Origin of the sequence: Candidatus Accumulibacter sp. ACC005, assembly GCF_907163215.1 — a bacterium.
Taxonomy (GTDB): domain Bacteria; phylum Pseudomonadota; class Gammaproteobacteria; order Burkholderiales; family Rhodocyclaceae; genus Accumulibacter; species Accumulibacter regalis.
This window is the reverse complement of sequence record NZ_CAJQUB010000005.1, coordinates 114,860-172,530: the sequence shown is the minus strand read 5'-3', so window position 1 is coordinate 172,530 and position 57,671 is coordinate 114,860. Positions and strand designations below refer to the sequence as shown.

The window sequence follows — 57,671 nt, the reverse complement described above, 5'->3', positions numbered from 1 at the left end:
GGTCGCAGCCAGGCCCACAGCGCGTGTCCATAGACCGACTGCAGCTCGACCAGCCACAGCGCCGCGTCGCCAGCGTGCGCCGGCCACTGCCAGGGCTGGTCACGGGCCAACAGCCACCAGGCCACCACCCCGCCCTGCGGCCCGGCGAGGGGCAAGGCGAGCAAGCCTTCCGGCAGCCACTCGTGCCAGTCGACGCGCAGCGTTTCGGGCAGCTCGGCCGCTTCGATCACTCCCGCCTGGCGGCCGTCGTCCCCGGCCTGCCCCTCGCGCCAGGCGACGACGGCTTCGAGCCACAGCTGGTACGGGCTGGTTTCGTCGACCACGCTCAACCCCGAATGACAGACCAGTCGCCAGCGTCCGCGCGCGTCGCGGCGCAGCAGCATCGCCTGCCGGAAGGGCAGCAGCGCACGGCTGTCGTTGCAGATCAGGAATTGCAGTTCGGCCAGGCTGGCGGCGGCGCGAGCACCGCTCGCCAGGGCGAAATAGATCTGCAGCGGGGTTGCCGGGCCGGCCCCGGGATTGGCCTCTCGAGCCGCCGCTGCGGCGCTCGCGGCAGCGGCCCCGGAGCCGCTCATTTCGGTTTGGCGAAGACCGCCGTGCCGCTCATTCCTGGCAACAGATCGGGGTCGTTCCTGAGCAGTTCGGCCTCGACGGCGACGGTCTGGCTGACCGGATCGACACGACCGTTGATCTGCTTGAGCTGTACCGCATAACGCTTGCCCGTTTCTTCGATATCGACTGCGAAGCGCGTTCCTTCCTTCAACCACGACAGCCACAGCGAAGGTACATTGAGCCTGAGCCGCGGCGCACGGTTGCTGACCAGCTCGATCAGCGGCGCGCCGACGTTCACCCCTTCGAAGGGCTTGGCGTGCCACTTGACGACCCAGCCGGCGAATGGCGCGACGACGCGGCACTGCCCCAGCTGCGCCTTGGCGACCGCCAATTGCGCCTGCGCCTTGGTCACTGCGGCGGCGGCCAGCTCGACTTCGAGCTCGGACGCGGATTGCAGTCCCTGCAGGCGGATCTTGCCGTCGTGTGCCAGACGCGCGCTGTGCAGTTCGGCCAGAGCCATGTCGTGCCGCGCGCGCGGCTCGCTGCACTCGAAGCTGGCCACCACCTGGCCCTTCCTGACCGCTCCGCCGGGGCGTGGCTCGAGCTCGGTCAGCCGGCCGCTCATGCCGGCAGCCAGCGTCGTTTCCTGATCCGCGACGAGCAGCGCCCGCACTGGTGTTTCGGCGTTTGCCGGTCGACTGGCTTCCTCCAGCGGCGGCGTCGCCTTGCTGGCGGCAGCGACGGCCGGATCGGGCTTGCCCGCTGGTGCGGCCGACCAGGACGGATTGCAGGCCAGCAATGCGGCGACCAGGAGCGTGCCGCGTTGCATTGCCTGCTTGCCCGGAGTCAGAGCCATCGATCTAGCGTGCCAGCGCCGCTGGCCGCGGGCCAGTCTCACCCGGCCTTGCGGCCGTGGTCGCCGGCGCAGTCAGTTGTTCGCGCAGGAAACTCACCTGCGACAGGGCGGCGGCTTCGGCGAACGCCTGCGCCGAACGTTGAGGCAGATCCGGTGTGAGCACGGTGCTGTAGCTGTGCGTGGCGACGTGCTTGCCCGCTGCATCGTGCAGACTCATCTCCCATGCGCTGCGTTCGACGCCGTTCCTGACCGGGCCGCGCTTCAAGGTCATGCGAAAGACGGCGCTGCCGCCGGCTTCCCCGCCGATCAGCAAGCGGCTCTGGCGCAGACGCTCACTGACCGCCTCGACGATCGCCGGCGCGGCCAGACTTGCCGGCAGGCCGGCGACTTCGACGCGCAAGCTCTGCGGCTTGGCCACGTCGGCGCTGACGAAGGAGAAGACCTCGCGTTCGCCGGCGACAAGCCTGTGCTGCAGTTGTTTGGCGACAGTGGCCAGATCGCGGCTTTCGAGTTCGTCGGGGAGGACGTTCTCGCCGACGGAGTTCAGGATCCGGCCGAGCGCCGTCTGCGCGTTGGCGTAGGCGGCGTAGCGCTGGAACTGGGTGACCAGCGAGCGCGCCTCGGTGCGCACCGCTTCCAGTTCGCTTTCCACCCGCGAGCTGACCCCGGCCTGGCTGATCTGCGCCAGGCGCTCATCGACGCGCGCCGATTCGTCGGTCTGCCGGTAGTCGAGCAGGGCAAGCTTGTAGCGCTCCAGCGCCACCCGCACCTGGGTGATCACCGCCATCGACAAGGCCAGGCGGCGCGCCTCGGCGGTCTTCTCGCGCGCTTCCTGGGTGCGTTTGACGGTCGGATAGGCGGCCAGCTTGAGCACGTTCCACGAAATGCGCACGCTGCCGTCGTACCAGTTGTTGTTGTACAGATACTTGTTGCTGTCGTACAAGCCACCGGCGACGAACTCGATCCCCGGCAGGAGAGCGATCAGTTGGCGGCGCGCTTCAAAACCGTCGATGCGCGCCCGGTAATCCTCTTCGCGCAACTCCGGACGGTTCTCGAGGGCCCGCATTTCGAGTTCGTCAACCCCCTGCGGTACTGGCGGCAGGCTCTCTTCCGGAGCGTCGGTGAGCTGGAACGGGGTGCCCGGCGCGATGTTCATCAGCGCCGCCAGTTCGTGCCGGGCGAATTCCAGTTCCTGCCGCTTGAGGGTGATCAGGGTCAGCGCGTCGAGCAGCGCCCGCTGGTAGGCAAGCGCCTGTGCCGGCGGCAGGACGCCGCTCGCTTCCGCCTGGCGCGACTGTTCGAGGGCGCGCTCTATGCGCTTGCTCAAGGCGTCGACCTGGAGCAGCAGGCGTTGCGCGCCCAGTGCGCGCCAATACGAGTTGCGCATGTCCTGGACGATGTTCTGGCGCACCTTGCGGCTGCGCTCCTCGGCGATGTTGTACTCGTCACCCGCCTGCTTGGCGCGGTAATAGCTCAGGCCAAAGTCGAGAATGTTCCAGCTCAACTCGGCGCTGCGCAGCTGGTGGCGCCGCTCCTGCGAAGTCGATGGACTGAGCGTTTCCTCGCCGGTAATGATGCTCACGCTGGTCCCGCCGGAATCGTTGTTGCGCGCGTTATAGCCGGCCGAGGCGGTCAGACGGGGCAGCAGCTCGAAAGCACTGCTGTCCGAAATTCCCTGCGCCAGGGCGCTTTCCATCAACTTCAGACGGTAGTCCAGGTTGTAGGTCAGCGCCCGCGCCACCGCATCGTAAAAGCTGATCGCCTGCACGATCGGCGCCTGCTCCTTGTACATCTCCTGCTGATCGCGCGCCACGCGCGCCTTGATTTCCTCGCGGCTGAAAGGTTCGGGGGCGATGCTCGCACAGCCGGCCAGCAGGGAAGCGCTCAGGACACTCAACAGCGGATATTTCATCACGGGTCTTTCGAAGAATCGGTTGGCTAGGCGAGCGGCAGGCGACGACGCTCGCTCTGGCTCTGTCGCAGTTGTTCGCTGAACGATCGGGCAGCGGCGCCTGGCGTCGGCCTGGTCGCCGCCGGCACGGGCGGGAGCAGAGCGTCTACGGCGATTGGATTGCCGCCGCCATCCCGGGCCCTTTCGTCCATCCCGTCGATCCCGTCGATCCCCTCGCTCACCTCCGCGCCTCCCGGCGCCTCGAACGCAGGCGCTGGCATGGCTGTCGTTGCCGCGTCGGCCTGGACGCCGCCCGAATTCGCGGCGATCCCGAGCGGAGAAAAAATGGAGAGATCGTCGTACAGGCTCTCGCCGCCGAGGGCCAGGCGACTATTTGCCCGCGCGCGCTGCGCCAGCTCGGCAAGCAGCTGCCGCGAGAACGCGACCCCCTGCTTGAGGACGAACTGGCCCGGCGTCAGCGTCTGATCCAAGTCGCGCAGCAGGGAGCGCAGGTCGCCTGTCTCGCGTGCATCGTACACGCCGAGCAGCGCGGCAACCCCCTCGGCCAGCGAGGCCTGGGCCCGATTTACCTGCTGCAGAACGTAGTGGGCAGGAGCGAAGGACTGTTCGATGCGCCGGATAATCCGGTCGACACGGTCGACCTCCAGCCACGGCGCCACGTCGTTATCCTGCAGGACGTACGGCGGAACCCTGAAGTCGGCGACCGGCGTGACCGTGATGTCGAGGGTGCTGCTGGCCGTGGCACCGGCGCCGTCGCCGTCGCGAATGGTGTAGGTCACCGTCGGCACCCTGCCGTTCCAGTCGGCCAGCGGCGTGAAGCGGTAATCCCCATCGGCCGTCAGGGTAAGGGTGCCCACGCCGGCGATCACCAGGCTGCCGCCGACGGCGCCGGGCGGCACGGCGACGACCAGGCCATTGACCGCGAACTGGGTGACCGCAAGGAGGCTGTGGCTGCCATCCGGGTCGCTGTCGTTGGCCAGAACGTTGCCGCTCAGCTCGCTATCCTCGGCCGTGCTCGCCGTGTCGGCAACGGCCACCGGCGCCTCGTTCCGGCCGTCGATGGTAATGGTCAGCGTCGTGGTGGCCGTACCTCCCTCGCCGTCGGAAACGGTATAGCTGAAGGTGTCGGTCAGCGTTTGTCCGACGCCAAGGGCCTGGACGGCGCCGTTGCCGTTGTCGATACGGTAGCTGTAGCTGCCGTCGCCATTCAGGGTGAGCGTACCGTAGCTGCCGCTGGTCCGGCCATTCACCGTCCCGGGAGCGCTGCCGGAAACGGCGACGACACTCAGCGCGGAGTTGCTGTCGACGTCGCTGTCATTGTCGAGCACGTTGCCGGTGGCCGTAAGCGTCGCGTCTTCGGCGATGCGGTTGACGTCGGCGACAGCGAGCGGCTGGTCGTTGCTGCCGGTGATGGTGATGGTGATCGTCGCATCGACCAGCGCGCCGCGACCGTCGCTGGTCGTATAGACGAAGCTCTCGCTGAGCGTCTCGCCTTCGTGCAGGCGCTGGACGGCGACGTTGGCGTTATCCAGGGCGTAGCTGTAGCTCCCGTCGGCAGCAATGGTGATGGCGCCAAAACTGCCCGCCAGGGGCAGGTCGATGCTTCCCGCGCTGCCGCCAGGACGCATGATCCCGACCACCGTCAGCGGGTCGCCGTCGGGATCGATATCGCGTGCGGCGAGGTCGATACTGCTCACCCCGCTGCCATTCGTCCTCGCCCCGCTGATCACGTTGCCACTGGCCGTGCTCTGCTCTTCGCCGAGGGTGTTGCTGTCGTTGCCGGCGCTCGGCGCGTCGTTGGTGCCGTGGATGGTGAAGGTGAGCGTTGCCGTACTGGTGGCGCCGTCGCCATCGCTGATCGTGTAGCTGAAGGTGTCGGTCAGCGATTGGCCGCGGAGCAACGCCTGAACGCTGGCATCGCTGCGCTCGACGGCGTAGGAAAAGCGACCATCGGCAGCCAGCGTCAGGGTGCCGAAGCTGCCGCTGGTGTCACCGCCGACCGACCCCGCACCGCCATTGACGGCCACCACTTGCAGGGTCGTTCCGGCGTCCGGGTCGGTGTCATTGACCAGCACATTGCCGTTGATCGGCGTGCCGCCCGGCGGACCGGCGGTATCCGTGGTGTCGTAGGCGTCGTCGTTGGCCAGCGGTGGGTCGTTCACGTCGCCGACGTTGATCGCCAGCGTGCTGCTCGCCGTCGCACCCGCCGTATCGGTCAGCGTGTAGGTGAGCGTCGGAACGCTACCGTGCCAGTTGTCCAGCGGCGTGAAGGTATAGCTGCCGTCGGCGCGCACGGTGACGTTGCCGACACCGGCGATCAGTGTACTGCCCCCGCTGGCGCCGGCCGGCACGCCGACGGTGACGCCGTCAACGACGAAGCGGGTCACCGTCAGCGTGTCGCCCGCGTCGCCGTCGGTATCGTTGGCCAGGACGTTGCCGCTGACGGGCGTGTCTTCCAGCGTACTGGCCGTGTCGGGATTGGCGACCGGCACGGCGTTGGTCACCGTGACGCTGATCGTCGCCGTCTCGGTGACGCCACCGCTGCTGACCGTATAGGTGAAGCTGTCCGCCCCGACGTAGCCCGGCGTCGCGGTATAGGTGATGGTCCCGTCGCCATTGAGCACGGCGTTACCGTGAGCGGGGCTGCCAATGGCCGTGATGGCCGCCGCCGGGTTCTCGAAATTGTCGGCGGTGGCGCCGTTGGTGCCGCTGAGCGGATTGAAGCGCAGCGCCACTGCGCTATGGGTGCTGACCGAGTCGTCGGTGATGTCCGCCACCGCGCTGACCGCAAACGTGATCGTGTTGGCAGTGGGATCGGTGTCCATGCCGCCGTTCACCCTGCCGCCGTCATCGACGACCTGGAAGGTGAAGCTCGCCACGGCGGGGCCATTGGCATCCAGCGGCGGCGTCCACGTCAGATTGGCGATGTCGGCGGCGGCGATCGATTGCCCTTCGGTGACCTCTATGCCGGACAGGCGCAGAATGCCGCTGCCGGGAAGCGTGGAGATCAGCACTGCGGCAAAGCTGTCGGGCGGGCTGTCGTGGGCGTCGATGAACGTGAAGTCGGCGGCCTGAAACGAGTACGCGGTGTCCTCGATCGCGGTAATCGTCCTGTCGGCGCCTGCCGGCGCATCATTGACCGAGGCGATGCTGGTGCCCAGCGAAACCGCGTTGGCGCTATCGCTGTAGCGCGTGGTCCCGCCCGAAAGCGCCGTGTCGTTGGCCACATTGACGCTGCTTCCGGCAGCCGGCAGGACGCCCGCCGAGTCGTCGACCAGGCGCACGGTCAGGCTGCCCGGGCTACCGTTCCAGTCGGCAGCGGGCTGGAAGCGCAGCGTGTACGTGGCGGGCAGAAAGAGACCGCCGGCGGCGGTCAGCGTCGTCGGGATATCGGTCCACGCGGGGTTGCCATCGGCCAGGTATTGCCACTTCCCTTCACTGCTGGCAGCCGCGTTGCCGGTGATGACGATGCCTGCCAGGCCGTTGGCCAGCGAGCCGCCGGTGAAAGCCCCCTGATTGTCCTTCGCGTCGCTGAACGCGGCGTTGAACAGATTGGCGATCGTCGCCTGGCTCGGGCTGGCGGCGTCTTCCAGCGAAGCCGGCAGGGCGACATTGGCGAGCAGGCGTGTCGGCGCGTCGTTCTGCGCGCCAACGGTCAGGGCGACGCTGTCGCTGGCCGTCGAAAACGGCGTGCTGCCGCCGTTGTTGCTACCGCTGGTGTTCACCTTGTCGCCGGGGTTGCCGGCGGTCCGATCCCAGGCGCGCAGCGTCAGGCCCGCGGCCACCGTGCCGTTGCTGTCGGGGTTGGGCTGGAAGTAGACGCGGTCGCTGTCGCGCAGGAGCAGGGCCTGGTCATCGCCAACGGCGCCGATCGGGATCCAAGACGTGCCCCCGTCAACGGTGTACAGCCAGGTGCCCAGCGTGTTGTCGGTCGCTATGATGGCGACGCCTCGCAGCGGGTTCATATCGACGTCGCTGACGCCGCCGGCGAGGTCCGCCACGGCGGCGCCCACCGCCCCGCCGAGCGGTAGCGGATCGTCTTCCGCAACGCTGATCGCGCGCACGGTCGCCGGGTCGAGCACGGGCGCGTCGTTGCGCCCGCGCAGCGTGATGCTGCTGCCGTTGCCGTTGCTGAGCAGCGAGCCCTGCTTGGGGCCGCCCTCGCCTTGCGCGCCGGCGAGCGCAGCGTTGCCGTCATTGACCGTCCACACCAGTTCGATGATTTCGTCCTGGGAATTGCCGAGGCTCTGGCGGCTGTTGCTGTAGGTCAGCCCGTCGGCCACCGCCTGGACCTGCACGCTGGTCGTGCCGGGGTCGAAGGTGACCGCAAAGACGCCGCCGGCGTTGGTGAAGCTGCCCACCTCGAGGGTACCGATGCGCAACCTGTCGCCGACAAGATTGACGCCGCCGCTGACGCCGAAAAGGTCGTCGCCATTGGCGCCACCGGCGCGATTGACCGAGAGGATCGCGCCGCCCCAGTCGCCGTTGCCGCCGCCGAAGGCCGACAGCTCCGGATCGCTGATCGTCGCCGGCGGAAGCGCCGAGACGAAAACCCCGTCGTCTTCGAAGAAGCTCGCTGTCAAGGGAGAGCCCGCGGCGGTCAGTACCGGCGCGTCGTTGTTGGCGGTGATGCCGACGCTGACCGACGCGCTGCCGCTGCGCGGGCCACCCGTTCCCTGCGGGTGGGTGCCGCTGTCGGTGTTGCCGTCGTCGATCGTGTAGCCGATGGTCACCTGGGTCGGCGGGTTGTCGTTGCCGTTGCTGTAGGTCAAGGCCTGCAACACCGTATTGACCTGCGCGGTGGTCGTCGCTTCGCCAAAGGCGATGCTCAGTACACCGTTGATCCGGGTGAAGCTGCCGACGACGCCGGCGCCGATGCGCACCTCGTTGCCGTTGAAGTTGACACCGACGTTGCCGCTGCCGGTCAGCCCGAAGACATCGTCGCTGGCGGCACCCGGATTTCCCGTCTCACCGGTGCGCTGCAGCGTCAGCACCGCGCCGCCCCAGTTGTCGTAGCCGGCAAGTTCGGGATCGGTGAGGCTGGCGAGCCCGTCGCCGAGCAGGTCGAGGACGACCGGCGTGCCGTCTTCGGTGAAGCCGACCGAGCCACCCAGGCCCGAAAAGAGCGGTGCGTCGTTGACGCCGCTGACCAGCAGCGGGATGGTCGCCGCAGCCGTCGTCGGATCGCTGCCGGTGACGCCGCTGTTGCCGGCGTCGTCGAACAGCAGGCTCAGCGTGTCGTTGCCCGAGAAGTTGCTGTCCGGCGTGTAGTTGAGATCGCCGGCGGCAATGGCGGCGTTGATCGCGGCGATGCTGCCGGTAAGGGTGATGCTGCGTCCACCCGGGCTACCGGAGGTGAACGCCGTCACGCCTGCTGGCGATCCGTCCACCGCGAGGGTGCCGTGCAGGGCGGTGATGACGACAAAGGTGTTGCTGCCGTAGCCGCCATCGTTGCTGTCCCTGGGATCGGCGAGAACGATGCCGTCGATCACCGTGGTGGCGTTCTCGTTGACCGTCGTGGTCACCGCCCGGGTGGCCTGGACGCCGGCCGCCGGGTCGACGTCCAGGGTCGGCGTGTCATTGACCGGCGTCAGGTTGATCAGCGTGCTGGCGCTGGCCGTGGCTGCCGTGGCCGGGTTGCCGGGGCTGTTGCCGAGGTCGCTGACCGTGATCGTCAGGGTGCGGGGCACAACGTCGCTGACGTTGAGGTTGTTCGCGTCGGGCGCGGAAGTGTAGCTGAGGGTCGCCAGTGCGCTGTTGATCTGGCTCACCGTGCCGCGCAGGGTCAGCGTACCGGTACCGAGCCCGGTGCTCACGGTGGCGCCCGGAGTCAGCGTGAGGCTCCCCGTCGGAATGCTCAGGACCACCTCGACGTCCGCGTTGCGGGCGTCGGGGTCGGCGATGCTGACGCTGTTGGCGAAGCTGAAGGCGACGTCTTCGATCGCCGTTACCGTCGCCGGCGTGCTGATCGTCGGCGCGTCGTTCACCGCGGTGATGCCGTCGATGCGCACGCCGGCGCTGACGCTGTGCACGTCGGAACCCCCGCCGGCGGCACCCGCCCCGGCGTTGTTCAGGTCGTCGAAGCTGACGCTGATCGTCTCGGAAGCGTCGGGGTCGTCTCCAGGTACGTACTGGACCGTATTCAGGGCGGCCTGCAACTGGGCCAGGGTGCCGGTAAAGGTCAGCGTGCTGCTGCCGCCGCCCCAGTCGCCGGCGCCGCGGTCGGTCGCCTGGCTGCCGGCGGTCAGCGTCACCCCCGTGGTGTTGAGGACGAAGGCGCCGTGCGGCACGGCGATGTTGATCTGCCCGAGGTTGCTGCCTTCCGCACGCGCCAGGTCTGCATCGCCAAGGGTGAAGATCGACCCCAGGGCGATCGGGGTGTTCTCGTTGGCGGCGCCGACGGCGGTGATGACGGGCGTGCCGTTGGTGATCGTCGGCGCATCGTTGAGCGCCGTCACGGTCAGCGCAACGCTGTCGGTGGCCGTCGAAAAGGCCCGCGTCGTGGCGCTTCCCGCAGTCGTGTCGACGCCGCTTGCGCCGTTGCTGTCACTGCTCTGGTCCCAGGCGCGCACGCTGAGGGCGGACGCCTGCACGCCGTTGTAGTCCGTGTTCGGCTGGAAGTAGAGGCGCGCGTCGGGGGCGAGCAAGACGGCGCTGGTCGGCGAAGGGTCGCCCAGCGGCAGCCAGTTCGCTCCGCCGTCGGTGCTGAAGTGCCAGCTGCCTGCGGACGCGTTGGCGCCGATGATCGCCAGGCCTTTCGGGTCGCCGCTGTCGACATCGCTGATCCCGCCGAGCAGGCTGGAGACCGGCGTGCCAACCGCGCCGAGCGGCGGACCGGCGTCCTCGCGCTCGCTCATGGTCAGCGTGGTGTCGGCCAGCACGGGCGCGTCGTTGACGGCGGTGACGGTCAGCGAGACGACGTTGTCCTCCATCGAGAAAGCGGTGGTGCCGCCGGTCAGGCTGCTGTTGGCGCGGCCACCGACGCTGCCGGTGGTCTGGTCCCATGCGCGGTAGGTGAAACTCGCCGTGGTCGCATTGCGGCCATCGGGAATGAAGCGCACCCAGGCGTTCGGGTCGAGAAGCAGCGAGCTGTTCGGCGAGACGCTGCCGATGGCGGTCCACGCGCCGTCGCTGCCGTTGCTCGAGTCGAGCGAAACCTGCCAGCTACCGTTGCCGGAAGACAGGCCGCTGATGGCGATGCCCTGCAGGAAGCCGTTGTCGACGTCGCTGCTGCCACCAAGCAGCGTTGACACCCGGAGGCTACGCCCGTTGCTGGTCTCGTCTTCGCTGATCGGCGCCAGGACGGTGTCGCCGGGGTTCATTACCGGCGCGTCGTTGCGCTGCTTGACGATGATCGAGGTATCGACAACGACCGTATCGACGCCCTGCAGGGTGGTGCCGGCATCGTCCTGACGACTGGCCGCGCCACCGCCATCGACGAAGGTGTAGCGCAGCGAACGCGTCGCCTGCGCGGTAAGCTGCGAGGCGTTGGCGAGGTCGGTGTTCTGGAAAGTCAGGTTTTCCAGCACCGCCTTGACCGCCGCGACGTTGGCGCTGGCGTTGAAGGTGATCACCAGCTGAGCGCCGTTGGCGCCGTTGGTCGCGCTGTCGGCAGGGTTGACCGTCGCAATCACGGTGCCGGCGTAGCTGACTTCGCCGCTGCCGGCGTTGAAGCCGACCTGGTTGGCGCCGGCACCCTGGTTGCGCAGCGAAAGCTGATCGCCAATGGTGCCGCTGCCCAGGGTATAGGCAATGGTCAGCGTCGTTCCGGCGTTGTAGCTGGCGCCGTTGGCCAGGTCGACGTCGTTGAAGTTCACCGCCGGGTCGATCAGCGTCGCGCCATCGTCCTCGAAATAGGTCAGCGGATTGAGCGCGGAAAGCTGCGGCGCGTCGTTGACCGGCAGGATGGTGATGTTGAATCGGGCGCTTGGCTCGTTGTCGCCGCTGCCGTCCGAAATCGTGAAGTCGAAATGATCGGTCAACGGCGTCTCGGAGCCGTTGTGGCGATACTTGAGATAGCCGTTCTGAATGTCCTCGAGGGTGAACGCGGCGCCAACGCCCAGGGCGGTGATGACGCCGGGCTTGTCGAGATAGAGCGTGCCGTTCTGAACCGCCGCAGTCAGGCGGAACTGCGCCTGCCGACTGGTGTTGTCGGTGTCGGTGTCGACGGGGAACTCGGAACCGAGCATCGAATAGGTGATATGGCTCACCCCACCCTCGGGGACTGTCGCGCCGGTGTTGTTGAAAACCACTGGCGGATCGTTCTTTGGCAGGATGTCGATGCTCACCGTGGCGACATTGCTGAAGAGGCCGGCCGGGTCGTTCAATTGCCAGGTGAAACTGTCGGTGAGGACGGTGTCCGAACCGTCCTGAACGTAGCGCAGCTTGCCGCCGCTGAGCAGCAAGTAGTCGAACTGCTCGCCGGCGATGACCGGCACGAAGCCAGCGCCCGCGCCACGATCGATTTCGAGCACGCCACGCTGCGGCAGGCTGACGATGGTGTACGTCGCAGTGGCCAGGTCGTCGTCGCTGTCGCTGGCCGCCAGGATATTGGCGTTGAGAACCTGGATCCGCCCAAGGTTGTCGTCGTGGCCGTCGCGATTGGTGTCGTAGCCCTCGTCAACGACGAAGTTGCGAGCGTAGGCAAGCGGCGCGTCGTTCACGTTGGTGATCGTGAAGCTCACCGTGCGACTCGGGCTGCGGGCGACCGCGCCCTTGTTGATGGCGAGCGAATTCAGGCCGTCGTTGACGGTGACGAAGCCCAGCTCGCGGATCGGCGAGTACGCAACGTCACCCACCTGCACGACACCGCCGTCGCGCAGGTGGACGACGATCGAGTCGCTGCGCAGTTCGGAGTCGGCGCTGTGAAAATAGGCGACGTTGCCCGCCGCCACTTCGGACGCCGCAAAGGTGCCACCCTGAGCAATCACCACCCAGGCCGCGCCACTCCAGTGGCGCAGGTCGCCACCGAGCGGAGCGCTCTCCAGGACATACGCCAGGGCAGCCGGATCGGTGTCCGGATCGACGTGCTGCAGATTGGTGCTGGTCAGCTTGACGGCGTTGGTTACCCCGGTCAGGTTGCGATCGTCGAGGCCGCCAACCGCACTCGCTTCCATGACGCTGCCACCGTTCGAGCTGCCCTGGGCAATCGTCGGTGCGTCGTTGACCGGCGTAACGATCAGGGCGATGGTCGAACTGCCGGCGACCGCGCCACCGCTGCGGGTGACCGTGAAAGCGTCGCGGTAGGGCGTACCGTAGCCTGCCGGTTCGGCTCCGTTATTGACATAGACCACCCTGCCATCGTCGAGCTGCGCCTGGCTGAAGCTGCCGCTGCCCGCAGCAAGGGCGGCGCCGTCGAGGTAGAGCGTGCCGTATGTCGGCACGGCGGAGAGCGTGTAGATGTCCGACCCGGTCAGGGTGACGTTATCGATGCTGGTGAACAGACCTTCGGCGGTGATTCCGCGCAGCGTACCCCCGGTACCAGGACCGGTGGGCGCCGTCGGGCTGACGTCGATTTCCAGCGTACCGGTACTGACACCGCCATCGCGATCGTTGACCGAAAAGTCGAAGCTGTCGTCGGCGATCGACGGCAGGCCATCGGTGGCACGCCCGTCATGCGTGTAGGTGAGCCGGCCCGAGCTCAGGTCGTCTTCGGTGAACGTCGAGCCGACGCCGATGACCTCCCCGTTCAGCTCCAGAAGACCGGCGCGCGGGAAACTGTTCACTGTATAGACGCGGTTGGCGGCGGCGCTGTCCGGATCGCTGCTGGTCAGGAACTGGGGCGTGATGGCCACCGCCGGCCCCCCCTGCGGCGCGGTAAGCAGCTGCGTCACCGGGGTCGGTGGGTCATTGCGGGCGACCACGGTCAGGGTGACAGTGGCCGCTGCACTGCTCGGGGTCGGCGCCTTGTTGTCGCTGGCCACGACCGTGAAACTGGCGGTCGGCTGGTACGGCCCCGCGAAATCACTGCCGCTGACGGCTGCCGGTTCGGCACCGCTGGAGATGAAGTGCAGCCGGTTGGCCAGTTGCGTACCGGTCAGTTCCAGCCCGGCGAAGACATCGACATAAATGCTGCCGTTCCAGTACTGCAGGCGACCAACCGCCGCCGCGGGCAGGCTGGTGATGGTCAGCGTCATGTCGTCCGGCACGCCATCGGCGTCACTCAAGCCGAGGTTGAGCACCGTGAAGTCGCTCGCCTCGCTGCCCACCCGCTCGGCAACCGTTTGCGTCGTCCCGGTGATGGCGATCTGCGCGTTGACGTCGCGAATGGCGATCGGCAGAACGACCGGAATCTGGCCGCCGGCGCCGTCACGCAGGGTCAGGGTGACGCTGTCGCTGTCGTCGGCAAATAACTCGCTGCCGGTATGCCGGTAGCTGATCCTGCCCTCCTGCACGTCCTTCTGGGTAAAGATGCTGCCGACACTGAGCGCAATGCCGTTCCTGAGCAACAGTCCCTTGCCGGCCAGCGGCGGCTCGACACGGTAGGTGAGCTGATCGACACCATTGTCCTGGTCGACGACCGGCAACTCGGTGATGGTGATCGTCCTCGTGCTGCCTTCGTTGAGCTCCAGCGCCACCGGCACCAGAGTGGGAATGTCGTTGCGCGCGGTGACGATGAAGTCGGCGGCCAGGCCGGCCGTGCTGAACGGCTGGGCACCGCCACGCTCGCTGGCACCGACGCTGGCCGTGGCGCCGGCGCTTGCCCCGTCGCTGCGGTCCCAGGCGTAATAGGAAATCCGGGCCACTCCCGATTCCTTGCCGTCGTCGGCATTGCTGTCGGCGACGAAACGCAGCCTTGCCGCCGCCGGCAGGAGCAAGGCGGCGGTGGGCGAAAATGGCGCCGCCGACGTCCAGCTGCCACCGCCATCGAGTGAATACTCCCAGACACCGGTCATTCCGTTGCTGACGTTGCTGTCGTAGATGGCGATACCGAGAACCGTCCCGGCGTCGACGTCGCTGACCACCCGATGACCGTCGACGTTGCTGAGCAGCGCACTGACCAGCGTACCGGGGTTCTCGCCGTTGGTCGCGTTCTCGGGAATCGAACTGGCAACCAGGATGGCTGGCGTGCCGACGATCCGGGGGGCGTCGTTGTTGCCGCTGACGGTCACCGTGATGTCGGCCTGCGCCGTACTGTGGCCGTCGCTGAGGGTATAGGTGAAGTTCTCGGTCAGGGTGTCGCCGGCGGCCAGCGCCTGCACCGTCGCCAGCGTGTTGTTCAGGCTGTAGCTGTAGGCGCCATCGGCGCCCACGGTCAGGCTGCCATAGCTTCCGAGCAGCGGATTGCCGACGCTGCCGGCGGTGCCGCTGCCGGCAGCGACCGTGCCGGTGCGCAGCGCGATGACACCGAGCGTATCGATCGGGGCGTCGACGTTGATGTCGTTGGCCAGCACGTTGCCCATGACGGCGGCGGTGGCGTCTTCGGTCACGGCGATCGTGTCTGCCCTGCCCGCCGGCAGGTCGTCGACCGGCGTCACGGTCAGCGTGACGGTCGTTGGCCCGACGCTGCCGCTCCCGTCGCCGCTGTCGTCGGTATACACAGCGATGCTCGCGGCGCCAAAGTAATCGGCAGTCGGCGCAAAACTCATGCCGTCCAGGGCCGTGTTGACCTGCGTCAGCGTGCCGGAAAAAACAAGGTTGGCGCTACCGTCGCCGGCAATGCTTGCCCCACTTCCAGCGTGCAGGGTGATCGTTCCTCCGCTCACCACCAGGGTCACGGTCTGCATGTCGCCGGCATCGGCGTCGGCGATGCTGATGCCGGTGACGGCCAGCGGCGTGTCTTCGCTGGTCGTTCGCGCGCCACCGCCATCGACGATGCTCGGCGGCGCCAGCAGGTGTTCGAAATCGGCCAGGGCAAGCGCGCGCGCCTCGATCGGACCGGCGGTCATTTCGAGAACCCAGTTGCCGCCCAGCGCGGCGCTGCCGGTGGCGTCGGAGGACGCGGCAACGTCCGCCTGCGTCAAGCCGGCCAGGGTGTCGATGAACGCGCGATTGTCGGCGGCGACATCGCAGCCATAGAGCAGGATGTCGCCGTCTGCGCTCAGCGCCGAACCGATACTCGCGAGCAGCGCGCCTTGCCGCTGCAGCTCGCTCTGATTGACCAGGCCCAGCCCGAGAAGCAGGCCCTCGCGGCTGCCGTGACTGAGAATGTGGATCGCAGCAAGGTTCTGCTCACCGTCGAGCGCGGCGGCGATTTGCGCCAGGCCCTCGGAGCGCGGGTCGAGTACCACCACTTTCGCCGGGCCGGCGAGCAACTTCTCGACATCGATGCCGTGCACCAGCCGGCTGTCGACGACGATAAGTTCGCGTGGCGGCGCTTCGACGGGCGCCGGCGCAGGCGCAGGCGCATCGCGAACGGCCGCAGCGCCGTCGTCCTGCACGGCGGCGGCGACTTCCACCGGCGCCGCGCCGTCGAACAGGTGACGAGGTTCGAGGGCCATCGTCAGACGGCGCGGCGACCAGGGCGGAAGCGAGGGACGATTTCTGGTCATGGCGATCCTCTACGGGCGTGCGGCGCTTGCCGCCGTCTGATGCATTCACCCGACGGCAGCACAGCCCGCATGCCATTCGGGTCCTCGGGGCAGGGACATGGTGCTACCCGTACCGCGACGATCAACCCGCCAACCACACAAGAACCAGCATTCTAGGGCACTTGGCGCCATTTCGAGGAAAAATCGAGCGCTGGCGACGACCTGCGGCAGTGCCGCCCTGCTCCCGCTGGCGCCGACAGGCGCCGCGCAAGGCGCTCGTGGCCAGCTGAACAGGCGAGCGTAGCGCCTCATCCGACACGAAGACCGTGTCGAGTTGCACGCAGGATGGGAGCCAGGAATTCCAGCGCCGACAGGGTTGCGAGCGGCTGCCCGGCGTGCTGAAAGTCGCGCCGGAAATACAGCGCCACAGCAGTGTCCACGTGATGGCGAGGATTCGGCGACGCGAGGACGCTGGTGAAGACGCCGCGGCGCAGTCGCTCGCCGGTGATTTCGCGGAAGAATCGCTCGACCATGTTCAACGAGGAGGCCGAGGTGGAGGTGCGCCGCGCGGCAGGTCGCGCTCGATTCCCGCCAGTCGCGACTGCGCGTGACGCCCCCGCCAACGCGAAACCTGTACGCGGCCAATCCCCAACGCATCCGCGACCTCCTCGTTTCGCAACCCCTCCGCGGCCAGCGGCACGATCTTCGCGGCGACCCAAATCTGGATCTCCATCTGCAGGCGACGCAGAGTGGCAAAGTCAAATCCAAATAGGGTCGCTCAAGAATGCAACACTAGTTCCCCGTCGGCAGCGTCAGGTTGAAGCCTTCCTTCTGCAGCTGATCGCGGACCCACTGGAAGCGCTGGTAGTTCGACAGCGTGATCGGCCCGGTGTAAACCTCGCTCTGCAGCTTGCGCGGCGGGTATTGCACGTAGGTCTTCATGAGTTTGCGCACTTCCTCGTTGATCGTCACCAGGGTCCAGGTGCGCTCGGTGTAGTTGTTCATGAAGATGTCGTAGCGTTCCTGCGGATCCTGCCACAGGTCGAAGATCTGCGGCACCGTCGCAACATACTTCTCCGCGCCCTTCCAGCCGAGGTTGCTGTCCACCGCCAGGCCGCCGGTGGCCTGGCCGTCATCACCGCGCAGGTTGAACACCGCCTTGTAGTTGCCCACGCGCGCTGCACCCGGGCTCAGCTCGTTCTCGGTGAAGTAGAACCAGGACTTGCGCTGCGACTTGCCGGTACCGAACAGCACCGGCGACATGTCGATGCTGTCGAAGACGATCGGCTTGCCCTCGCGGTCGTTCTTCGGCAACTCGACGCCACCGACCTTGGCGAAGGTGGCCATCAGGTCGAGGCCGCCGACGATGTCGTGGTTGCGCGCGCCGCCCTTGATCTTGCCGGGCATGATGACGATCGCCGGCACGCGGTTGCCGCCTTCGCGCACCGTTCCCTTGGTGCCGCGGAAGGGGGTGTAGCCGGCGTCTGGATAAACGTCCTGCCAGGCGCCGTTGTCGGTCGTGTAGACGACGAGCGTGTCCTGGTCCAGGCCAAGCGCGCGCAGCTTGTCCATGATGCGGCCGATGCGTGCGTCGAGCTCAACGACGGAGTCGGCGTACTTGCTCTTTGACAGCGACTTGTGCTCGAACTCCGGCGCCGGCATGTTCGGCTGGTGCACCTTCATGAAGTTCACATTGATGAAGAACGGCTTGCTCCTGTCCTTGGCCGCGTCGTCCAGGAACTCGATCGCCGCCTTCTCGACGTAGGCGTCGAAGTACGGGATACCGACCACGCCATTCGGGTAGTTGACGCCGTGCAGCGTGACGTTCTGCCCCGGTTTGTCCACGTACTGGCCGTTGATCTTGAAGTCCTCCTTGGCCTTCTCGCCGGCCTTGCCCGACAGCGAGCCGATCGTCACCTTCTGGAACATCGCCCGCAGTTCCGGATCCATGTCGGGGAACCAGGTCGGGTCGGCGTAGGTGTAGGCGTTCAGGTGGTACAGGCCGACGTACTTCATCTCGTCGTAGCCCTGCGCGTTCGGCAGCGCGTAGTCGGCTTCGCCGAGATGCCATTTGCCGGTGAAGTACGTCTTGTAGCCGCCCTGCTTCAACACCGAGGCCAGCGTCCACTCGGCCGCCGGCAGCCCGCCGCCCTGGCCCTGGAAGGCGACGGTGGTCATGCCGCTGCGGTTGGGGATGCGGCCGGTCTGCATCGCGGCACGGCCCGGTGTGCAGCTCGGCTGCGCGTAGAACGAGAAGAAGGTCATCCCCTCGTTTGCCATGCGGTCGATGTTGGGTGTGGGCATGCCGCGTCCCTCGCCGCCGCCGTAGGGGCCTAGGTCGCCGTAGCCGGTATCGTCGGAGACGATAAAGAGGATGTTGGGCTTCGCCTGGGCGGCGGCAAGGACGGGCGCGATTGCCAACAGGAATGTCGCCAGCACGGTGGCCAGGAAGGATCTGCTCTTGTTCATGGGATCAGTCTCCAAGGTCATGGTGGATCGTTAGAGGGCCTACGATTCTATTTCTTGGCCGGGTTCTTCGTCTCTGGCTGGAAAGAGAAAACCCGCTGCCAGTCGTTCTTCATGCTGATGACGATCCAGCCCTTCTGCTTGGCTTCGTCCATCGTCGACTGCGAGAAGGTGCCGAACTTGGTGGCGGGCAAGCCGTTGGCAGGGCCGTAGGCGTATTCGCGTTCGGCGTCGTCGTGCAGCACGAGCATCATCAGCCGCGCGCCCTTGCCGGCGCCGGTCCATTCGAGCATCTCGCGGTCGCCGTCGGAATTGCCGAAGGCCGCGACCGGTCGCCTGCCGATGAACGTATTGATGCCGATCGGCTTGCCGGTCTTGTCGTCGATGAAGTTGATCTCGGGCAGGCGCGTCAGCACCGGCTTGCCTTCCTGCATCTCGTACCTGGTCTTGATGCTCGAACCGATGACCTGCTCGGGCGGGATCCCGTAGACCGCTTCGGTCATCGGCCGCATGAACTCGATACCGCCACCGGATACGATATAGGTCTTGAAACCGTTGGCTCGCAGGTAGGCCAGCAGTTCGAGCATCGGCTGGAACGTCAGTTCGGTATAGGGCTTCTTGAAACGCGGATGGCGCGCCTTCTTGAACCAGTCGCTCACGATTGCCTCGAACTCGGCTGTGCTCATGCCGGCGTGCGAGGCCATGACCAATTCGAGCAGCCCTTTTTCGCCTCCCGCCGCCAGCGCTTCGAGGTCATTGTCGAGCACCGCCTTGAAGGGCTGCTGCGTCGTCCACTCCGGGTGCTGCGGTGCGAGTTCCCTGATCCGGTCCAGTGCGAAGGCGAGCTGGGTATACATCGGGTGCTCCGTCCACAGCGTGCCGTCGTTGTCGAAGGTGGCGATGCGCTCGGCGGACGGTACGAATCCGGCGCTCGCCCTGTCGGTGGCCGTTTGCACGAACTTGACGATCGCCTGCCTGGCCGGCCCCTCGCGCCAGGAAGGCAGAGGATCGGTGGTGGCCGCGGCTGCCAGGGTCGTCAATGCAAGGTGGCCAGCCAATGCCAGCAGGGCCACGAGAAAATTGCGTAGGCGGGTCTTCATTGCAGCTTCTCCCTGGTCATCCAGTCGTTTTCAGCACATGCGCGCGTCGCTTGGTTCTTCTGGCGCGAAGAAAATAGCACAAGCCTTTGCGCCACGGCAACCGCGTAACACGTCGTTCACGCGCCCGGAAGTGTTCTTCTGACTGGGTTGCCGCGTCGGCTTCGCCGCCTCGCAATGACGGTGGCAGGGGAATGCTTGGCCGGACTTGGCGACGCGGGCAGCGGTATTAGCCGGGCGAACTCCAGCCACCCTACGCTGCGACGCTGCTGTCCGCGTCGCCGGAAGTCTCATCAAGAACCCAGCCCTACGCTGGCGAGCTTCCCGGCCGCTACTCCTCGGGAAACCCGAGCAGCAATTGCTGCACGATCCACGCCGCCTCGGCTTCGCTGAGAAAGCGGTGCCACGGCGGCATCGGCGTCCCCGGGCGGCCACCGTAAATCGTCGCCACCAGCGAGTCAGCCGGCCGCTCGCGCAATGCCGCGGGCGTCAGGGCCGGCCCGAGGCCCCCTTGCAGGGTCATGCCGTGGCAGGAACCGCAGTCCTGACGAACCAGGTGCACGAGCTGCTTCTGGCGTTCGGGCGTTGGCGCCGGTGGCGCGGAAGCCGTCTCGGCGAAGGCGGAGGCCGAAGCAAGCGCAAGGGCGAGAAGAGGAAGGATTGGCATCGTGCGGCGGGAGTCGGTAAGGTTCGGGTCAATGGCAGCGCGGCTCACCCTTTTCGCGAGAACTTTGAAAAGGCGGGGAGCGGGCATTTTATCCGAAGATTGCAGTCGGCAGCGGCGCAAGCGGGGCGCAGGACAACAAGCGCTGGCAAGTGCTCCGGCACGGCAATCGCCGTTTGCGCACCCGCCGCCCACGCCCCATAATGCGCGCTTGCGCCGTCGGCTGATGGCGGCGGTAAGTGGCAACAGCGGGAGACAGGCAATGGATCTTTGGGCGTGCCCGGCGGTGGTCACCGGGGCAGCATCGGGTTTGGGTGCGGAAACGGCGCGTTATCTCGCCGAGGCGGGAGCCAAGGTGACGGTGATCGATATCGACGCTGTCGGCGTGCAGAAGGTTGCCGACGAGATCGGCGGCCTGGCGATCCCCTGCGACGTCGCCAATTCGCTCTCGGCGGAGAACGCGCTGGCAACGGCGCGCGACGCACACGGCGCGGCGCGCGTGCTGGTGCATTGCGTCGGCCGCGGCCACTCGGAACCGACGATTGGCCCCGACGGCCCGATGCCGCTGGAAGACTTTCCGCCAGCTCGTCGAAGTCAACCTGATCTCGACCTTCAACATGATGCGCCTCGCCGCCGCCGACATGGCGCGCCTGCAGCCGCGCTCCAACGGCGAGCGCGGCGTCATCCTATCCACCGCTTCGGTCGCCGCCTACGACGGACAGAGCGGCGAAGCGGCTTATTCGGCGTCCAAGGGCGGCGTCGTCAGCATGATCCTGCCGGCGGCGCGCGAACTCGGCCCGCTGGGCATTCGCGTCGTCGGCATCGCGCCCGGGCTGTTCGGAACGCCGACGCTGTTCGCCATGGAAAAGAACCTCGATTCGCGGCTGGCCCACCAGATCCCGTTTCCGCATCGTTTCGGCGATCCGGCCGAGTTCGCCATGTTGGTCCTGCACGTACTCAAGAACGTGATGATCAACGGCACCGTGCTGCGCCTCGACGGCGGGCACCACCGCTGAGGATCGGCCACGCCGCTACCGTCAGCAAAGGATGGCTGTGAGCAAGACTCTCGTACTGCACCTGGTCTCGCATGCTTCCGGCGAACTCGTCGAGTTGCTGGCGCGTAACGCCATCGTCCAGCTCGAGGGGCTGGAGGTCGAGCGCCGACTGTGGAAGATGGTCCGCCACCTCGGCCAGGTGCCCGAGATTCTCGGCGAGGTGGCGCAAAGGCCGGGCTACGTCCTGCACAGCATCAGCCACGCCGACGTCCGCCAGGCGCTCGAAGACGGTTGCAGCCACCTGCTCGTCCCCTGCCAGTTTGCCCTCGAACCACTGATCGCCCGTCTTGCCGAGTACTCCAGCACCGCCGTTCAAGTTCATAGCAGTTCGTCCGACGCTTTCGACGAGGACTACTACCGCCGCGTCGAGGCCATGAAATATACCCTGGCCCACGACGACGGGATTGCCAGCGACGATCTCGACGGCGCCGACGTGATCGTCGTCGGCGTCTCGCGGGCGACCAAGACGCCAACCTGCATGTACCTGGCCTCACGCGGCATCAAGGCCGCCAACGTGCCACTGGTGCCGTTCTCGCAGCCGCCGATGGGGCTGCTGACGGCAAAGGGACCACTGATCGTCGGGCTGACGGTGGACCCGACACGGCTGGCGCGCGTCCGCTCCGCACGCTTGCGGGCATGGGACAACGAAGACAGCCAGTACAACGACTTCAGCGCCCTGCGCAAGGAGGTCCAGGACGCGCGTCGCCTGTTCGTCGCGCGCAACTGGCCGGTGATCGACGTCACCCATCGCTCGATCGAGCAGGTGTCGGCAATGATCATCGATCTCCTTCGGGCACGCGCCAACGACGCCGGCTCATAGGGGACGCTGCGCGGCGGTGCGCCCGCCATCAGGAATCGGGCAGGGTCAGAATCCACTTGACCAGGATGCGGATGTTGTCCTTCCCGGCGCGCTTGTTGGACGACATGTAGTCGTTACCCCAGACGCCACCGCCCCCCGTGTAGACCTTTTCCACCAGCACTTCCTCGACTTCCGGTTTGCCGCGATAGCGTTTCGCGACATCGCGCCAGGCAGGGCCGCGTACCGTCACATCCACGTCGTGACAGCCCAGGCAACGGCTCTGGTCGGCAAGCTCGAGCATGGCCGGGTCGACTGGCGGTGGCGCCGCCAAGGCCAACTGCGAGCACATGGCAGCCGACAGGAAGAGAATGTTCACTTTCATGGTTGATTCCTTGCGGCAGTTGAGGTGCAGGGGATTATGCCGGCAATCGCGGCAAAAAAAAAACGGGGGGCACAAGCCCCCCGCTTCGGATCAGACGCTTGACAGCGATCAGTAGACGTCGTGCTGCGTGTTATAGACGTTGAACTTGCCGGTCGGCGTGACCAGACGCTTGTCCTTGATCACTTTCTTGACCGTACGCGTCTTGTCATCGACGACGACGATCGCCGACGGCTCGGTCTTGTTGCCGGTCCAGACGGAGAACCAGATTTCGTCGCCTTTTTCGTTGTACTCGCCATGCACCACGCGCTGCAGACCCTTTGTCTTGCCAAGATCGGCAGCGGCGGCCAGGTTGATCACCTGCGACTTGGCGGCAGGATCACCCAGTTCGTCGATAGTTATAGACGGTGACCGAACCGGCCAGCTCGGGATCGGGGTTCAGAGGTGCGTCGGCCCACAGGTTCTTGGACTTCGGATGCGTCTTCACGAACAGCGAGTTGGCACCATGGTTCTTGAGTTCCTGAACGACTTTCCACGCCTGTTCCGGATGGCCTTTTGGATCCGTACCGATCAGGGTGATCACGTCGGCACCAAGGTGCGACGTTGCCCAGACCGGACCGTACTTCGGATGCGTGAAGTTGGCGCCACGACCCGGGTGCGGGATCTTGGCGGTATCCACCAGCGCGGTCAGCTTGCCATCCTTGGTGTCGACCACGGCAACCTTGTTCGACGCGTTGGCCGCAACGAGGAAGTAGCGCTTGGTCGAGTCCCAGCCACCGTCGTGCAGGAACTTGGCCGAGTTGATGGTGACTTCCTTGAGGTTGGCGATGTCGGAGTAGTCAACCAGCTTGATCATGCCGGTTTCCTTGATGTTGATCACCCACTCCGGCTTGTCGTGCGAGGAGACGATCGAAGCCACCCGCGGTTCCGGATGGTACTCACCATCAACGGTGACGCCGCGCGTCGAGATCAGCTTCAGAGGCTCGAGCGTTTCGCCATCGAGAATCGCGTACTGCGGCGGCCAATAGGCGCCGACGACAGCGTACTTGTCCTCGTAACCCTTGTACTTCGAGGTGTCGACCGAACGCGCTTCGTAGCCGGCCTTCATCGTGGCAACGATTTTCGGCGTCTCGTACCACATGTCGATCAGGTCGTAGCGACCGTCGCGACCAATGACGTGAACATAGCGCCCGGAAGCCGAAATACGCGAAATGTGAACCGCGTAGCCGGTCTTCACGATACCCCAGATGTCCTTGGTGTCACCGTCGATCAGGGCCACTTCGCCGGAGTCACGCAGGGTGACTGCGAAGACGTTCTGGAGGTTGACCTTGTTCATCTGCTTGGTCGGACGCTCGGCGACCGGCACGACCAGCTTCCAGCTCTCCTTCATGTCCTTCATGCCCCATTCCGGCGGCACGTCGGCCGGCATCTGGACATATTTGGCCATGTCGGCGAGTTCCTTCTTCGACAGGATGTCGTCGAAGTTGGGCATGCCGCCCTCCGTACCGTAGGCCATGATCTTTTCAAGGCGCGAGGAACCGAGCTTGGTGGTGTTCTGCGGCTCGAGATTCTTGCCGGTCGCGCCCTTGCGCAGCATGCCATGGCAGCCGGCGCAACGTTCGAAATAGGTCTTTCCGGAAGCCGCTTTGGCCTCGGCGGACAGCGTCGCCGAATCGGCTGCCGGCGCTGGCGCAGCGGCCTTTTCGGCCTTCGCCGCGAAGGCCACATTCATGGCCAACGGCAGTGCTGCCAGCATCAATACGTTACGAATTACCTTCTGCATGCTCTTTTCTCTCCTCTTGAAGTTTCTCGACTGTCGCCCGGGTCACATCCGTGTCAGACTCGGCGCAGGATGACACGCCTGCACGGGTCCCTTCCTTGACCTCCATCAAATATGATCGGTGCGAGAAAGCATATCGTCGCGTCCGAGTTGGAAAATAGCGCAACGGGCGTTTATGCTTGCACCTCAGCAAAAAACCGGAAAAAAGGAATGATTCAAACGCCCTCGTCCCCGCCTGTCGGAACCGTCTATATCGTCGGCAGCGGGCCCGGTGACCTCGACCTTCTCACCCTGCGTGCAGCGCGTCTGGTCGGCGAAGCGGACGCCATCGTCTACGATCATCTGATCGCCGAAGGGGTCCTCGAACTGGCTCGTGCAGACGCCGAGCAGATCTACGTCGGCAAGAAAAGCTCCAATCACACCGTGCCGCAGGAGCAACTCAATCAACTTCTGGTTCGTCTGGCGCGTGCCGGCAAGAAAGTCGTTCGCCTGAAGGGCGGCGACCCCTTCATTTTCGGGCGCGGCGGCGAAGAGATCGAGACCCTCGTCGAGTCGGGGATCCCTTTCGAGGTCGTTCCGGGAGTGACCGCCGCCGCCGGCTGCGCCGCCTACGCCGGCATTCCGCTGACGCATCGCGATCATGCGCAGGCGGTGGCCTTCGCGACGGGTCATCTCAAGGACGGCACGATCAATCTCGACTGGCCGGCCTTGGCCCGTCCGAAGCTGACCGTCGTCTTCTACATGGGTGTCGGCGGGATCGCCGAGATCTGCCGCCAGATGATCGCCCACGGCCTGCCGGCCAGCCATCCGGCGGCGGTCGTGCAACATGGTACGACGCGCCGGCAACGGGTGTTGACCGCCGATCTGGCAACCCTGCCCGAACGCGTACACGCTGCCGGCATCGCTTCGCCGGCGCTGATCATCGTTGGCACCGTCGTTCGCCTGCAGGAGAAGCTGACCTGGTTCAAGCCGCCGCCAGGCAGCCCGATCTGAGCGCGCCGTCCGCAGCCCCGCTCAGACGACCATCGCCAACGCCAGGAGAAGCGCGTAAACGAGCTGCAACCTGGCCGTGCTGGCCAGCAATTCGTTGAAGAGCGGACCCGCGGGCTCACGCCGGAAGCGCTGCAGCAGTCGCAACGCTGGCAGCAGTACCAGCAGCGGCAGTGCCAGCCATGGCCCGCGCCCGGCCAGCGTCGCCAGCAACGGCAAGAGGAGGAGCGGCAGCAGCAGTTCCAGCGCATAGACCCATTGCGTGGCTCGCCGGCCGACCACCACCGCCAGAGTCCGCTTGCCGGCCCGGGCGTCGGTCTCCAGATCGCGGTAATTGTTGACCGTGATCACCGCCGCAGCGAACAGCCCGAGCATCGCCCCGGCCAGCAGCGCGGCCGGGCTTATCGACAGCGTCTGCAGGTAGTAGCTGCCGCCAACCGCGGCCAGACCGAAGAAGAGCACGACGAACAATTCGCCCAGCGGCGTGTAGGCAAGTGGCCATGGGCCACCGGTGTAAGCCCAGCCGGCGAGCAGCGACGCCAAGCCGATGGCGACGATCGGCCAGCCGCCGTGGTAGACGAGAAAGATTCCGAAGTTGAACGCCAGGGCGAACGCAAGCCACGCCGCGCGGCGTACGGCGGTAGCCGGCAGCCAGCCCATTGCCGTGACCCGCGGCGGTCCGAGGCGATCGGGCGTGTCCGTGCCGCGCTCGAAATCGCCAACGTCGTTGTGCAGATTGGTGCCGATCTGGATGAGCAGCGCGGCGAGCAGGGCAACCAGCGCCGGCTGCCAGAGCAGCCAACCGGTCTGCGACCAGGCGACAGCATGGCCAACGATCAGCGGAGCGACCGAAACGGTCAGTGTCTTGGGTCGGATGGCAAGCCACCAGGCGCCAAGAGGCGATGGCGGCGCGACAGGTTCAGCCATTGCGGGGAGTCATCGGAGGTCGTTGGATCCTGAGGCCGGGGGCTTTTGCGCGCCCTCTGGGCAGCGCCTGAATGCCGGTCTCGGGCAGCGCCGGGGCGGCGTGCTATGATGCGCAGCTTTGCCGGCCGGGAGTGTGACTGGGTGCAACTGATTGGTGCCGAGAGGGGGAATCGAACCCCCACGATGTCACCATCGGCGGATTTTGAGTCCGCTGCGTCTACCGATTCCGCCATCTCGGCCTCGGCCGCGAAGTTCGCGGGCCAGAAGAGCTGCGAATTATCGCTGATTCTCCGGCCGTCGACAAGCCGCAGGAGGGCAGCTCGACAATGGCGCACTTGCCCCGCCACCCCTCGAGCGCTCACCTTTGGCCAGCCACCTTAGCCCGCTATGCTCACCCTAGATGACTTTGACTTCGACCTGCCGGGCGAGTTGATCGCCCAGCACCCGACGGGCGAACGCACCGCCAGCCGGCTGCTGCAGGTTAAGGGCAGCGCGCTCGCCGATCAGCGCTTCAGCGCCCTCCCCGGTTTGCTGGCTGCCGGCGATCTGCTGGTGTTCAACGATACGCGCGTGATCCGGGCCCGCCTCCTGGGCCGCAAGGAAAGCGGCGGCCAGATCGAGGTGCTGATCGAGCGCATCGTCGATTCCCGTCACGCGGTGGCGCAGATTCGCGCCAGCAAGTCGCCGAAAGCCGGTAGCCGGATCGTTCTCGAAGAGGCCATCTGCCTGATCGTCGAAGGCCGTAGCGGCGAACACGGTGAGTTCTTCGCGCTGCAACTGGCCGATGACAGCGCAGAGCGCGGGGCAGACGAAGGCGACCTGTGGACGCTGATCGAACGACACGGCCGGTTGCCGCTGCCGCCGTACATCACGCACCCCGCCGGCGTCGACGACGAGGCTCGCTATCAGACGGTTTTCGCGCGCCACCCTGGCGCCGTCGCGGCGCCGACAGCCGGCCTGCATTTCGACGATGCGCTGCTCGCCCAAATCGCACAATGTGGCGTCGAAGTGGCGTGGTTGACGCTGCACGTCGGCGCCGGCACCTTCCAGCCGGTGCGCGTGCATCACGTCGCCGAACACCGCATGCACGCCGAGCGCTTCGCGATTCCCCAGGCCACGATTGCCGCCATTGCGCGCACCCGCGCCCGCGGCGGCAAGATCGTCGCCGTCGGAACGACCAGCCTGCGCGCACTTGAAGCTGCCGCGCAGCGCGGGGAACTGCGCGCCGGCCCCGCCGAGACCGATATTTTCATCACCCCCGGCTACGAGTTCCGTGTCGTTGACCGGCTGATCACCAATTTCCACCTGCCAAGGTCGACGCTGCTGATGCTGGTTTCGGCGTTCGCTGGCGTCGACGCCATTCGCTGTGCGTATCGGCACGCGATTGCCGAGCGCTACCGCTTCTTCAGCTACGGCGACGCGATGCTGCTCACCCGCGGCAGCGCCTGACCGTCTCCCACAGAACAGCAGCAACCATTTCCGCAGCCACCCGATGAACAGAACTGCCCTGAACGCCCCGGCTCTAGAAATGCTCGACCGCCACGGACTGACGCCAGACCAGCACAGGGTCGCGCTGGCCAGCGCGCTGCTGTGGACTTTTCGCAGCAACACCGACCTGCACCGGGCGCTTTCGCTGAGTGGCCTGCAAAACAGCTCGGGAAAGGCCTTGACTGCCGCCGACGTCAAGGCGGCGACCCAGAAACTGCGGGAAAACGGCCTGCTGGTCGACGATCCCTCGCGGGCAGCCACGTTTCACCTCGTCGATGCGCTGCGCACCGCGCTTTACCGGCAGTTGCTGGAAAGCAGCCAGGGCGACTCGCTGCCCCGCCTGATCGCCGACGTCGACCGCTTTGACCCCACCCGATCGGCGTACTACTGGCCTACGGGGAGCATCCCGACGACCATCGCCTACGTTCGCGCCAAATTCCTCTCGGGCGCTGCCAGCGAAGAGCTGTCGCACCTGCGAAGCGTCCTGGGCCGGTCGCTGGACTGGAACGTGATCGTCGGCGAAGCCATCCTCTGGCCCTTTGACGGAGAGAGTTTCCAGCGCATCGAGCCGATCTGGCGCTCGCGGCTGGCCTATCAGGCGATCGCCAGCGTCTGCATCTTCTCTGCGCAGGCCTACCTGCCGGTCGCCGACTGGGCGGTAGAGGCCTTGGCCGACGATCGCGAGGCCTTGTCGACCGATCTGCGCCTGGTCCTCGGCGACCTGGCCATGCAACGCGGCGAAAGCGCCCTGCTGGAAGCCGCGCTGGAGGGACTCGACGACGGATTGAGCGCCGCGATTCGTGCCGCCAGGCTGGTCATCGACGGGCAGTGGGGTGCCGGGCAGGCGGCATTCGAAGCGGCGCTCAAGCAGTGCAAGAGCGAGCTCGGCGGTGCTGGCAAACACCTGCTGCCGGACAGCGTGGCCTGGTTCTATCCGCTGTCACTTCTGGCGCAGGCGACGCCCCGGCACCTCGAACTGGCGCGCAAGTTCTGCGTCGCGGAGTCCGGCAAGCGGGCGCCCAGCCCTTACGCCGGCTGGGGACGCTGGGTGCATGCGATCGACGTTCGCCTCGGCAAGGCGCCGCTCGAACGAGCCGCTTTCCGGCCCACGCGCGACGTCGAGGCGCGCTGGGTGCTCGACTCCCTGTGGGCAGTGCTGCTCGCCGCCTGGCTGGGTCGCGAAACGATCGCCGAAAGGAATCCGCAAACGGTAGCGGAGCAGTGGCGGGCATCGATCGACCTCCTGCGCCAGGACCTTGACAGTTGCCGACTAAGAACGCTGACCCACATCCTCGACGGCAGCCAGGCCGTGCTCGAAGGACGCGATCCGCCTGAGCGTTTTTTCATCGCCAGTGGCGGCGAGCAGTGGCAGGAAATCCTCCTCGCGCTGCAATCCCTGGGCGGCAATGCAGCGGCCAGCGGCAACGGCGAAACGACGCGCCTGCTGTGGGAACTCGAGATCGGCAGCCAGGGTGACCTGCTCGCCGTCACGCCGCTCGAACAGAAGCGCGGCCAACGCGGCTGGGGACGGCCGCGGCCGCTGAGCCTGGCGAGAATCGCCGGCAACCCGCAGCTGGCCGGCGCCGATCTGAAAGTCGCTCGCGCCGTTCGCCTCGAACACGGCTACCGCAATCGCTACCGCATCGATCTGGCAGCCGCCATCGCCGCCCTTCCCGGCCACCCGTGCATCGTCCTGCCGGGCGCGGCAGAGCAGTTCGTCGACTTGAGCGAAGCCGCTCCGGAACTCGAGCTCCTGCGCGTCGACGGGCGCTACGTGATGCGCGTCGAGCCGCCGCTGCGGGCGCCGGTCGCGGCCAATCCATACTCAGTGCCAGACGCCGACGAGCGTCGTCAAGCGGAGGCCCTGCGGCTCGTCACGCTGGTCGCGGATGGGCCACAGCGCCTGCGGCTGGTTCGTTTTTCGCCGGCCCAGCAGCAGGCTGCGCAGCTCGTTTCGGGTCGTTTTTCAGTTCCCGCCGACGCGCCGAACGCGCAGGCAGAAGTGGCCAAGACCCTGCAGGCACTGGCCACGCATTTTCACGTTCATGCCGACCCGGCACAGGCGACGCGGCAGGTGCCCAGCTACTCCCGCCTGCGCGCCGAACTCTCGCCGCTCGGGGACGACCTCTCGCTGCGCCTGCTGGTCGCACCGCTCGGTGCGGACGGTCCACGCCTGCCAGCTGCCGCCGGCAGACTGCGCCTGATGGCGGTGCGCGGCAGCGAAACGGTCGGTACCGAACGTGACCTGAAGAGCGAGCGCCAGCATCTGGAAACGGTACTCGACGCCTTGCCCTTTCTCGACAGCGGCGACGGCGGCAGCGAGTGGCTGATCACCGACCCCGAAAACGCGCTGGCGGTGGTCGAAGCACTGCCGACCCTGCCGGCAATCGCCGCGGTGGACTGGCCGAAAGGCAAGAGCGTTCGCGTGCTCACCCTCGACAGCCATCAGCTGGGCGTGAAAATAGCCCGTGAGCGCGATTGGTTCCGCGTCTCCGGGCAGGCGACTCTCGACGAAGGGCTGGTCGTACAGCTGGAAACACTGCTCAGCGCGAGCCGCGCCAGGAGCCGTTTCGTGCCCATGGGAGACGGCGTCTACGCCGCCCTGACGCGCTCGCTGAAACAGAAGCTGAACGATCTTTCCGCAGTCCTGGAAACCGACAAGGAAGGTGGCAAGGTGCCGACGATCGCCGCCGCCTGGCTCGACGAGATTCTCGACGGCAGCGAGGTCGACGCCAGCAAGGACTTTCGCCAGGCGATCGACCGCCTGCGCCAGGCGCAGGCCCTGACGCCGAAACTCCCGAGCCTGCTGCAGGCCAGCCTGCGCCCGTATCAGGAAGACGGCTACCAGTGGGCAATCCGTCTGGCAACGGCCGGTGTCGGCGGCTGCCTGGCCGACGACATGGGTCTCGGAAAGACCCTCCAGGCGCTCGCTGTGCTACTCGAACGCGCCGCTGGCGGCGCCGCGCTGGTCATCGCGCCGACCTCCGTGTGCGGCAACTGGCTGGCAGAAACACTGCGTTTCGCACCCAGCATCAACGTCCGGGTCTACAGCGAGGCGGGTGAAGGCGAACGCGAGGAACTGCTTGCCAAGGCCGGGCCACAGGACCTGCTGATCGTCTCCTACACGCTGCTGCAACTCGCCCAGGAACGCTTTTCCGGGCGTCAATGGCATACGCTGATCGCCGACGAGGCGCAGGCGATCAAGAACGCCGCCGCCAAGCGCTCGCAGGCGGTGTTCGCGCTCGACGCCGACTTTCGCCTGGCGCTGACCGGCACCCCGGTCGAAAACCGCCTGTCCGATCTGTGGTCGATCATGCGCTTCGTCAATCCCGGCCTGCTCGGCAGTCACCGCCGCTTCGACGAGCGCTTCGCCGGCCCCATCGAACGTAACCGCGACCGCGAGGCACAGCACGTCCTCAAGCGTCTGGTGGGTCCCTTCGTCCTGCGCCGCACCAAGTCCGAAGTCCTGCAGGAGCTGCCGGCGCGCACCGAACTGATTCTGACGGTGACCCCGGAAGCTGCCGAAGCCGCCCACTACGAAGCGCTGCGCCGCGAAGCGGCCAACGAGATCGACGCCAGTCTCGACAGTGCGCCGCAGGCGCAGGCACGCTTCAACATCCTCGCCCAGCTGACGCGTCTGCGTCGTGCCGCCTGCGACCCACGCCTTTGCAGCCCCGAACTCGGCATCGTCGGCGCCAAGGTGCAGGCTTTTTCAGAACTCGCCTCCGAACTGGTTTCAAATGGCCATAAAGCGCTTGTTTTCAGTCAGTTCGTCGACTTTCTTGCGATATTACGCGAATACCTGGATGGGTGCGGAATTGCTTGCCAGTACCTTGATGGCTCGACCCCCGCCGCCGAGCGAACGCGGCGCGTCGCAGCTTTTCAGGCCGGCCAGGGCGATCTCTTCCTGATCAGCCTGAAAGCCGGTGGCTTCGGGCTCAACCTGACCGCTGCCGATTACGTGGTCATTACCGACCCATGGTGGAACCCGGCCACCGAAGACCAGGCCATGGGTCGCGCGCATCGCATCGGGCAACTGCGACCGGTGACCGTCTATCGCCTGGTCAGCAAGGGTAGCGTCGAGGAGCGCATCGTCGAGCTGCACCACGAGAAACGCGCGCTTGCCGAGAGCATTCTGGACGAAGGCGAAGCCAGCGCGCTGCCGTCGACCGAGGATCTGGTCGCGCTGATTCGCGGCGCACGCTGATTTGCGACGCATACCGGTTCGCGGCGCACGCTGATACGCGGCCCATGCCGGTTCGCCGCGCATGCGGCGACCACTCGCCGAGAATAGTTATTGGCCTTGACCGGAAGCCCCGATTTTTCTATCCTGCCGGGGTACGCGCGGGGCGGCGAAGCCGCCCGGGTGCCCGCACTCTGCACCAACCACATACTGACAGCGAAAGAGAAAAGGGATAGATCATGGCTGAAGAGACGACGAACGGCACGACCACGAAGAAACCCGCCCCCAGGAAGGCGGCGACCAGCAAAGCTGCCGCAGCGCCCAAGGCAGCAACCACGGCAGCTCCGGCAACAGAAAAGCCCGCCGCGGCCGCGGTGAAAAAGGCTGCAGCGAGAAAAGCGGCGCCAACAACGGTCGCCGAGGTCAATACTGCGCCCGCCGCCGCACACGCGCCAAGCGCTGAAGAACGCTATTGCATGATTCAGTCGGCAGCGTACTTCATCGCCGAAAATGACGGATTTCAAGGTTCTTCCACCGAGTACTGGATTCAAGCCGAGCGTGAGGTTGCCGGACGACTCGCGCAAGCCGAGGCCAACGTAGCCGGCTAGCAGGTCTGGCCTGCCGGTTCCGCGTCGCGGAGCGCGGATCACTGATGAGGGATTGAGCGAATGCGCAAGCGAGTAATCTCCGATAGTCAACCGGCCGGCGCGGCGCCGACTGGCGAGTGGCTCAATCTCGAAGATCTGGCCGAGGTGGAAATCAGCTCGGAAGACGCCGCCCATCCCATCGAGTCTGCCCTGGCACCTGGCGAGGGCAGCGGCTGGCGTGCCGCAGTTCCCGGCAAACAGACCATCCGCCTGCTCTTTGCCGAACCACAAGCGCTGCGCAGGATCCACCTGTCGTTCGTCGAAACGTCGGCGCAGCGCACCCAGGAGTACGTCCTGCGCTGGTCGGCCGATGGCGGGCAGTCGTTCCGGGAAATCGTCAGGCAGCAGTGGAACTTCAGCCCGGATGGCGCCACTGGCCAGAGCGAAGACCATCGCGTCGACCTCGCCGCGGTCAAGGTCCTCGAACTGATCATTACGCCGGATATCGGTAACGGGGCTGCATTCGCTTCGCTGGCCAAGCTGCGCGTCGCCTGAGGCGCTCGCCACACCTCCTTCCTTGCTTCGTCCGATTTTCTGCACAGCGACCGTCGGCCGGCACGTCGCGCCGCCCGGCGCAGGGGTGCACGAATGGCCATCAGGATGCACGCGCGCGGACGCCGGGCTCGCCAGCTTGCTACAATGTCGGATTGACTCTGCCGCAGGCTCCCGACGATGAAACGCAACCGCTTCTCCTCCCGCAAGCGCATTTCTGCCGACGCTACCGAACTGGGCCGCCTGGCCATCGGCCTTGCCGAGTCCGGCAGCAAGATCGAAGATCTGTTCTGGCAGAAACGCCTGGCCGAGCTCGTCGACCGCCTGCTGCATGATGGAGCCGAGGAGGACTTGAACGCCTCGCTCGACCGCCTCTTCGACACGCACGCGATGGCCCATGACGATCTTGCCGACATCGTCGAGTCACAGGCCGAATCGTGCACCATGCTCGATCGCGGCCAGGATTTCGATGTCCTGCTGATTGCCGTTCCGGTACTCGGGTGGTCGCGCTTCTCGATCCCCGCGACAGCGATCCCGCAAAGCCTCCTGCAGACCTTGAAAGTCCAACTCGGGGCGCACGTGTTTGCCGCCGGCGCCCGCGTCGCGCTCGCTGATTACCTGTACAGCCCGGACCAGCTACCGCACAGTTTTGTCGACACCTGGCAACTCCTGCAGAAGCTCGGTGCGGCCGCGCTTGCCGGTTGTGATCTCGGCGTAGACGCGTCGAGCATGCCCGAAACGAACCGTTTTCTCTCCGACACCCGCTACCTGGTCGGCGCGCTGGCCGTGCCGCGAGGCATGCCGCTTTTCCGCTGGAACGAAGAAGACAAGAGCACCCGCGAGGCTGCCCTCAAGGAGTGGGTGCGCCAGGGTGCGCCCTGCTTCGAGCCGCTGCTTACCGGTTGTGCCTATCAACCGCTGCTTGCCGACGCCTACCATGCCGCCTGTCGCGCCGCCGACAGCGCTTCGCGCCCCTACTCGCTGAACGCGTCGGTGGCCTTCCTGCAGGCGACGCTCGGCGACAGCGCCGACAACCTGCGGGCCATCGTTGGCGGCTTCCACGACAAGCGGCTGGAAGAATACCGGATCGGCTTTGGGCCGCGCGATGAGGACGTCATCTACCACGGCGTGGTCTGGCCTCTCCTGGGCATCGAGGACGAAACGACCGATGTCGCCGGAGAAATCGAAGGTGTCCTGCGCAAGACCGGCCTCAAGGAAGTCACCCTCCTCGACCAGCAGTTCCCCTATGAGTTCTGCGACGACTGCGGCGCCCCTCTCTATCCCAACATCGAAGGCGAGACGGTACATGCCGAGATGCCCGAGCAGGACGACGCTCCCTCGCAGACCCTGCACTGACGTGCAGCCGCTGACTCGTCACCCCGCGCCGCTGCCCATCGCTGACCACCGCCAAGGCACATGAGCAATAGCGACCTGCTGCAACGCAGCCTCGCCGCCGTCTGGCACCCGTGCACCCAGATGAAGCAGCACGCGGCTGGCGGCGCCCTGCCGATGATTCCCATCGCCAGCGGCAAGGGCGTCTGGCTGCACGACTTCGATGGTCGGCGCTACCTCGATGGGATCAGCTCGTGGTGGGTCAATCTGTTCGGTCACTGCAATCCGCGCATCAACGCCGCGCTGCGCGAGCAGCTCGAGCAACTCGAACACGTGATCCTTGCCGGCTGCACGCACCGGCCGGTCATCGAGCTTTCGGAGCGCCTCTCGGCGCTGACCGGCGGCGAGCTCGGCCATTGTTTCTACGCTTCCGACGGCGCTTCGGCGACTGAAATCGCGCTCAAGATGTCGTTTCACTCATGGCGTAACCGCGGACACGCCAACAAACACGAATTCCTTTGCCTGCGTGGCAGTTATCACGGCGAGACCGTCGGCGCACTGGCGGTGACCGACGTGGCCATCTTCAAGGACGCCTACGCGCCGCTGATTCGCCCGGCGAGCACCGTGCCGACGCCCGACGCACGCCGGGCGGAAGACGGAGAAACCGCCGTTGACGTCGCCCGGCGCGCCGCCGCAGCGCTCGAGAAGCATCTCGACGAGCACCACACGCGCATCGCCGCGCTGATCGTCGAGCCGCTCATTCAGTGTGCCAGCGGCATGGCGATGTACGACCCGGAATACCTGCGCCTGGCCCGCGCCCTGTGCGACCGCTACCAGGTGCACCTGATCTGTGACGAGATTGCCGTCGGCTGCGGCCGTAGTGGCACCTTCTTTGCCCATGAGCAGGCGGGCATCCGGCCGGACTTCCTGTGCCTCTCGAAGGGCATCTCCGGCGGCTACCTGCCGCTGTCGATGGTGCTCACCACGGACAGCGTCTATGCGGCGTTTTACGACGACAGCGTCAGCCGCGGCTTTCTGCATTCGCACTCCTATACCGGCAACGCACTGGCCTGCCGGGCGGCCCTGGCGACGCTCGACATCTTTGCCGAAGATCGGGTCATCGAAAGCAACCGCGTCCTCAGCGCGCACCTCGCCCGCTGCCTCGAGCCCCTGGCCGATCACCCGCGTGTCCGTCATCTCCGCCAGCGCGGCATGATCGCCGCTTTCGACGTGCTCAGCGACGACGCACAGTTTTCCGAACACTTCTACCGGCAGGCGCTGACCAGGGAAATCCTCCTGCGCCCGATCGGCAATACCGTCTATTTCATGCCGCCGTACGTGATCAGCCACGAGGAATGCGAGTTCCTCGTCGCGCGCGCCATCGCCGCACTGGACGCCGCGCTGCGCTGATGATCTGGGAAGAACTGCAAAGCGAGGTCGATGCCCTGCGGGCGGCCGGCCTCAAACGCGAGCGCCGCACCCTGGACTTTCCCTGCGGTCCGCAGGCGCGTGTCGATGGGCGCCCGCTGATTAGCTTCTGCAGCAACGATTACCTGGGACTGGCCAACGACCCGGCGTTGATCGAGGCGGCCAGCGCCGGTGCCAGAACCTGGGGCGTCGGCAGCGGCGCCTCGCATCTGGTCAGCGGGCACCTGACGCCGCACGCCGCACTCGAGCAGGAGCTCGCCGATTTCACGGGTTTTGCCCGTGCCCTGCTCTTCTCGACCGGCTACATGGCCAACCTGGGGATCGTTCCGGCGCTGGTCGGGCGCAAGGACGCGGTTTTCGCCGACCGCCTCAACCACGCTTCGCTGATCGACGCCGTGCAGCTCTCGCGCGCCGACAGCCAGCGCTACGCGCACGGCGACCTGGCCGCTCTCGAGCGCCTGCTCGCCGCCAGCCCGGCACGGCGCAAGCTGATCCTCAGCGACGCGGTATTCAGCATGGACGGCGACCTGGCACCCTTGCCGGGATTGCTTGAACTGGCAGAACGCTTCGATGCCTGGCTGGTGATCGACGACGCCCATGGATTCGGCGTCCTCGGTGCACAGGGCCGTGGCAGCATCGCGCATTTTCAACTGCCAGCCGCCCGGCGCCTGCTCTACATGGGTACCTTCGGCAAGGCGGCCGGCGCTGCCGGGGCTTTCGTCGCCGGTGACACGACGGTCATCGACTGGCTGGAACAGCGCGCCCGCACCTACATCTTCACCACCGCCGCCAGCCCGGCCATCGCTTGCGCGCTGCTCGCCAGCCTGGAGCTGATCGCCAGCGGCGACGCCCGGCGCAGTCGCCTGTGGCAACTGATCGCACAATTGCGCGACGGACTGGCCGGCACACGCTGGCGCCTGTTGCCTTCGCCGACGGCAATCCAGCCTGTGCTCATCGGCGACAATCACGAGACGCTGCGCGTCGCCGGCGCGCTCTACGAACGCGGCCTGTGGGTACCGGCTATCCGGCCGCCGACGGTGGCCGCGGGGACTGCACGCCTGCGCGTATCGCTGACGGCAAGCCACAGTGACGAACAGGTCGCGCTACTGGTCGACGCACTGCGGGAACTGGCATGACCTCGATCATGGGCAGCGGCCCGGATCTGGCCCTGATCCACGGCTGGGGGCTGGGCAGCTGGGTTTGGCAGGCCGTGCTCGACCGCCTGTCACGAAACTGCCGGGTACACGTGATCGACCTGCCCGGCTACGCCCGGAGCCCCGCCGATGGCGACGCGCGCGAGACCTTCCCTGACTTCTCGGCGACGGCGCAGACGCTGCTCGACGCGCTGCCGGAGCGGATCACCCTGTGTGGCTGGTCGCTTGGCGGACTGCTGGCGATGCGCGCTGCGCTGCTCGCACCAGAACGGGTGTCCGGGCTGGCACTGGTCGGCAGCACGCCGTGTTTCATGCAGCGCGCGGACTGGCAGGCAGCACAGACGCCGGCGCTGCTCGGCAGCTTTTCGGCCAGCGTACAGGCTCAACCGGAGCAGACCCTGCAGCGTTTCGCCGCCCTCCTCAGCCAGGGTGACGCCAGGGCGCGGGAAATCACCCGTACGCTCCTCGCCGGTCTGCGCAAGGCACCCGTTCCCGACAGTGAAGCGCTGCGCTGCGGCCTGGAGTGGCTGCGCGAGGTCGATCTACGGCCGCTGCTGCCGACCCTTGCCACGCGCTGCCTGCTGATCCACGGCGAAAACGATTCGCTGAACCCGCTGGCCGCTGCAGTTGGCGCTTCTCGACAACTGGCCAACGCGCAGCTGGACATTTTTGACGGCGTCGGACACGTCCCCTTCCTGGCCAACCCGGAGCGCTTTGCGCGACTGCTGGACGACTTCTGTCATGCCCCTGTTACCGCCTAAGCCACGCGTTCGCGAGTCCTTCGAACGTGCCGCAGGCTCGTACGACGACGCGGCAGTCCTGCAGCGTCAGGTCTGTGAGCGGCTGCTGACCGATTTCGCGCCGCTTCCCGAACCAGGCGCGATCCTCGATGCCGGCTGCGGAACGGGCTATGGTTGCCGCCTGCTGCGCACGCGCTGGCCCGGCGCGCACATCACCGCCGTAGACTTCGCGACGACGATGCTCGCCATCGCCCGAAACGACGCCGATACCTGTCTTGCCGCAGACATCGAAGCGCTGCCCTGCAGCGACGAGAGCTTCTCGACCTGGTGGTCCAACCTGACCGTGCAATGGTGCGACAGCGGCAAGGTGTTTGCCGAAGCACGGCGTGTTCTGCGCCCAGGCGGACAACTCGCGCTGAGCACGCTCGGACCGGAGACCTTTTCCGAACTCAGCGAGGCTTTCGTCGGCATCGACCGCTACCGACACACGCTCCCCTTCAGCGAGCCAGCGGCAATCCGCTCAGCGCTGACCCTGGCCGGCTTTTCCGAAGTCCGGCTGCAACGCCAGACGATCAACATGCACTACCCAAACCTGAAGACACTGCTGCGGGCGATCAAGGCGATCGGGGCCAGCTCGGTCGGTGAAGGCGCACGCAGCGGCCTGCTCGGCCGTAGCGCCTGGCAGCGGGTGCAGGACGCCTACGAGCAACACCGCACGCCGGCCGGCCTGCCGGCGCGTTACGACGTCATTCTTGCCTACGCCAGAAAATGAGAGAGTACATGCAATCTGATCACCCGCCACACAAGCCCGCCTGGTTCGTCACCGGGACCGATACCGAAATCGGCAAGACCTTCGTTGCCTGCGCACTGTTGCATACGCTGCGCCGTGCCGGGCTGAGCGCGGTGGCGATGAAGCCGATCGCCGCCGGCTTCGACGACAGCGGACGCAACGACGACGTCGAGCGCCTGCTCGCCGCGTCATCGCTGCAACCGCCACGGGAATTGGTCAATCCTTACGGATTCAAGGCGGCCATCGCGCCGCACATCGCTGCCGCGGAGGAAGGTCGCCACATCGAGCTGACGCAGATCGTCGCCGCTTTCGCCCAGCTGCAGACGCTCGCCGACGCGGTTCTGGTCGAGGGTGTCGGCGGCTTCTGCGTCCCGCTCGATCGCACCCACGACACCGCCGACCTGGCCGCCGCGCTCAAGCTGCCGGTGATTATGGTCGTCGGCATGCGCCTGGGCTGCATCAACCACGCGCTGCTGACCCAACAAGCCATCCTGGCACGCGGCCTGCCGCTGGCCGGCTGGGTCGCAAACCGCATCGACCCGGCCATGTTGCGCTGCAGCGAAAACATCGCGGCCCTGCAGGAGCGACTGACGGCTCCTCTGCTCGGTGTCGTCGAACACGGCACGACAGCTAAGAACGCTGCCCTCGGACTGCGGCTTCCAGGCCAAGCCGGATGAGTTGTGCGCCGCGCCACCACTGCACCACCGCGAAAAAAAAGCCCGACCGCTTCACGGTCGGGCTTTCTTACTTGCGTGCGCCGCTTGACAGCAACGGCAATCAGAGGCGTTCGAAGACCACCGCGATACCCTGGCCGCCACCGATACACATGGTGACCAGCGCGTACTTGCCGCCGATGCGCTGCAATTCGTAGATCGCCTTGGTGGCGATGAACGCCCCCGAGCAGCCGACCGGGTGACCGAGAGCGATGGCGCCGCCATTCGGGTTGGTCTTGACCGGGTCGAGCCCAAGCCCCTTGTTGACCGCAATGGCCTGCGCCGCAAAGGCTTCGTTGGACTCGACGACATCCATCTGGTCGAGCGTCAGACCAGCCTTCTTGAGGACCAGCTTGCTCGCCGGGATCGGGCCTTCACCCATGATCTCGTTCGGCACGCCGGCGACGGCGTAGGCAACCAGACGCGCGATCGGCTTCTGGCCGGCGGCAGCGGCGACATCGGCAGCAGCCAGCACCATGAACGCGGCGCCGTCGTTGATACCCGATGCGTTGCCGGCAGTCACCGTTCCGTCCTTGATGAAAGCGGGCTTCATCTTGCCCAGCGTCTCCATCGTCGTCGTCGCCTTGATGTGCTCATCGGTATCGAAGATCACGTCTCCCTTGCGGGTCTTCATCACGATCGGAACGATCTGCGACTTGAAGCGGCCCTCGGCGACGGCAGCCGCGGCACGGCGATGCGACTCGACGGCAAGCGCATCCTGCTCTTCGCGGCTGATATCCCATTTCTTGGCGAGATTCTCGGCAGTCACGCCCATGTGACCGACACCGAAGGGATCGTTGAGCGTCGCCACCATCATGTCGATGGCTTTGGCGTCGCCCATACGTGCGCCCGAGCGCATAGCCGGCAGCATATAGGAACCGCGCGACATGACCTCGACACCACCGCCCACGCCATAATCGGAGTCACCGAGCAGGATGTTCTGCGCGCTACTCACGATGCCCTGCAGGCCCGAGGCGCACAGACGGTTGACGGCCATGGCTACCGAATCCATGGGCAGTCCGGCCTGAATCGCCGCCACACGAGCGACGTAGGCGAAGCGTGAATCGGTCGGAATGACGTTTCCGACCGCGACGTAGTTGATCTGCTGTGGATCAACACCCGAGCGGGCGATCGACTCTTTCATAACCGCGCCGGCCAGTTCATGTGGCTCCATGTTGGCCAGGGAACCGCCAAAAGTGCCAATGGCCGAACGGGCTGCGCTTAGAACAACGACTTCTCTGCTCATGAAGAAACTCCTGTAAAAAATCGATCAACCGCCTACCAGATTGGCAAGCCCAAACAACAACAACCACAGTAGCAGTGCCCGCCAGATCAAACCGACGACACTCTCCATGAAATCAACGTCAGCTTCGTCACCGATACCGGTGTCGGCCTGGCCGGTCGCATCGCCGGATGCGCAGAACGGCAGGCCAAGGCGCCCTTCACGCTCCCGAGCCGCCGGCCGGCAAGAACCCGCACCGGTCACCGGATTTCTGCCCGATCAGCATTCGCCAACCGTGCAGCGCAAGGTCGAAGTGCCCGCAAATGGCGAACGCGGCAGCAGTGGCCGACAAGGAGAGCCAGTCAATAATAGCAAAGCTTCGCCGTGCACAGCTTCTGAAGTCGCCGATTTCTCCATCGCTGCGCTTTCCCCGGGGAAGCGGCGAAGACCAGGTAGCACGAAAAACCAGAAAAGCATTTCATGAAAGTGGCGACGCGCGGCGTGCAACGCCTCGTCGACGGCAAGCCGGGCGCTCGCCGCGTCCACTGCGCGAGCAACGGCCGTCTCGCTCCATCCGGCAGGCGGTTTGCACGCCGGGCTCGGCTCACTCATGCCAAACGCCTGTCGAATGTCCGTATAATGGTTTGCGAACCGGACACATCCCGTCGTTGCATCGCGCACGGGAACATTTGAGCTCCAGGCGGGCAACGCGTTGCGGTGACCAAGGGCAGCCGCGATGACACCGCTGAGCAGCAGGCCAGCAACCGCGATCAGCAATGCGAAAAGTCCGCTTCGGCGTCCTGGCGGCTTGCGACCCACTCGCTAAGGCGCACGAGGGGTGATCGACAAGGCGGCGAGAGACTGGCTGCCGCATCTGCTCACTTCGCGGCGACGCCGTCGTCAAATGAGGACCTTACCCTAATTTTTGGGGGACTTGCAGAAGCGCGCCTCTTCTCGCAATATCGCACCAGGGCTTCAACAAGGCTTTTCAGGATGGAACTATCGTCTGTATTCAGCAAGACCGAGAAGGGACAGGATGAGGTCTCCACCCGCGCTCATCGCTTGCCGTCGCGAGTGCGTGCCATGCTGATCATGATCGACGGGCACCGCACGGGAGAGCAGTTGCTCGCGCTATGCACATCATCGGCGGAGGGCAAGCGGCAGCTCGCACAGTTGCTCAACGGCGGCTTCGTGCAGCAGTTGTCGGCGTCCACAGCAGCCACAACTCCGGCGCTACTGCCCGACGAGGACATCAGCCTCGCCAAGAGCTACGTCATTCGCACACTGTACGAGTTACTCGGTTCCGAAGCGCTCGCTCTGGTGAGCGTAATCGAGAAGGCGGAAACCGTGGACGAACTGCGGCGGCACTTTGGTCAACTCCACGTGGCGCTCAGCACGGTCCCTGACCGGAAGAAGGTGGAGCAGTTTCTCGAGAAAGTCGAGCTGGTTCTCGATTAGCGGGAGGCTATCTCGAGCGCCCGGTAGAGCGACATGATGATCCCTGCCGTGGCACCCCAGATAAAGTAGTCGCCGTAGGGCATGGCGTAGTAGTGACGCAGCTTTCCCCGGTAGTGAAGCGAATGCTGTTGGTGATTGGCGGGATTCATCAGGAATGACAAGGGCACCTCGAATGCTTCCGCCACCTCGAAGGCGTCGAGCTGCAAATCGAAAGGTGGCGTCACCATGGCCACCACCGGGGTGACCCTGAAGCCGGTCGAGGTACGATATTCGGGCAGATAGCCAACGATTTCCACGTGCTCCGGCGCCAGGCCGATTTCTTCACTGGTCTCGCGCAGCGCCGTAGCCGCCGGCGATGCGTCGCTCGCTTCGCAACGGCCTCCCGGAAAGCTTACCTGCCCCGGATGATCCCGCAAGTGCGTCGTGCGCTGGGTAAGCAATACGGTCGGCTGGCCATTACGGCGAACAATCGGAAAGAGTACGGCAGCCGGCAGCAGTTCCTCGTCGCCGACGCCGTCTTCGAGAACACAGGGAGTGCGCGCCGGCTCCGCAGCCAAGACCTGGCGCAAATGATCGAGGTCGAGGGCGCTACCGCTGAACTCGGTCGCTGAGCCGGCCAAGGCCTCAGTGGCTGACAACACGCTCGCCTTCCCGCTCGCCGTCGTCGTCCTCGATCTCTGCGCGCACGGCGGCAAGTGCGTCGCGCAAGGTCTCGTCCGACAAGGCATTGATCGTCGTCGCCACGAGATCCGCCGATCTGACCGCAGTCGGCGGCAGCGTGCGGCTGTCGAGCGATGCGATCAGCGCGGCGGCGGCACCAACGACTTCCAGCAGCGTCTGCCGCTCGCTCATCAGGATATCGAGCTCACGGCTCAACATGCTTGCTTCTTCGCTGCGCACTCGCATCATCGACTCCTCCTAGTAGCGCTTTCTGAGGGTCATCGTCTGACCGTCACGCTGCATTTCCATACGGTTCAAGAAAGTCATGCCGAGCAACACAACCGGCATGTCCTGTTGGTGTACCAGTGCATCAATACCGTGCAGGACAATCTCGCCGACACGGACGCTATCCAGCTGGACACGAGAGACGCGGGCCTGCCCGTTGGCGGTGTTCACCACCGCCGGCTGGCCTTTGCTGGCGTCAATGCCGATCCGCCGCGCATCGCTGGCACCGAGCGAGATCATTGTGGCACCGGTATCGACCAGAAAACGCACCGTCGATCCGTTGATGTTTCCGGTAGTCAGGAAATGGCCATTGCCGTCGGCAGTCAATACCACGCGGCCACCGCCCTGCTGCGAAGAGCTGGACACGACGTTCTGCCCAACGCGCAGGGTGCGCTTCTTTCCGTCGCTCTCGATGGTCGCCGACTCACGGTCGACAGCCAGTACGCGAACACCTTCGCTGGTCTCTGCGCCGACGACCACGGTTCGCGGTGCGCCACCGTCGATGGTCAGTAGCGCCTTGCCCGGAAATACGCCGGCCAGCCCGACATCAACCGCCTCGACTGCGCTCCAGCCAACGGCGAGGCAGCAGGCGAAAATCGGCCCCCCGCGGCGCCAGCCAAGCACTTTCCTGAAGCACCGCATGCTCGTTCAACTCCTTCCGTCGCTAGCCACATTTGGCCAGCGAACGCGCCAGCGCCCAAGGCATTTTGCCACACTCCGACGGCCCTCGTCGCGGCGGGCCAGTGAAGCGGCGGCGCGCGCTTGCGCGCCTTCTCGGTAAGCGCGCTGATCAGCGATAGACGAGGACGGGAATGGTCGAGTGCGTGAGCACCTTGTGCGTCTCACTGCCAAGCAACAGAGCGCTGATTCCGCGGCGGCCGTGCGACGCCATGAAGATCAGGTCGCAGCCCGACTGCGTGGCTGCGTCGATGATCGCCTGGTAGGGGATGTCACTGGTCAGCGAGAGCTTTTCGACCGGGACAGCAGCGTCCTTGCACAGGCCAGCGACGAAGTCGAGAACCTGTTCGGCTTGCTGCTCGGCAAGTTCGGCAAATTTCTCCGGGGTCGTCGGATCGATCAAAGCTCCTTCACCGTAGTAACTGACCGGATACTCCGGTTTGGCAAAAAAAGCCGTAATGCGCGCTCCGGCCTCCTTGGCGAACGAAACCGCGCGCCGGGCCGTTTCCTTTGAAAGATCGGAACCATCAGCAGGAACAAGGATGTGTTTGAACATGGCGCTTCCTCCACAGTGACGTCGATTGACAATCGACTATAGGCGGTAAAGGTCACACCAATCCTGACGGAAGTCAAACTATGGATCGACTCTCAGTCCCCGTCGAGACCTGGACACGGCCGGTCCCGTGACTGGAAAGCAATCTTCCACTGGGACGGTTTGCAAAAAGTCAGGAACAGCGAGAACTTTTTGGCCAGGTGACCGCCTAAGTGCCGGCCGGTAAATGTGCTGCTTTGGGCGGATGCCTGTCGTTGCCTGGCCGTCGAAGCAAATCAGGTCGTGTCTCAACACACGACATGTTCAAAATTATTGTTTGATGTCGATCAACGCTGGCGCTACGTCTGCCGCCGACAATGGCACGACTAACCTTACGAGGCACCTCATGCGCGAAATCAGCGAATTGATGACCAGGGATCATCGCTCCTGCGACGACCTTCTGGCAACGGTCGACAACGCCGTGGCAAACGACAAATGGGCACTGGCGGAAGGCGAATTCGCCCGCTTCCAAAAGGCCATGCTGAATCATTTCGAGGCCGAGGAAGCGATTCTCTTCCCGCTCTTCGAGAAGCGTACCGGCATGCACCAGGGGCCAACGCAGGTCATGCGCAGCGAGCACGTGCAGATGCGCCAGCTGCTCGCCGCCGCGGAAGCAGCGCTGGCTGAGCGCGCGGTCGACGACTACAGCGGCAACGCCGAGACGCTGCTGATCATGATTCAGCAACACAACGTCAAGGAAGAAAACATCCTCTATCCGATGTGTGACCAGCAATTGGCCGACCAGCTCGAGGCCCTGCTGCCGAAGCTGCAGAAGCAGCTCTCTGCCAACGCGAAGACGCCAGCATGACACGGACGAAAACCCCAATCGTTCTCGACGTCCGCGACCTGGAACCACCGGAACCGATGGTACGCACCATGGAAGCACTCGACACGCTCGCCGCATCGGAAGAAACTCCTGGTACTCCTGCCCCGTGAGCCTTACCCGCTGTACAGGGCTCCTCGAACTCAACGGTTTCACCTGGAAGAGCGAGCGCCAGGCTGACGGTACGGTGCAAGTCCTGATCCAGCATCAAGAGTCGTAATGCAGGCGCTGCTGTCGTTCGAGCAGGCACCCCCGCTTGCCGCCCCGCTGCGCTTTTTTCTGACGGCTCCCCTGTTTGCCATCCTCGCCGCCCTGCTCGTGCTGTGGAGCGGTCCCGAGCTGTTCGCCTCGCGCTGGACAGGCGCAGCCCTGGCGCTGACGCACCTGATCACCGTTGGCTTCATGCTGCAGGTGATGCTCGGCGCGATGATCCAGATTCTTCCGGTGGTCGCCGGAGCGAACATTTCGCACCCGCGGCTGGTCGCCACCCTGGTGCACGCAGCGATCGCTCCGGGCGCGCTGCTTCTGGCGACAGGCTTTCTGAGCTACCAGCCGCTGGCATTCTGGCTGGCCGCGCTTTTTATTGGCGGCGGTGTTGCGCTGTTCATCGCCGCCGCTGGCCACGCCTTGTGGGGTGTGCCTGCGACCAACCCGACCATTCGCGGCCTGCAGTTGTCCTTGCTCGGCTTGACCGTAACGGTTTGTCTCGGCGTCCTGCTGGCGCTGGCACTCAATGGATCGCTGGCCTTGCCAGTGATGCAGCTGACGACGATTCATCTCGGCTGGGGCTTGGTTGGCTGGAGCGTTATCCTGCTGGCTGCCGTCGCCTTCGTGGTGGTACCGATGTTCCAGATGACACCAGGCTACCCTGAGTGGTTCGCGCGCCGCTTTTCGTGGTCGCTGCTCGCTCTGCTGGTCGTTTGGAGTGTCGCCGATACGACGGACCGGCGATGGCCAGTCGCTCCTGCTCGCGGCCATCACGGTCCTCGCAGTGGCCAGTTTTCGCGGCGCTGACGCTGCACCTGCAGAGCCGCAGCAAGCGTGCCCGTTTCGACGCCACGCAACAGGTATTGGCGCGTGGCAATGCTGAGCACCCTGGCCGCCTGCTCGCTGTGGCTTGCAGCCAGCAGCTGGCCGACGCTGGCCGAGCGCCCCGAGTGGCCTCTCCTGTGCGGCGTCCTGGCACTATTCGGCGGCTTCATGTCGGTAATGATCGGCATGCTCTACAAGATCGTTCCCTTTCTGGTCTGGTCGCACCTGCAGAATCTCGGACGCGGCCGGGCGAATTCCTCCGAACATGAACAAGGTCATCGCCGGGCCTCAGGTCCACCGGCAGATGCATGCGCACTTTGCCGCCCTTGTGCTGCTGCTGGCTGCCGTACTCTGGCCCCAGTGGTTCACCTATCCGGCGGGACTGACGCTGTTGCTGGCTAATGGCTGGTTGCTCAGCAACCTGCTCGCCGCCGTCGCCTTCTACCGTCGACATCGGCTGGAAATCGAAGCCCTGACGCGTACGCCTGCTGCCGTCGCGCAGGCCCAGCAATGACTTATCTGACGTTGAAATACCTGCATGTAGGCTGCGTCGTGCTCAGCGGAATCGGCTTCTTCGTGCGTGGGATCTGGATGCTCGAGAGGTCGCCGCGGCTGCAGCAACCACTGGTCCGAGTCCTGCCGCACATCGTCGATACCGTCCTGCTGACCAGCGCCATCGCCATGGCCGTGATCAGCGCCCAGTATCCCTTCGCTGCCCCCTGGCTGACAGCGAAACTGGTCGGCCTGCTGATCTACATTGGCTGTGGGACGATGGCCCTGAAGCGCGGCCGCAGCCAGGGCCAGCGTGCGCTCTTCTTCGTCGCTGCGCTGCTGGCTTTTGCCTACATTGTTGCGGTGGCTGTCAGCCGCAGCGCACTCGGCCCCTTGGCTGGAATCGCTTGAAACGGAAGCCAACGCGGGCCATTATTCGCACCGCATCAAACGCGCTGGTGGGACATCAGTTTCTTCAGGCCGGCGGTGTTGAGAATGCGGATTTTTCTCTGGTGAACGGAGAGCAGCCCTTCGTCCTGAAAGCGCGAAAAGGCACGGCTGACGGTTTCCAGTTTGAGGCCCAGATAGCTGCCGATTTCGTCACGCGACATGCGCAGGTTGAATTCGGCCGGCGAGTAGCCACGCGCCTTGAACCGCTGCGAAAGGTTGAGCAGGAAGGCCGCCAAGCGTTCCTCGGCGCGCATCGTGCCGAGCAACATCATTACGCCGTGATCACGGACGATCTCGCGGCTCATCACCTGGTGAAAGTGGTGCTGCAGGGTATGAATTTGCCGCGACAGGCTTTCGAGATGCAGGAACGGAATGGCACAGACCTCGCTATCCTCGAGAGCGATGGCGTTGCAGGTATGGACTTCGCTGCTGATCCCATCAAGGCCGAGCAACTCGCCGGTCATTTGGAAGCCGGTGACCTGATCACGACCGTCTTCGATCAGCACATCGGTCTTGAAGAAACCGCTGCGGATCGCGTAGATAGACTCGAAGCTCTGCCCGGCACGGTACAGATGGTCGCCCCGCTTGAGGCGTCTGCGCGTCGACACCAGTTCGTCGAGCTTTCTCAGTTCGGTGGCGTCGAGACCGATAGGGAGACAGAGCTCGCGCAGATTGCAGTTCGAACAGGCCGTCTTTACGACCTCAAAGGCAAGTCTCGCGGTCGCATCGTTCGTCGACATCTGCGTCCTTTTCACTAAACCCGGCGTTTGATCCACGTCAACCCGATCACTTCAGGGCAAACCGATAATGCACCTAATCAACAATGTAGTGGAAACATGAACTCTGTCGCCGAGAACCTCGTTTTTGATCCGCAGATCATTCGCCGCTTCGACATCAATGGCCCGCGCTATACGTCATACCCAACCGCGGATCGCTTTGTCGAGGCCTTTGGCCCGGATGCGTACCAACTGTGGCTCGGCAAGCGCAACATTGGCGCCGTCAGCCGGCAATTATCATTGTACTTCCACATTCCGTTCTGCAACACCATCTGCTATTACTGCGCGTGCAACAAGATCATCACCAAGGACCATGGCCGTTCAGCCAAATATCTGAAGTATCTGGCGCGCGAACTGGCACTGCAGAGCAGCTATCTTGAAGGTGGCGATCAGGAAGTGGCGCAACTGCACTGGGGTGGCGGTACGCCGACCTTCCTCTCGCACGATGAAATGCGCCAACTGATGGCAGCGACACGCCATCACTTCAAGCTGATTGAAGACGGCGAGTACTCGATTGAAGTAGACCCGCGCAAGGTCGATGGCGCAACCGTCGAACTGCTTGCCGAACTGGGTTTCAACCGCATGAGTGTCGGTGTCCAGGATTTCGACCCGGCAGTCCAGCAGGCCGTGAATCGCGTCCAGAGCGAGGAAGAAACCCTGGCAGTCATGGACGCGGCGCGTAGCAGCGGCTTCAAGTCGATCAGCGTCGACCTGATCTACGGCCTGCCGAAACAGACAGTGATCGGCTTCAGCCGTACGCTGGACCGGGTAATTGCCGCCAGCCCCGATCGCGTTTCGATCTACAACTATGCGCACCTGCCAAGTCTGTTCAAGCCGCAGCGGCGCATCCTCGACGCGGACATGCCTAGCGCCGACGCTCGCCTGCAGATTCTCTCGCTGGCCATCCGAAAAATGACCGAAGCCGGCTACGTCTATATCGGCATGGATCATTTCGCCAAGCCCGACGATGAGTTGGCGACGGCCCAGCGGCAGGGCCGCCTGCATCGCAACTTCCAGGGCTACTCGACGCATTCGGACTGTGACCTGCTGGCCTTCGGCATCTCGTCGATCGGCAAGGTCGGACCGACCTACAGTCAGAACGTGAAGACGCTCGACGAGTACTATGACCTGCTCGACAGCGGCACCCTGCCCGTCTACCGCGGTATCGAATTGAATGCCGACGACCTGCTGCGACGCTCCATCATCCAGTCGCTGATGTGCCACTTCGAGCTGTCGATCGAGTCGATCGAGATCGCGCACCTGATCGAATTCCGGAAACACTTCGCCACCGAGCTCGACGACCTGCGCGAGATGGTCGATGCCGGACTGGTGCGTATCGATGACCGCTGGATTACCGTTCTGCCGAAGGGACGGATGCTGGTACGCGCGATTTCGATGGTTTTCGACCGTTATCTGCGCGCTGATCGACAGCGCACCCGCTACTCGAAGGTCATCTGAAACCCGCCTCCAGCTGACCCGCAGCTGACTCGCCGCCGACCACCGCCGAGGAAGGAGTAGAATCCAGGCTCCCTCAGCCCGTCGGCGCGCGCGCTAGCCCCAGATGCCAGAATCGACGTATCTTGCTTTGTTGTTGATCGGTCTGCTCGGTGGGACGCACTGCGTCGTCATGTGCGGCGGCATCGTCGCTGCGCTGTCGATGGGGGGGCCCGCACGCTCCTCGCTGCACCTCGCTTACAATGCCGGACGGATCGTCAGTTATGCTGCTGCCGGCGCTATCGTCGGTGCACTCGGCGAAGCGAGTCTGGCCTTGTCCGGGCAGCTACCCCTGCGCAGCGCCCTTTTCCTGCTCGCCAACCTGATGCTCATCGCGCTCGGCCTGTATCTGATGGGCCTGACCAGGGCACTGGCGTTCACCGAACGCTTCGGCCAGAAACTGTGGCGACATCTGCAACCGCTGACCCGGCATTTTCTGCCCGCACACAGCATCAGGCAGGCTTTTCCACTCGGGCTGCTCTGGGGCTGGTTGCCCTGCGGCCTAGTGTATAGCGCACTGGCAACGGCCTTGACCAGCGGCTCGGCGCTGCACGGCGCCGGGCTGATGCTGGCTTTCGGCGCCGGCACCTTGCCCAACCTGCTGCTTGCCGGCCTGCTCGCCGCGCGCCTGCAGGCCTATGCGCGCAATCGCACGCTACGCCTGGCATCGGGAACGCTGATTCTCGGCTTTGGCGTCTGGGGCCTGATCGGGCTGACGCGCCTGCTGATCGGTCGTTCGCCGTTCGCCACTTGAGGGGCTCTTGATGCAAACCTGCGACGCTCGGCCCCGGTGGTCGACATGAGAGAAGAAAAGAACGAGCGGCAACGCCTCGATCTGCCGGTCACGGGCATGACCTGTGCCGCCTGCGCGACGCGCATCGAGAAAGTCCTGAATCGCCTTCCCGGCGTCATGGCCACGGTCAACCTGGCCAGCGAACGCGCCAGGGTCGACCTTTCTTCCGGCGCCAGCTCGCCGCAGGAGGTCGTCGCGGCGATCGAGAAAGCCGGTTTCAGCGTCCCGCGACGAGCCACCGAACTGGCGATAGAGGGAATGACCTGCGCCGCCTGCTCGACGCGCCTTGAAAAGCTCCTCAACCGGCTTTCGGGTGTTGACGCGGTGGTCAACCTGGCCACCGAGCGGGCCACCGGTCCACCATCTTCCGGGCATCGTCGATCCAGCGTTGCTGCTCGCCACCGTCGAACGTGCCGGCTTCGTCGGGCATCTGGCCGGCGATCGCTCGCGCAGCGAGGAGAAGGCCAACAAAATTACCGCCGGGAAGGCGGAGCTGCGCCGCTTCTGGATTGCGGCCGTGCTGACCCTGCCCCTGGCCGCGCAAATGTTGAGCATGTTCGAGAGCGGCGCGCAAACTCACCACGACCTCCTTCCACGCTGGCTGCAACTCGGGCTGGCGACGCCGGTACAGTTCTGGATCGGCTGGCGCTTCTACTCTGGCGCCTGGAAGGCCTTGCGCGGTGGCGGCGCGAACATGGACGTGCTGGTTGCTCTGGGAACCAGCATGGCCTATGGTTTCAGCCTGTTCGTCACGGTATCGGGTGCGGCCCATCTGCACGTCTACTTCGAGGCCTCGGCGGCGGTGATCACCCTGGTACTGCTTGGCAAATTGCTCGAGTCACGCGCCAAGGCGAGGACCACCGACGCCATCGAGACCCTCGTCCGCCTGCAGCCGAAAACCGCGCGCGTCGAGCGCGACGGCAAGCTGATCGAAATCGACGTCGCGCTGCTCACCGCCGGCGATATCTTTGTTGTTCGTCCCGGCGAAAACCTGCCCGTCGATGGCGACGTGATCGACGGTGAGTCGACGGTCAACGAAGCGATGCTCACCGGCGAGAGCATGCCGGTGGACAAGCACCCGGGAGCGCGCGTCTTCGCCGCCACGGCCAATGGCGAGGGAATGCTGCGCTGTCGGGCGAGCGGCGTCGGTGAGCACACCCTGCTCGCCGGAATCATCCGCATGGTCGCCGAAGCGCAGGGCTCCAAAGCGCCCGTGCAGCGTCTTGCCGACCGCATCTCGGCAGTTTTCGTGCCCGTGGTCTGCGCCATCGCCCTATGCACCCTGCTCGCCTGGTGGCTGTTTGGCGGCGACTTCAGCGCCGCGCTGGTCAATGCCGTGGCGGTACTGGTGATTGCCTGTCCTTGCGCCCTCGGGCTGGCGACACCGACGGCAATCATGGTCGCCACCGGACAGGGCGCCTCGGCGGGTATCCTGGTCAAGAATGCCGAAGCGCTGGAACGTGCAGAGAAGGTCAGCGTGCTGGCGATCGACAAGACCGGCACGCTGACGCGCGGCGAGCCGGTACTGACCGATCTCGTGCCGCTGGCCGTGTCGGCAGACGAAGCCCTGTCGCTCGCGGCGGCCCTCGAACAGGGTTCCGAGCATCCCTTGGCCAAGGCGATCCTGCGCCATGCCCGGGCCAGCCAGCTGCCGCTACTGCCAGTAGCACAGTTTCGAGCCCTCCCCGGTCGTGGGGTCGAGGGCCGGGTAGACGAACGCCTGCTACGCCTCGCCGCGCCCAGCGAGTTCCTCGCCATGAGCCTGCCTCGAGAACAGATCGACAAGCTGCAACGCACGGGCAAGACGGTCGTGGTGCTGGTCGAAGGTGGCCAGGAAAGCAGCGCTGGCGACGGCAGCGAGGGCCAGACCGACGTCGCACTGGCGTTGCTGGCGATCGCTGACCCCTTGCGCGCGACCTCACGCGCCGCCGTGACCCGGCTCAAGGGAATGGGTATCCGGGTGGTGATGCTCACCGGCGATCACGCTGCGACCGCGGCGGCAATCGCCGGGGAAGCGGGAATCGACGACTTCCGGGCCGGCGTACTCCCCGGCGACAAAGCCGCTGCAGTCAATGCCCTGAAGACCAGCGGCGCGGTCGTGGCCATGGTCGGCGACGGGATCAACGACGCGCCTGCGCTGGCGGCGGCCGATGTCAGCTTCGCCATTGGCGCCGGATCGGACGCCGCCATCAATGCCGCCGACGTAACGCTGGTCCATGGCGACCTCAACGGAATTGCCGACGCGATCCTTCTTTCGCGTGCGACGCTGCGCAAAATCAGGCAGAATCTCTTTTCGGCGTTCATCTACAACGTGCTCGGCATACCGCTGGCCGCACTTGGCCTGCTCAATCCGGTCGTCGCTGGCGCGGCAATGGCGATGAGTTCGGTCTCGGTGGTCTCCAACTCACTGCTTCTCAAGCGCTGGCGTGCGGGCGGCAGCCGATAGCCGGTGCCGAGGATAGCAATGGGGCTGACTGCGGCGAGCAACCGCACCGGCAAGTATGACGGGGAAACCGCGATGGAAACGATCTGCATTGGCGTTGTCGGAATGCGCTGCCAGGCGTGCGTGAAAAGCGTCAGCACGGTCCTCAAGAACTTGCCCGGAGTCAGTCAGGTCGAGGTGTCGCTGGAGGCGAGCCAGGCCAGAATCACCTACGACCCGAAGGTGGCAAGCGTCGCCGACTTCGCCACGGCGATCGATGAGGCGGGCTTTGCAAACAGCTGAGCTCCTGCCTTGCCGGTAGCGACCTCGGCAGCTGCATCGCCACCTTGACGCCCCAAGTCACCCTAACCACCGGAATATCATGGCCAAAAACAAATCCAGGACGGACGATGCTGCCGCTCCGGAAATCGTCGACACAGAGCCCGTCAAACTGACGCAGTTTGCGCACGGTGGTGGATGCGGATGCAAGATCGCGCCGCACGTGCTCGAACAGATTCTCGCCAAGACCGCTCCGGCTATCGTCCCCAAGCAGTTGCTGGTCGGCATCGAGACCAGCGATGACGCGGCCGTCTACCAGCTCAACGCCGAACAGGCGCTGGTGGCGACCACTGATTTCTTCATGCCCATCGTTGATGATCCTTTCGATTTTGGCTCCATCGCGGCGACCAACGCTCTTTCCGACGTCTACGCCATGGGCGGCGTGCCGCTGTTGGCACTGGCCATCGTCGGCATGCCGATCAACAAACTCCCGCTTGAGACGATCAAACGCATCCTTGAGGGTGGCGAGTCGATATGTGCCAGGGCAGGTATTCCGATTGCCGGTGGACACACGATCGACTCACTCGAGCCGATATACGGACTCGTGGCGATCGGCCTGGTGCATCCCGACAACCTGAAGCGCAACTCCGGAGCACGGCCCGGCGACAAATTGATTCTCGGCAAGGGACTGGGCGTTGGCTTCTACAGCGCAGCGCTGAAGAAGGGCCTGCTTTCGGCCAGCAACTACGCGTCGATGATCGCTTCGACGACGCAACTCAACACGCCGGGACGGGCTCTCGGCTGCCTCGCCGGCGTACATGCAATGACCGATGTGACAGGCTTCGGTCTGCTCGGTCACCTCGTTGAAATCTGCAAGGCATCCCGGGTCTCGGCGGTGATCGACTACGCCGCATTGCCGATCTTGGCCAACGCTCTCGACTATGCGGAAAAAGCTTGCATCACCGGCGCTTCAGAGCGTAACTGGGTCAGCTATGGCGAGCACGTGGTCCGACCGACGAAGCATCTGAGCGAAGTCGAGCAGGCACTGCTCACCGATCCGCAGACCAGCGGCGGCTTGCTGATCGCCTGTGCGCCGGAAGTGGTCACCGAAGTCCTGTCGATTTTCCTGCAGGAAGGCTTTGATCACGCAACCGTTATCGGTGAGCTGAGTACCGGGAAAGCACGGGTTTCGGTCGTCGGGGGCAAGTCCGGGTCGGACTGAAGCCGGCGCGGCAAGGTGAACTGCACCAGGTGACCGACGCTGGCGAGCGTGAAACGAACCAGCCGCTTCCTGGCAGCGTCCGGACACCGACGCGCAGGGGCCAGCTGATTGCCCGCCCTGCCCGCCCCTTCTTCAGCTCAGCTGGCCGCGAGCGTTAATCGAGGACGTGCGACACCAGTCCGTCGGCGAGTTTCGGTTCGAACCACGTCGACTTGGGCGGCATCACCTCGCCCGCGTCGGCGACCGCCATCAGATCGGCCATCTGGGTCGGATAGAGCGCAAAAGCGACGGCCATCTCGCCACTATCCACGCGTCGTTCGAGTTCGCCCAGCCCTCGCATGCCGCCAACGAAGTCGATGCGCGTGTCTCGGCGCAGGTCGGTGATCCCCAGCAGCGGAGCGAGGATCTGTTCGGCCAGTACCGAAACATCGACTCGCCGCACCGGATCGGACGATGGCAGCAGACCGGGCAGCAATTCCAGACGGTACCAGCGACGACCGAGATACATGCCGCAGACGCCGCTGCGTTCCGGCTTCACCGGGCTGTCCGACGGCATGACGCGATAGCGCTGAGCAACGGCCGCCAGGAAGGCTTCCTCACTCAGACCATTGAGGTCGCGCGCGACCCTGTTGTAGTCCATGATGCGCATCTGTGAAGCGGGAAAGATCACCGCCAGGAAATACTCGGCGCTATCGACTGCATCCGCCTTGCCACGCCGAGCCGCAGCCACTCGTGAGGCCGCCGCCGAGCGATGATGACCATCGGCAATGTACAGTGCGGGCATGGCTTCGAAGAGCGCGCCGAGGTGCGTGATGGTCTCGCCCTCGTCGATCATCCACAGCGTGTGCCTGATGCCGTTTTCGCCCGTCACATCGGCGACCGGCTCGCCCTCGGAGGCCTGGCTGAGCAGGCGATCAACGGTCTCGTTGTGCGCATTGACCAGCAGCACTGGACCGGTTTGCGCATTCAGCGCTTCAATTTGCCGGACGCGGTCGTCTTCCTTGTCCGGGCGGGTGAACTCATGCTTGCGGATACGGTTGCTGTCAGTAGGCGGCGATCGAAGCGGCGGCCACCAGGCCGACCTGCACATGGTCGCCCATCACCAGTCGGTACGCGTAGTAGCACGCGCGCTCGTCGCGGCAGAGCACCCCGTCGTCGACCAGACGCTGAAAATTTTCGGCCGACTTCGCATACACCTCGGGTGCGAAGTGATCGACCTCCGGCGGCAGGTCGATCTCGGCCTTGGACACATGCAGGAAGGACAAGGGCTTGCCGCTTGCCGCCTCGCGTGCCTCTTCGCTGGAAAGAACATCATAGGGTGGCGCGGCAACGGCTGCGGCATCCTGGCGGCGCGGACGGAGGCCGGCAAACGGCCGAATGAGGCAATGATCAAAAGACAATGAACTCTCCTGTGGGAGTTTGGTTCGGGAAGCTAGGCTAACGAATTCTCATCGTTGCAGCTCCTGTATCCCTGGTTTGCAGGCCAGCGTACGGAGCAGTCGGCGCGAAGCAAGACTTGGCTACTGCTGTCGCGATTATAGTGCGCCCTCGGTTTCACCGACAGCAGCACCGGCACTGCTGAACACGACGAGCGCGGCGTACGGCGATCGGCCTTCAGATACTTCTGTACAGCGCTTCGTAGCGCATTGCCGAGTCATCCCAGGAAAAGTTCTGCGCCATACCGTGCTGCTGCAGGTGACGCCAGGTCGCGGCATCGCGGTACAGTGCGCATGCCCTGCTGACACGTCCGGCGAGCTTGCGGCTGCTGGCATCGTCAAACGAGAAGCCGTTGGCTGTACCCGCCTTGAGGGTCTCCGGCGTCGTATCGACCACCGTATCGGCCAGGCCACCGACTCGCCGCACCAGTGGCAGGGTGCCGTAGCGCAAGGCATAGAGCTGCGTCAGACCACAGGGCTCGAAACGCGATGGGACGAGCAGGATATCGGCGCCGGCCATGATTCGATGTGACAAGGCCTCATCGTAGCCAAGATGTACCGACACCGCAGCGGGATGGGCCGTGGCAGCGGTTCTGAAGGCGGCTTCGATATCCGCTTCGCCACTGCCAATGACCACCAGCTGCGCCCCCTCGGCCAACAGGGTCGGCAGGGCACCAAGGACCAGATCCATGCCTTTCTGCGAGGTTAATCGGCTGACAATGGCGAACAGCGGCGCCTTGGCACGGGGAGAAAAACCGAGATCCTTCTGCAATCTGAGCTTACCGGCCAGCTTGCCGCGCAGGTGCTCGGCACTGTAGTTCCTGGACAGGGCAGGATTGGTGCTGGCGTTCCAGACCGAATAGTCGACACCATTGAGTATGCCGGACAGATCGCCGCCCCGGCCACGCAGCACGCCATCGAGCCCCCAGCCGAATTCCTGCGAGCATATTTCCCGCGCATAGGTCGGGCTGACGGCGTTGACGCGTTTCGCATGCACCAGCGCCGCCTTCATGAACGACAACTGCCCGTGAAACTCGATGCCGCTCTGATTTGCGCCAGAAATCTGCAAACCGAGGTCGTGATGGTAGTCGAGAGGGAAAAGGCCGCGGAAGGAGAGATTGTGGATGGTGAACACGGTGGCCGTGGACAGCGCCGGATTCTGCGCGATGTAGGCAGGTGCCAGTCCGGCATGCCAATCGTGCGCGTGCACCACCTCTGGCCGCCAGAGCCGATCAAGCTCTCCGGCAGCGAGGTGGGCAGCGACCCAACCAAGGAGAGCGAAGCGTCGATGGTTGTCGCGCCAGTCACAACCGTCCGGGCCAAGGTAGGGATTACCGTCGCGCCGGTAAAGAAAGGGCGCATCAATGACGTAGGCCAGCAGGCCGCTATCTGGCAGGCGACCGAGCCGCAGGGTGATGACTGCAGCGCCAAACGCCGGACCGATGCGGATAACCCGCTTGAGATCGGTCACACCGTTGAGAATGGCGGGCATTCCCGGCAACAGGATGCGGACGTCAAGTCCGCGGGCGGCCAGCGCGGCCGGCAGGGCGGCCACGACATCGGCGAGCCCGCCGGTCTTGACCAGCGGGTAGATCTCCGCGGCAACGTGCAGGATGCGCACGGACTAGCGAACCTGCCGCCTCAGGTGAGTCGCTCCAGCATCTTCTTGGTGATCAGCGTAATGCCGTTCTCGGTATACCTGAAACGGCGCGCATCGTCGTCCGGGTCTTCGCCAACGACCATGTTCGGCGGGATGTGACAGTCACTGTCTACAACGCAACGGCTCAGGCGAGCCCGCGACCCGACGGAGGTGTTGGGAAGCATTACCGACAGGTTCACCCGGGCGTAGGAATGGACGCGGCAACTGGAGAAGAGCAGCGAACGGTTGACTTCTCCGGAAACGATACAGCCACCGGAGACGGTGGATTCGATGGCGGTCCCACGCCGGTCGAGATGGTTGTGCACGAACTTGGCAGGGGGCAGTTGCTGTTGGTAGGTCCACACCGGCCAGTTACTGTCGTAGAGGTTCAGTGCCGGCACGGTGCCGGTGAGATCGATGTTCGAATCCCAGTAGGCATCGATTGTCCCGGCGTCGCGCCAGTAGTGTTCCCTGACCGGTTCATCGGGCGCCACGACGCAACTGCGGGAGAACGAGTGTGCCACCGCGCAGCGGTTGGCGACGGCACGGGGAATGATGTCCTTGCCGAAGTCATGGTTGGAGGTCTCGTCGGCAATGTCTCGGGCCAGTTCGGCGTACAGGTACTTGGCATTGAAAACGTAGACTCCCATGCTGCACAGGGACATCTCCGGATTGCCCGGCATCGCCGGGGGATCGGCAGGCTTCTCGATGAAGTCGGTAATCATGCCACTGTCGTCGACGGCGACGATGCCAAACCCGCTGGCTTCCTTGCGTGGCACCTCGATACAGGCGACGGTGCATTCGGCACCGCTCTCGACGTGGTCGACCAGCATTATTCCGTAGTTCATCTTGTAGACGTGGTCGCCGGCCAGGATCACGACGTACTCGGGGGACGGCGTGTAGGTCTCGAGGATGTCGATGTTCTGATAGACGGCATCGGCGGTACCCCGATACCAGGATTCCTCGTCTATTCGCTGCTGTGCCGGAAGCAGATCAACGAACTC

The 57,671-nt window shown here is 65.1% G+C and carries 43 protein-coding genes, 1 tRNA gene and 4 pseudogenes (2 of these 48 running past the window's edge); 23 read left to right on the top strand and 25 right to left on the bottom strand.

Annotation, left to right across the window (positions count from 1 at the left end):
- The 9 genes from QZ613_RS05890 to QZ613_RS05850 all read right to left on the bottom strand — a co-directional run.
- On the bottom strand, positions 1-575 hold the 5' portion of the coding sequence (locus tag QZ613_RS05890) for an HlyD family efflux transporter periplasmic adaptor subunit (protein ID WP_291902475.1). It extends 838 nt beyond the left edge of the window; the window shows 575 of its 1,413 coding nt (coding positions 1-575); its start codon is at positions 573-575; its stop codon lies beyond the left edge, outside the window.
- Positions 572-1,408 (bottom strand): efflux RND transporter periplasmic adaptor subunit, encoded by an 837-nt coding sequence (locus tag QZ613_RS05885; protein ID WP_291902477.1) that lies wholly within the window; start codon positions 1,406-1,408, stop codon positions 572-574. The genes QZ613_RS05890 and QZ613_RS05885 overlap by 4 nt, the downstream gene beginning before the upstream one ends.
- Before the next feature lie 4 nt (positions 1,409-1,412).
- Positions 1,413-3,320, bottom strand: coding sequence for a TolC family protein (locus tag QZ613_RS05880; RefSeq protein ID WP_291902479.1), 1,908 nt, complete (start codon positions 3,318-3,320; stop codon positions 1,413-1,415).
- A 26-nt stretch (positions 3,321-3,346) separates the two neighbouring features.
- On the bottom strand, positions 3,347-15,811 hold the full coding sequence (locus QZ613_RS05875) for an Ig-like domain-containing protein (protein ID WP_291902482.1): 12,465 nt from the start codon (positions 15,809-15,811) through the stop codon (positions 3,347-3,349).
- Between the two features lie 287 nt (positions 15,812-16,098).
- Complete coding sequence (locus tag QZ613_RS05870; protein WP_291902575.1) at positions 16,099-16,329, bottom strand: hypothetical protein; 231 nt, start codon at positions 16,327-16,329, stop codon at positions 16,099-16,101.
- Positions 16,326-16,523: a helix-turn-helix domain-containing protein gene (locus tag QZ613_RS05865; protein ID WP_291902486.1), complete on the bottom strand. Its 198-nt coding sequence runs from the start codon at positions 16,521-16,523 to the stop codon at positions 16,326-16,328. The genes QZ613_RS05870 and QZ613_RS05865 overlap by 4 nt, the downstream gene beginning before the upstream one ends.
- A 59-nt stretch (positions 16,524-16,582) precedes the next feature.
- A complete protein-coding gene (locus QZ613_RS05860; RefSeq protein WP_291902489.1) occupies positions 16,583-18,259 on the bottom strand; it encodes an arylsulfatase in 1,677 nt (558 codons plus the stop codon).
- A 47-nt stretch (positions 18,260-18,306) separates the two neighbouring features.
- The gene (locus tag QZ613_RS05855) at positions 18,307-19,356 is read right to left on the bottom strand and encodes an HAD family hydrolase (RefSeq protein WP_291902492.1); all 1,050 of its coding nucleotides are present in this window, start codon (positions 19,354-19,356) and stop codon (positions 18,307-18,309) included.
- 328 nt (positions 19,357-19,684) lie between these two features.
- Positions 19,685-20,020 (bottom strand): cytochrome c, encoded by a 336-nt coding sequence (locus tag QZ613_RS05850; RefSeq protein WP_291902493.1) that lies wholly within the window; start codon positions 20,018-20,020, stop codon positions 19,685-19,687.
- A gap of 259 nt (positions 20,021-20,279) precedes the next feature.
- Here QZ613_RS05850 and QZ613_RS21090 point away from each other — a divergent pair.
- Both QZ613_RS21090 and QZ613_RS05835 read left to right on the top strand, forming a co-directional pair.
- Positions 20,280-21,033 (top strand): annotated as a pseudogene (locus tag QZ613_RS21090) (SDR family NAD(P)-dependent oxidoreductase).
- Positions 21,034-21,070: 37 nt separating this feature from the next.
- Positions 21,071-21,892 carry a pyruvate, water dikinase regulatory protein gene (locus tag QZ613_RS05835; RefSeq protein ID WP_291902499.1) on the top strand — a complete coding sequence of 274 codons (822 nt, stop codon included), beginning with the start codon at positions 21,071-21,073 and terminating at the stop codon, positions 21,890-21,892.
- Positions 21,893-21,920: 28 nt separating this feature from the next.
- Here QZ613_RS05835 and QZ613_RS05830 read toward each other — a convergent pair whose 3' ends face one another.
- Together QZ613_RS05830 and QZ613_RS05825 are read right to left on the bottom strand one after the other, a co-directional pair.
- A complete protein-coding gene (locus QZ613_RS05830; protein ID WP_043568839.1) occupies positions 21,921-22,253 on the bottom strand; it encodes a c-type cytochrome in 333 nt (110 codons plus the stop codon).
- A 108-nt stretch (positions 22,254-22,361) separates the two neighbouring features.
- Positions 22,362-24,033: pseudogene (locus tag QZ613_RS05825) on the bottom strand (cytochrome D1 domain-containing protein).
- A 207-nt stretch (positions 24,034-24,240) separates the two neighbouring features.
- Here QZ613_RS05825 and cobA point away from each other — a divergent pair.
- Positions 24,241-25,023, top strand: coding sequence for a uroporphyrinogen-III C-methyltransferase (gene cobA / locus QZ613_RS05820; RefSeq protein ID WP_363319471.1), 783 nt, complete (start codon positions 24,241-24,243; stop codon positions 25,021-25,023).
- Between the two features lie 21 nt (positions 25,024-25,044).
- Here cobA and QZ613_RS05815 read toward each other — a convergent pair whose 3' ends face one another.
- Both QZ613_RS05815 and QZ613_RS05810 read right to left on the bottom strand, forming a co-directional pair.
- On the bottom strand, positions 25,045-25,947 hold the full coding sequence (locus QZ613_RS05815; protein WP_291863872.1) for a 1,4-dihydroxy-2-naphthoate polyprenyltransferase: 903 nt from the start codon (positions 25,945-25,947) through the stop codon (positions 25,045-25,047).
- Positions 25,948-26,099: 152 nt separating this feature from the next.
- A tRNA-Leu gene (locus QZ613_RS05810) sits at positions 26,100-26,186 on the bottom strand.
- A gap of 148 nt (positions 26,187-26,334) precedes the next feature.
- Here QZ613_RS05810 and queA point away from each other — a divergent pair.
- From queA to bioD, 10 genes are all read left to right on the top strand, one after another.
- Entirely contained in the window at positions 26,335-27,396 is a 1,062-nt protein-coding gene (gene queA / locus QZ613_RS05805) for a tRNA preQ1(34) S-adenosylmethionine ribosyltransferase-isomerase QueA (protein WP_291863874.1), read from the top strand.
- A 43-nt stretch (positions 27,397-27,439) separates the two neighbouring features.
- Positions 27,440-31,642, top strand: coding sequence for a DEAD/DEAH box helicase (locus QZ613_RS05800; protein ID WP_291863876.1), 4,203 nt, complete (start codon positions 27,440-27,442; stop codon positions 31,640-31,642).
- Positions 31,643-31,857: 215 nt separating this feature from the next.
- Positions 31,858-32,226 carry a DUF2934 domain-containing protein gene (locus QZ613_RS05795; protein ID WP_291863878.1) on the top strand — a complete coding sequence of 123 codons (369 nt, stop codon included), beginning with the start codon at positions 31,858-31,860 and terminating at the stop codon, positions 32,224-32,226.
- A 60-nt stretch (positions 32,227-32,286) separates the two neighbouring features.
- The gene (locus QZ613_RS05790) at positions 32,287-32,760 is read left to right on the top strand and encodes a carbohydrate-binding protein (protein WP_291863880.1); all 474 of its coding nucleotides are present in this window, start codon (positions 32,287-32,289) and stop codon (positions 32,758-32,760) included.
- A gap of 177 nt (positions 32,761-32,937) precedes the next feature.
- The gene (locus QZ613_RS05785; RefSeq protein ID WP_291863882.1) at positions 32,938-34,113 is read left to right on the top strand and encodes a DUF2863 family protein; all 1,176 of its coding nucleotides are present in this window, start codon (positions 32,938-32,940) and stop codon (positions 34,111-34,113) included.
- Between the two features lie 60 nt (positions 34,114-34,173).
- The gene (locus QZ613_RS05780; RefSeq protein WP_291863884.1) at positions 34,174-35,499 is read left to right on the top strand and encodes an adenosylmethionine--8-amino-7-oxononanoate transaminase; all 1,326 of its coding nucleotides are present in this window, start codon (positions 34,174-34,176) and stop codon (positions 35,497-35,499) included.
- Positions 35,499-36,653, top strand: coding sequence for an 8-amino-7-oxononanoate synthase (gene bioF, locus QZ613_RS05775; protein WP_291863886.1), 1,155 nt, complete (start codon positions 35,499-35,501; stop codon positions 36,651-36,653). Before QZ613_RS05780 ends, bioF begins: the two co-directional genes overlap by 1 nt.
- Positions 36,650-37,432 carry an alpha/beta fold hydrolase gene (locus tag QZ613_RS05770; RefSeq protein WP_291863888.1) on the top strand — a complete coding sequence of 261 codons (783 nt, stop codon included), beginning with the start codon at positions 36,650-36,652 and terminating at the stop codon, positions 37,430-37,432. Before bioF ends, QZ613_RS05770 begins: the two co-directional genes overlap by 4 nt.
- The gene (gene bioC, locus QZ613_RS05765; RefSeq protein WP_291863890.1) at positions 37,413-38,183 is read left to right on the top strand and encodes a malonyl-ACP O-methyltransferase BioC; all 771 of its coding nucleotides are present in this window, start codon (positions 37,413-37,415) and stop codon (positions 38,181-38,183) included. Before QZ613_RS05770 ends, bioC begins: the two co-directional genes overlap by 20 nt.
- 8 nt (positions 38,184-38,191) lie before the next feature.
- Positions 38,192-38,878: a dethiobiotin synthase gene (gene bioD, locus QZ613_RS05760; protein WP_291863892.1), complete on the top strand. Its 687-nt coding sequence runs from the start codon at positions 38,192-38,194 to the stop codon at positions 38,876-38,878.
- 100 nt (positions 38,879-38,978) lie between these two features.
- Here bioD and QZ613_RS05755 read toward each other — a convergent pair whose 3' ends face one another.
- Genes QZ613_RS05755 through QZ613_RS05745 form a run of 3 tightly spaced genes read right to left on the bottom strand, consistent with a single transcriptional unit; the run spans position 38,979 to position 40,913 of the window.
- The gene (locus QZ613_RS05755; protein WP_291863894.1) at positions 38,979-40,160 is read right to left on the bottom strand and encodes an acetyl-CoA C-acyltransferase family protein; all 1,182 of its coding nucleotides are present in this window, start codon (positions 40,158-40,160) and stop codon (positions 38,979-38,981) included.
- 24 nt (positions 40,161-40,184) lie between these two features.
- Complete coding sequence (locus QZ613_RS05750; RefSeq protein WP_291863896.1) at positions 40,185-40,400, bottom strand: hypothetical protein; 216 nt, start codon at positions 40,398-40,400, stop codon at positions 40,185-40,187.
- Positions 40,401-40,415: 15 nt separating this feature from the next.
- Entirely contained in the window at positions 40,416-40,913 is a 498-nt protein-coding gene (locus tag QZ613_RS05745) for a hypothetical protein (protein ID WP_291902505.1), read from the bottom strand.
- Positions 40,914-41,129: 216 nt separating this feature from the next.
- Here QZ613_RS05745 and QZ613_RS05740 point away from each other — a divergent pair, with 216 nt between their 5' ends.
- Positions 41,130-41,594, top strand: a complete 465-nt coding sequence (locus tag QZ613_RS05740; protein WP_291863899.1) for a hypothetical protein — start codon at positions 41,130-41,132, stop codon at positions 41,592-41,594.
- On the opposite strand, the gene QZ613_RS05735 is transcribed toward QZ613_RS05740, so the two are convergent.
- The 4 genes from QZ613_RS05735 to QZ613_RS05720 form a co-directional block, all read right to left on the bottom strand.
- On the bottom strand, positions 41,591-42,232 hold the full coding sequence (locus tag QZ613_RS05735) for a CoA pyrophosphatase (RefSeq protein ID WP_291902508.1): 642 nt from the start codon (positions 42,230-42,232) through the stop codon (positions 41,591-41,593). The two genes, QZ613_RS05740 and QZ613_RS05735, sit on opposite strands and share 4 nt — an antisense overlap.
- A complete protein-coding gene (locus QZ613_RS05730; protein WP_291863904.1) occupies positions 42,219-42,503 on the bottom strand; it encodes a hypothetical protein in 285 nt (94 codons plus the stop codon). Before QZ613_RS05730 ends, QZ613_RS05735 begins: the two co-directional genes overlap by 14 nt.
- Before the next feature lie 9 nt (positions 42,504-42,512).
- Positions 42,513-43,181: a TIGR02281 family clan AA aspartic protease gene (locus QZ613_RS05725; RefSeq protein WP_291863906.1), complete on the bottom strand. Its 669-nt coding sequence runs from the start codon at positions 43,179-43,181 to the stop codon at positions 42,513-42,515.
- Positions 43,182-43,329: 148 nt separating this feature from the next.
- The gene (locus QZ613_RS05720; protein WP_043568795.1) at positions 43,330-43,773 is read right to left on the bottom strand and encodes a universal stress protein; all 444 of its coding nucleotides are present in this window, start codon (positions 43,771-43,773) and stop codon (positions 43,330-43,332) included.
- A gap of 382 nt (positions 43,774-44,155) precedes the next feature.
- Between QZ613_RS05720 and QZ613_RS05715 the strand changes: the two genes are divergently transcribed.
- Together QZ613_RS05715 and QZ613_RS05710 are read left to right on the top strand one after the other, a co-directional pair.
- The gene (locus QZ613_RS05715; RefSeq protein WP_291863909.1) at positions 44,156-44,617 is read left to right on the top strand and encodes a hemerythrin domain-containing protein; all 462 of its coding nucleotides are present in this window, start codon (positions 44,156-44,158) and stop codon (positions 44,615-44,617) included.
- A 234-nt stretch (positions 44,618-44,851) separates the two neighbouring features.
- The gene (locus QZ613_RS05710; RefSeq protein WP_291981763.1) at positions 44,852-45,646 is read left to right on the top strand and encodes a hypothetical protein; all 795 of its coding nucleotides are present in this window, start codon (positions 44,852-44,854) and stop codon (positions 45,644-45,646) included.
- On the opposite strand, the gene QZ613_RS05705 is transcribed toward QZ613_RS05710, so the two are convergent.
- Positions 45,610-45,852: a hypothetical protein gene (locus tag QZ613_RS05705; RefSeq protein WP_291981761.1), complete on the bottom strand. Its 243-nt coding sequence runs from the start codon at positions 45,850-45,852 to the stop codon at positions 45,610-45,612. The genes QZ613_RS05710 and QZ613_RS05705 overlap by 37 nt on opposite strands.
- Positions 45,853-45,929: 77 nt before the next feature.
- Here QZ613_RS05705 and QZ613_RS05700 point away from each other — a divergent pair, with 77 nt between their 5' ends.
- Both QZ613_RS05700 and QZ613_RS05695 read left to right on the top strand, forming a co-directional pair.
- Positions 45,930-46,178, top strand: coding sequence for a hypothetical protein (locus tag QZ613_RS05700; RefSeq protein ID WP_291981759.1), 249 nt, complete (start codon positions 45,930-45,932; stop codon positions 46,176-46,178).
- Positions 46,175-46,567, top strand: coding sequence for a SirB2 family protein (locus tag QZ613_RS05695; RefSeq protein WP_043568782.1), 393 nt, complete (start codon positions 46,175-46,177; stop codon positions 46,565-46,567). Before QZ613_RS05700 ends, QZ613_RS05695 begins: the two co-directional genes overlap by 4 nt.
- Before the next feature lie 35 nt (positions 46,568-46,602).
- On the opposite strand, the gene fnr is transcribed toward QZ613_RS05695, so the two are convergent.
- Positions 46,603-47,346 (bottom strand): fumarate/nitrate reduction transcriptional regulator Fnr, encoded by a 744-nt coding sequence (fnr, locus tag QZ613_RS05690; RefSeq protein ID WP_043568779.1) that lies wholly within the window; start codon positions 47,344-47,346, stop codon positions 46,603-46,605.
- A 96-nt stretch (positions 47,347-47,442) separates the two neighbouring features.
- On the opposite strand from fnr, the gene hemN reads away from it, so the two are divergent.
- The 5 genes and pseudogenes from hemN to selD all read left to right on the top strand — a co-directional run bounded on the left by hemN (position 47,443) and on the right by selD (position 53,592).
- A complete protein-coding gene (hemN, locus tag QZ613_RS05685) occupies positions 47,443-48,840 on the top strand; it encodes an oxygen-independent coproporphyrinogen III oxidase (RefSeq protein ID WP_043568776.1) in 1,398 nt (465 codons plus the stop codon).
- Positions 48,841-48,943: 103 nt separating this feature from the next.
- Positions 48,944-49,630: a sulfite exporter TauE/SafE family protein gene (locus tag QZ613_RS05680; protein WP_291863915.1), complete on the top strand. Its 687-nt coding sequence runs from the start codon at positions 48,944-48,946 to the stop codon at positions 49,628-49,630.
- 96 nt (positions 49,631-49,726) lie between these two features.
- Positions 49,727-52,115: pseudogene (locus tag QZ613_RS05675) on the top strand (heavy metal translocating P-type ATPase).
- 18 nt (positions 52,116-52,133) lie between these two features.
- Positions 52,134-52,394 (top strand): heavy-metal-associated domain-containing protein, encoded by a 261-nt coding sequence (locus QZ613_RS05670; protein WP_291863919.1) that lies wholly within the window; start codon positions 52,134-52,136, stop codon positions 52,392-52,394.
- A gap of 79 nt (positions 52,395-52,473) precedes the next feature.
- Entirely contained in the window at positions 52,474-53,592 is a 1,119-nt protein-coding gene (gene selD / locus QZ613_RS05665; RefSeq protein WP_291981756.1) for a selenide, water dikinase SelD, read from the top strand.
- Between the two features lie 154 nt (positions 53,593-53,746).
- Here selD and QZ613_RS05660 read toward each other — a convergent pair.
- From QZ613_RS05660 to glgC, 3 genes and pseudogenes are all read right to left on the bottom strand, one after another.
- Positions 53,747-54,992 (bottom strand): annotated as a pseudogene (locus tag QZ613_RS05660) (DUF1015 family protein).
- 214 nt (positions 54,993-55,206) lie between these two features.
- Positions 55,207-56,649, bottom strand: a complete 1,443-nt coding sequence (gene glgA / locus QZ613_RS05655; protein ID WP_043568767.1) for a glycogen synthase GlgA — start codon at positions 56,647-56,649, stop codon at positions 55,207-55,209.
- Positions 56,650-56,669: 20 nt separating this feature from the next.
- Positions 56,670-57,671, bottom strand: the 3' portion of a protein-coding gene (gene glgC, locus QZ613_RS05650; RefSeq protein ID WP_043568766.1) for a glucose-1-phosphate adenylyltransferase. Its footprint extends 267 nt past the window's final position; the window shows 1,002 of its 1,269 coding nt (coding positions 268-1,269); its start codon lies beyond the right edge, outside the window; the stop codon is at positions 56,670-56,672.

Coding starts and splice junctions, on each gene's coding strand:
- QZ613_RS05885 (WP_291902477.1), bottom strand. CDS start 1,408: ATGGCTCTGACTCCGGGCAAGCAGGCAATGCAACGCGGCACGCTCCTG.
- QZ613_RS05880 (WP_291902479.1), bottom strand. CDS start 3,320: ATGAAATATCCGCTGTTGAGTGTCCTGAGCGCTTCCCTGCTGGCCGGC.
- QZ613_RS05875 (WP_291902482.1), bottom strand. CDS start 15,811: ATGACCAGAAATCGTCCCTCGCTTCCGCCCTGGTCGCCGCGCCGTCTG.
- QZ613_RS05865 (WP_291902486.1), bottom strand. CDS start 16,523: ATGGAGATCCAGATTTGGGTCGCCGCGAAGATCGTGCCGCTGGCCGCG.
- QZ613_RS05860 (WP_291902489.1), bottom strand. CDS start 18,259: ATGAACAAGAGCAGATCCTTCCTGGCCACCGTGCTGGCGACATTCCTG.
- QZ613_RS05855 (WP_291902492.1), bottom strand. CDS start 19,356: ATGAAGACCCGCCTACGCAATTTTCTCGTGGCCCTGCTGGCATTGGCT.
- QZ613_RS05850 (WP_291902493.1), bottom strand. CDS start 20,020: ATGCCAATCCTTCCTCTTCTCGCCCTTGCGCTTGCTTCGGCCTCCGCC.
- QZ613_RS05830 (WP_043568839.1), bottom strand. CDS start 22,253: ATGAAAGTGAACATTCTCTTCCTGTCGGCTGCCATGTGCTCGCAGTTG.
- cobA (WP_363319471.1), top strand. CDS start 24,241: ATGATTCAAACGCCCTCGTCCCCGCCTGTCGGAACCGTCTATATCGTC.
- QZ613_RS05815 (WP_291863872.1), bottom strand. CDS start 25,947: ATGGCTGAACCTGTCGCGCCGCCATCGCCTCTTGGCGCCTGGTGGCTT.
- queA (WP_291863874.1), top strand. CDS start 26,335: ATGCTCACCCTAGATGACTTTGACTTCGACCTGCCGGGCGAGTTGATC.
- QZ613_RS05800 (WP_291863876.1), top strand. CDS start 27,440: ATGAACAGAACTGCCCTGAACGCCCCGGCTCTAGAAATGCTCGACCGC.
- QZ613_RS05795 (WP_291863878.1), top strand. CDS start 31,858: ATGGCTGAAGAGACGACGAACGGCACGACCACGAAGAAACCCGCCCCC.
- QZ613_RS05790 (WP_291863880.1), top strand. CDS start 32,287: ATGCGCAAGCGAGTAATCTCCGATAGTCAACCGGCCGGCGCGGCGCCG.
- QZ613_RS05785 (WP_291863882.1), top strand. CDS start 32,938: ATGAAACGCAACCGCTTCTCCTCCCGCAAGCGCATTTCTGCCGACGCT.
- QZ613_RS05780 (WP_291863884.1), top strand. CDS start 34,174: ATGAGCAATAGCGACCTGCTGCAACGCAGCCTCGCCGCCGTCTGGCAC.
- bioF (WP_291863886.1), top strand. CDS start 35,499: ATGATCTGGGAAGAACTGCAAAGCGAGGTCGATGCCCTGCGGGCGGCC.
- QZ613_RS05770 (WP_291863888.1), top strand. CDS start 36,650: ATGACCTCGATCATGGGCAGCGGCCCGGATCTGGCCCTGATCCACGGC.
- bioC (WP_291863890.1), top strand. CDS start 37,413: ATGCCCCTGTTACCGCCTAAGCCACGCGTTCGCGAGTCCTTCGAACGT.
- bioD (WP_291863892.1), top strand. CDS start 38,192: ATGCAATCTGATCACCCGCCACACAAGCCCGCCTGGTTCGTCACCGGG.
- QZ613_RS05755 (WP_291863894.1), bottom strand. CDS start 40,160: ATGAGCAGAGAAGTCGTTGTTCTAAGCGCAGCCCGTTCGGCCATTGGC.
- QZ613_RS05740 (WP_291863899.1), top strand. CDS start 41,130: ATGGAACTATCGTCTGTATTCAGCAAGACCGAGAAGGGACAGGATGAG.
- QZ613_RS05730 (WP_291863904.1), bottom strand. CDS start 42,503: ATGATGCGAGTGCGCAGCGAAGAAGCAAGCATGTTGAGCCGTGAGCTC.
- QZ613_RS05725 (WP_291863906.1), bottom strand. CDS start 43,181: ATGCGGTGCTTCAGGAAAGTGCTTGGCTGGCGCCGCGGGGGGCCGATT.
- QZ613_RS05720 (WP_043568795.1), bottom strand. CDS start 43,773: ATGTTCAAACACATCCTTGTTCCTGCTGATGGTTCCGATCTTTCAAAG.
- QZ613_RS05715 (WP_291863909.1), top strand. CDS start 44,156: ATGCGCGAAATCAGCGAATTGATGACCAGGGATCATCGCTCCTGCGAC.
- QZ613_RS05710 (WP_291981763.1), top strand. CDS start 44,852: ATGCAGGCGCTGCTGTCGTTCGAGCAGGCACCCCCGCTTGCCGCCCCG.
- QZ613_RS05705 (WP_291981761.1), bottom strand. CDS start 45,852: ATGCCGATCATTACCGACATGAAGCCGCCGAATAGTGCCAGGACGCCG.
- QZ613_RS05700 (WP_291981759.1), top strand. CDS start 45,930: ATGAACAAGGTCATCGCCGGGCCTCAGGTCCACCGGCAGATGCATGCG.
- QZ613_RS05695 (WP_043568782.1), top strand. CDS start 46,175: ATGACTTATCTGACGTTGAAATACCTGCATGTAGGCTGCGTCGTGCTC.
- fnr (WP_043568779.1), bottom strand. CDS start 47,346: ATGTCGACGAACGATGCGACCGCGAGACTTGCCTTTGAGGTCGTAAAG.
- hemN (WP_043568776.1), top strand. CDS start 47,443: ATGAACTCTGTCGCCGAGAACCTCGTTTTTGATCCGCAGATCATTCGC.
- QZ613_RS05680 (WP_291863915.1), top strand. CDS start 48,944: ATGCCAGAATCGACGTATCTTGCTTTGTTGTTGATCGGTCTGCTCGGT.
- QZ613_RS05670 (WP_291863919.1), top strand. CDS start 52,134: ATGGGGCTGACTGCGGCGAGCAACCGCACCGGCAAGTATGACGGGGAA.
- selD (WP_291981756.1), top strand. CDS start 52,474: ATGGCCAAAAACAAATCCAGGACGGACGATGCTGCCGCTCCGGAAATC.